Source organism: Pseudomonas sp. B7(2017), from assembly GCF_002112745.1.
Lineage (GTDB): Bacteria > Pseudomonadota > Gammaproteobacteria > Pseudomonadales > Pseudomonadaceae > Aquipseudomonas > Aquipseudomonas ekonensis.
In genome coordinates this window covers 171156-225498 of the sequence record NZ_NEIP01000008.1, presented here as the reverse complement: position 1 = coordinate 225498, position 54343 = coordinate 171156, and the positions used below count along the sequence as shown (strand labels likewise).

The following is a 54343-nucleotide window of genomic DNA, read 5'->3' as shown; positions in this document are numbered from 1 at the left end:
GCTGCTGTTCGTGGTCGGGCGGCTGGCCGGCGGGCTGAGCAAGATCAGTGCCGTGCGCCTGGGCATCGTGCTGGCGGCCGGCGGTGAATTCGCGTTCGTGGTGTTCAAGATCGGCCGCGACCAGGGCCTGTTCGAACCGCGCCTGTACGACCTGCTGGTGCTGACCATCACCTTGTCGATGGCGCTCACGCCGCTGCTGATGCTGATCTGCGCGCGGCTGGTCAGCCCCAAGGTGCAGCCGGTGGAAGTGCCGGAGAAATTCCGCCAGATCGACACCGACACCCCGCGGGTGGTGATCGCCGGCATGGGCCGGATGGGCCAGATCGTGGCGCGGATCCTGCGGGCGCAGAACATCAAGTTCGTGGCCCTGGACACCTCGGTGGAAACCATCGAGCTGTCGCGCAGCTTCGGCGGCGTGCCGGTGTTCTACGGCGACCCGATGCGTCCGGAAATCCTCAGCGCGGCCAAGGTCGGCGATGCGGAATACTTCGTGATCGCCACCGACGATCCGGAGACCAACATCAAGACCGCCGAGGTCGTGCGCAAGCTCTACCCGCACATGAAGATCATCGCCCGGGCGCGTAACCGTCAGCACGTGCACCGGCTGGTGGATGTGGGGGCCGAAGCGGTGCGCGAGACGTATTACTCCAGCCTGGAGATGAGCCGCCGCACCCTGGTCGGGCTTGGGTTGACCCAGGAACAGGCCGATGCGCGGATCAAGCGCTTCAAGCACCACGACGAACAGGTGCTCGAAGCCCAGCACGCGGTGTACGACGACGCGGCCAAGGTGCTGCAGACCGCCCAGGAAGCCCGGGCGGAACTGGCAAGGCTGTTCGAGTCGGATCAGTTGGAAGAGCAATCGCGCAAGGCCTAGGCCCATGCGGAGTGTCAGCCGTCGAAGAGGCCAGCTGTGCCGGCCTCATCGCTGGCAAGTCGAGTCGTCGCACCGCAGCTCCCACAGGGCTTTGCGGTGAGCCCAGATTCTGCAAACACCAGAGATTCCCTGTGGGAGCCAGCCTGCTGGCGATGGCGGTGTGTCAGCCACCGCCGAGGGCAGGCCGCTTCCGGATCACGCCATTTCCAGCTCCCGCTCTTCCTTGACCGGTGTCGCCCCGAAGCGGTCCGCCAGGAACGGGGTGATGTCCAGCGGCAGCGGTTCATCGTTGATCAGCTTGTCGAGCAGCACGCCGGTGATCGCCGAGGTCAGCACCCCGGTGCGGAAGTGCCCGCAGGCGTTGAGGTAACCCTCCACCCCCGCCATCGGCCCGAGGATCGGCAGTTCGTCCGGCGAGCCCGGCCGCAGCCCGGCCCAGGTGCGCTTGAGGTTGATGTCCGCCAGTTCCGGCAGGCAGCGCACCGCGCCTTGCACCAGCCCGGCGATTTCCGGCCAGGTGGTGGTCACGTCGTAGCCCTTGTCCTCGGTGGTGCTGCCGATCAGGATCTCGCCGTTGTCCTTCTGCGCCACGTAGCAGTCGCTGGTGGTCAGACAGCCGTTGAGGATCTTGGGCATGCGTTCGGTCAGCAGGATCTGGCCTTTCACCGGTTTCACCGGGATCCGCACCCCGGTGGCCCATTCGCTCAAGTCCGCCGCCCAGGCGCCGGCGGCGTTGACCAGGGTCTTGCAATGGAACACCCCGGCTTCGGCGGTCTGCACGCCGGTCACCCGTGAGCCGTGGTGCAGCACCCCGGTGACGTTGGTGTTGAAGAACAGGTCCACGCCGTTTTGCCGGGCGCCTTCGGTGTAGGCGTCGGCCAGGCGGAACGGGCTGACCTGATGGTCGCAGAGAAACTCCAGCGCCCCGCGCGCCTCATGGCTGACGCTCGGCTCCGATTCGCGCAGGGCCGCCTGATCGAGCCAGCGCACCTGGTCGGCCAGGTGCGGGATGCAGCCGACGATGTGCTCGGCGTACATCCGGTCCTCGTCGTCGTAGATGACGAACTTGAGGCCGGTCTTCTCGAACTTGAAATCCATCCCGTGGTTGTCGGCCAGCTCCCGATGCAGCGCCGGGTACAGGGCGTTGGACTGCAGGGCGAAATCGAAGAACGACGGCGGCAGGATGTGCGGCGTGCTGGCGTCCACCACCACCGCCGCGCCCTGGGTCTCGCGCTTGCGGTTGGCCGACATCATGCGAAAGAAGATCACTCCGCAGCCCAGCCCCACCGACTCGCCGATGGCCCACAGGCCGCCGGCCGAGGCGCGGGTGGCGTTGCCGGGGCGCTTGGCGTCGATCAGGGCGATCTTCAGGTTCTTGCGCTTGGACAGCTGATAGGCGACGGACGCGCCGATCACGCCACCGCCGGCGATGACCACGTCATAGAACTTACTCATGGGAAACGGCCTCCGTGCCGAGGGACTGGAACGCGGAAAAAGGAATCGGATCGATCGGGAAACGCGGCCGCAGCCAGCCCACATCGCGGCGGCCGGTGGCCTGGCGCAGACGGTCGCTGCAATAGCCGACGCACATCCGCCCCTGGCAGTCGCCCATGCTCACGCGGGTGCGCATCTTCAGGCTGGCGATGTCCTGCACGCCCTGCTCCAGCGCCCGGTCGATGTCGGCGCGGGTCGCGTGCTCGCAGCGGCAGATCACCGTGTCCGCCGCCGGCAACGCGGTCTGGCCGACGCCGCGTTCGGTGTAGCGGTCCACCGCCGCACGGAAGCGCACGATGGCCTTGAGCTTGCCCAGGTAGCGGTCGCGCCGCACCCGCGCCAGTTCTTCTTCCAGCACGCCCCGCTGCAACAGGATCGAGGTCGCGGCGATCTTGCCGGTGAGCATCGCCGCCTCGCCGCCGCGGATGCCGCCCATGTCGCCGGCCAGGTGCACGTGGGACTCGCTGCTCTGCTGCCAGACATCGGCGTTGGCGCGCAGGTAGCCGTCGTCGCTGAAGCCGTGGTCCAGGCCCATCTGTTGGCTCAGTTGGGTGCGCGGGATGAAGCCGTAGCCGACCGCCAGGGTCTTGGCCTCGATACGCTCGGCGCGGCTCATGTCCGGCTCCCAGGTCGCCGAGTACGGCGCCACGCTGACGCTCTTCAGTTCGCCTTCGCCATGGGCCTTGACCACGCCCCAGCCGTAGTTCATCGGAATGCCGTGCAGCTTGAGGTAGGCCAGCATGCTCACGCCGTCAAGGAACAGCTGCGGCTTGTTCAGCAGCGCCAGGCTTTCCCGGGCGATCTTGCCGAACGCGCAGGCCTCGTAGACGCCCGCTACGCTGACGCCGGAGGCGTGCAACTGGCACGCCACCAACGGCAGCAGCGGCCCGGTGCCGGTGATCACCACAGGCCCTTGCGGCTTGACCACGCCGCTCTTGATCTGCAATTGCAGGCCGCCGAGCATGATCACGCCCGGCAGCGTCCAGCCGGGGAACGGCACGCTGCGCTCATGGCAGCCGGCCGCCAGCAGCAGTTGCGGATAGGCGATCTCGTGCAGGCGCTCGTCGCCGTCCAGCACCACCAGCGAACGCGTGCCCTCGGCGCCGACCACCCGGTGGTTGAGGCGCACGTCGATCAGCCCGGCCTGCTCGCGGAATTCGCCGTGCAGTTTGCCCAGCACCTCGGAATAGCGCGGCCCCAGGTAGTCCAGCTGCACGCCGTCGCGCAGAGGTCCGCGATAGACCACGCCGCCCAGCCGCGAAGCCTCTTCGAGCAGGATGCAGCGCACACCATGGCGGGCCAGTTCGGTGGCCGCCGCCATGCCCGCCGGACCGCCGCCGACGATGACCGGATGCTGGCTCATACGACCTCCTGCCCGTGGATGCGGTTGACCTGGGTCTCGATGCGCATGCCCTCGCGCACCACGGTCTGGCAGGCGCGGCGCTTGTGCCGCCCGTTGATCTTCACCAGGCAGCACTGGCACACGCCCATGCCGCAGTAGGCCCCGCTGATCTGGTTGTGGTCGTTGCGCGCGACCTGGCGCACGCCCAGGGACTGAATGACGCTGAGGACGGTTTCGCCGATGGCGGCGGTGACGGGTTGGCCGTTGATGTGGACAGTCATATCCGCCTGCGCCAACGGCTGGATATCAAAGGTTCTTTCTTGGCAGTGCATTGCGAATCATCCGTGAAAAGTTCAGGTGAGGTTGCGTCAGCTCCTTGCTGCACTACACCTTTGCCGGCCCGTGGGATTTGTCTCTCTATCGGGCAGGCAGCGGTCCTGCGTCAGCGCAACAACAGTGCGCGCGCAAGCAATGTAGTCGATCCAGCGGCAAGGGCGTGGAAGTTTTACGGTAGGGGATACCGCGAGAGGGAATATTGATCCAGGCCAGTGAAAGGCCTGCTGCCCGGGGTCGATCCGACGACCGGGACAGGCAGGCCTGAGGGGAACGAGGCTTCAGTGCACGAACAGGGCGATCAGGATGATGATCGGGATCGGCACGCCAAGGAAAAACAGCAGTAGTGAGCGCATGGCCAAACTCCTCGGTTAACGGACAGGGGGAACGCTGACGGCGGCGTAGGTCTCGACCTCGACATACTCGACCGCATCCCGGCGGCGACCGCCGAACGTGGCGGCGAGGCTGGCGAAGAACGCGCCGGCCAACAGGGCGACGAACATCCACAACGAAGTCCAGGCGGCCGCTTTGGCGGCGGCGTCGGCCGCTTGCTGGGCCTTGAGCTTGGCGTCGGCGATGGCTTTCTGGGTGCGGGCGTACACGTCGTCGACCCGGCGTTCGGCGTCGGCCTGGGTCAGGTCGGTGCGCTGCGCGACCAACTGGGCGAGGTAGGTACGGTCCTCGGCGCTGAGCTGACCGTTGGCCAGGCTCTGGGCAAAGATCCGGGTCACGTCGCCGCGCACGGCATCGTCGCTCACGGCGGCGGGACGCCCGTCGCGGAACAGGCTGTCGACGAAGTAACCGTACCGGTCGGTGTCGGTGCCCGCCGCCTGCGTCAGGCTGCCGGCTGCACCGCCGACCGCTTGGGCTCCGGCCTGAAGGCCGCCGCCGACCACGCCGCTGACCGAGCCGGCGACCAGGGTCGCGGTGACCAGCGTCGCCACGCACCAGGCCAGGAAGCCGTGGGCGGTGTCGCGAAAGTACACTTCGTCACCGTGCAGGGCGGCCCACTTCACCCGCAAGCGCCCGGCGATGTAGCCGCCCAGGCCTGAGGCGACAATCTGCGTCGCCGCCAGCCAGACAATGGCGGAGATGCCCAGGCCCTTGGCGCTGACGCCCTCCCCGGCCCATGGAGAAACCGCCGAAAACCCCAGGCCGATGCCCAGCAGCACCAGGATCGTCGACAAGGCAGCAGCCGCCGCCGCACCGGCGAAGATGGCGCCCCAAGACACGCCCGAGACAGTGCCCGCCCCGGCTTCAAAGTCAGGATAAAACCCATCGGAGGATCTATTCATTGTTGTGGCGCTCCCGGCATGAAAGATGGTGTTACAACTCGTCATCAGACCAATTGCACCGACCGTGCCAGACCACGACTTTGAATAAATCGTTGTTTTTCAATGGGCTGTAATTCGCCGATATGCATCGGCCATGCACTTTGCAACGACCGGACGGTCGCAGCGGGCGTTATGCATTGGCCCGGGGGAAGGTCACTTGCGCCGATAGCTCTTGTTGCCGCTCGGCGTCAGGCAGTAGACCCCGCCGCGCGGCCCGGTGCAGAACGAGCCGGTGCCGCAGGCGCAGCCGTCGTCGCTTTGCAGCAGCGTCTGCGGTCTTGCCGCGCGCCGATCGCCGAACATCGCCGCGCAGCTTTTCTTCGAACCGCTGATGGAACCGTCGTTGCACAGGAACAGGTCCCCGTCGCACCGGGCGATCCCGCCCTTCTTGCCCGAGCACGGTGTGTTGGCCGCCGATGCCGACGCGCAAGCCAGCGCCAGCAACACCCCTGTCAACGGTATCCAGCCTCTGCCGATCATGGTGGCCACGGTGTCCCTTCCGATTGAAATTATGGCCAGATGATATCAATGTTGGCAGTGAATGGGATTTCCGGTTTCGCTCATTGGCGGCTACAACATGAAAGTTAATTTAAAGCGTCACCGATAAATGTTGGCAAAATGCAGCCATTCCGTTTGAACCGATCAGCAGGCCCCTCATGACTCGCATCCTGACCATCGAAGACGACGCCGTGACCGCCCGGGAGATCGTCGCCGAACTGAGCAGCCACGGGCTCGACGTGGATTGGGTCGACAACGGCCGCGAAGGCCTGGAACGCGCCGTCAACGGCCATTACGACCTGATCACCCTGGACCGCATGCTGCCCGAGCTCGACGGCCTGGCCATCGTCACCACCCTGCGCACCATGGGCGTGGCCACGCCGATCCTGATGATCAGCGCCCTCTCCGACGTCGATGAGCGGGTGCGCGGGCTGCGGGCCGGCGGCGACGACTACCTGACCAAACCCTTCGCCACCGACGAGATGGCGGCCCGGGTCGAAGTGCTGCTGCGCCGCCAGCACAACGGCGGCGCCCAACCCACCACGCTGCGCGTGGCGGACCTTGAGCTGGACCTGATCAGCCACGAGGCCCGCCGCGCCGAACAGGTGCTGACGCTGCTGACCACCGAGTACAAGCTGCTGGAGTTCCTGATGCGCAACAGCGGCCAGATCCTGTCGCGCATGATGATTTTCGAAGAGGTGTGGGGCTATCACTTCGACCCCGGCACCAACCTGATCGACGTGCACATCGGCCGCCTGCGCAAGAAGATCGACCCGCCGGGCAATGTCCCGCTGATCCGCACGGTGCGAGGCTCGGGTTATGTCATTGCCGAACCCGTCTGACGGCTGGCGTTCCTCCAGCAGCCGGCTGCTGGCGCTCTACAGTTCGCTGTTCGTGGCCTGGAGCGCGATCCTGATGGGGGTTATGTACTTCGAGGTGTCGAGCTACCTCGACAACCTGGCCAAGCATTCGCTGATGCAGCGCCAGCACCTGTTCTCCCACTTTCGCGGTGAGCAGCTGGAAGACGCGCTGGCCGCGAGCATGACCTTCGACATCCGCGGCATCGACGCCTATGGCCTGTTCGATGCGCACCGCCGTTACCTGGGCGGCGCCTTGCAGCAGATCCCCGACGGCCTGCCGCTGGACGGCAAGATCCACACCCTGGCCGACTGCGCCGACTCCGACGACCCGACCCTGCCCGCCGACAGCTGCGACGCCGTGGCGACCCAGACCCGCGACGGGCGCTGGTTGATCCTGCTGCGGGACAACGGCTCGCTGTTCGCCGTGACCCGGATCATCCTGCACGCGCTGCTCTGGGGCGTGTCGCTGACCATCCTGCCGGGCATCGCCGGCTGGCACCTGCTGCGCCGCCGGCCGCTGCGCCGGATCCGCGCGATCCAGGCCAGTGCCCAGGCCATCGTCGCCGGCGACCTGACCCGGCGCCTGCCGCTGTCCAACCGTCGCGACGAGCTGGACATGCTCGCCGCCATCGTCAACGCCATGCTTGAGCGCATCGAGCGGCTGATGAACGAAGTCAAAGGCGTGTGCGACAACATCGCCCACGACCTGCGCACCCCGCTGACCCGCCTGCGGGCGCAGCTGTACCGGATGCAGCAACAGGCCGGCGAAGGCTCGCAGGAGGCGGCGCAACTGGATCTGGTGCTGGCCGAGGCCGATACGCTGATGGCGCGCTTTCGCGGCCTGCTGCGGATCTCCGAGCTGGAGGACCGGCAGCGCCGCTCGGGGTTCGTCGAGCTGGAGCCGGTGCAGTTGCTTGAGGAGCTGCACGAGTTCTACCTGCCGTTGGCCGAGGAAGACCAACTGCGCTTCGAACTGCAGATGCCCGAGTCCCTGCCGCCCCTGAACGGCGACCGGGCGCTGCTGTTCGAGGCCGTGGCGAACCTGCTGAGCAACTCGATCAAGTTCACGCCGCCCGGCGGCACGGTGATCCTGCGCGGGGTCGACGCGGCGGGGCACACGCGGATCGAAGTGCACGACTCCGGCCCCGGCATTCCGGAGTCCGAACGCGAAGCGGTGTTCCAGCGCTTCTACCGCGCCGAGGGCGGGCAACCGAAAAACGGCTTCGGCCTGGGGCTGTCGATCGTCGCGGCGATCGTCAGCCTGCACGGCTTCAGCCTGGAGGTCGGCCGCAGTGAGCTGGGTGGCGCGAAGCTGGCGCTGGACTGCCGGGAGAGCCTGATTTCACAGCCCTGAAATCCCCCTTCCCCGCTGAACGGCAGGAGCCAGCCTGCTGGCGATGGCGGCCGGTCAGACTCCGCCGGCAAACCCCGCCCGTTCAGATCGTCAGGCTGTCGACCACGCCCCCGTCGACCCGCAGCGCGGCGCCGGTGGTGGCCGACGACAGCGGCGATGCGATGTACGTCACCAGGTGCGCGACCTCCTCCACATCGGCCACCCGCTGGATGATCGAGGTGGGGCGCGCCTTGCGCACGAACGCATCGGCCTCGTCGCGCAGGGTGCGGCCGGATTCGGCGGCGGCGTCCTTGAGCATCTCTTCCAGGCCGTCGGTGAAGGTCGGCCCCGGCAGGACCGCGTTGACCGTGACGCCGGTGCCCGCCAGGCGCTTGGCCAAGCCATGGGACACCGCCAGGTTGGCGCTTTTGGTCACGCCGTAGTTGATCATGTCGGCCGGTGTCGCCACGCCGGACTCCGAAGACAGAAAGATCACCCGCCCCCATCCGCGCTCGACCATCGCCGGCACGTAATGGCGGGCCAGGCGCACGCCGGAAATCACGTTGACCTCATAGAAGCGCGCCCACTCGCTGTCCGGCGCCTCGAAGAAGTCCACATCGTTGAAGATCCCGAGGTTGTTCACCAGGATGTCGGCCACCGGCTCCGCCGCGAACAGTGCCTGCGCGCCTTCGGCGGTGCCCAGATCCGCGGCCAGGCCGCGCAACTGCGCTCCCGGCACCTGGCGACGGATGCCCGCCAGCGTCTGCTCGACCTTGGCCGGGTCGCGGCCGATCACCACCACAGTGGCGCCCGCCTCGGCCAGCGACCGGCTGATGCCCAGGCCGATCCCGCCGGTGCTGCCGCTGACGATGGCCAGTTTTGCGCTCAAATCGATCTTCATGCCTTCACCTCATCAATGGGTAACGGTGTTCGTTCGAAAGCCCACAGGCTGCGCCCGCGGTGGATCCAACGTCAAGCCGCCCGGATCCCGCAACGACTCCTACACTGAAGACTCCGCCAACCCCGGAGTCCATCGGCATGAACCGCAACGACCTGCGCCGCGTCGACATGAACCTGCTGGTGATTTTCGAGACCCTGATGTTCGAGAAGAACCTGACCCGCGCCGGGGAGAAGCTGTTCCTCGGCCAGCCCGCCGTCAGCGCCTCGCTGGCCAAGCTGCGGGATCTGTTCGACGACCCGTTGCTGGTGCGCAACGGCCGCGTCCTCGAACCGACCCAGCGGGCCCTGGCGATCCTCAAGGAGTTGCAGCCGGCGATGGACACCATCTCCGGCGCGGTCAGCCGGGCCAAGGATTTCGACCCGCTGAGCAGCCGCGACGTGTTCCGCATCGGCCTGTCCGACGACACCGAGTGCGGCCTGCTGCCGCCTCTGCTCAAGCAACTGCGCGAAGAGGCGCCGAATGTCGTGGTGGTGATCCGCCGGGTGAATTTCCTGCTGATGTCGTCGATGCTCGCCTCCGGCGAGATCTCCGTCGGCGTCAGCTACACCACCGACCTGCCGGCCAACGCCAAGCGCAAGAAACTGCGCGACCTGCGCTGCAAGATCCTGCGCGGCGACGACCGTCCCGGTGCGCTGACCCTGGACGACTACTGCGAACGGCCCCATGCGCTGGTGTCGTTCTCCGGGGACCTGGGCGGCGCCATCGACAACGACCTGGCCCGGGTCGGCCGTTCGCGCCGGGTGGTGCTGGCGGTGCCGCAGTTCGCGCCGCTGCGGGCGATCCTGGCCGGCACCGACATGCTCGCCACCGTGCCGGACTTCGCCGCCTGCGCGCTGGTCGAGGACAGCGGCGTGCTGCGGGCCGACGAGCCGCCGTTCGAGATCATTCCCTCGGAGCTGTCGATGGTCTGGAACGGGGTCAACGACAACGATCCGGCGGAACGCTGGCTGCGCTCGCTGATTGCCCGTCACATGTCGGCGCCTCTGCCGGCGCACTGAACGCCTTGAAGCCGGGGTCGACCTCGCGCAGGTACACCGGCAGGTCGGTCATCGGCGGCATCTGCGGGATCTCGAAATACATCTGGATCACCCAGCCCCGGTGGTAGCTGTTGTGGTTGACCACATGCAGGAAAATCGCCCCGGCGCTCATCGTGCCGCCGTCGCCGGACACGAACGTGAAGTCCACCGGATGGTTCAACGACGCTTCGGTCTGCCCGGCGCTCCAGGCGCAGTACCAGTCATCGGCTTCCTCCTGGGCCCGGCGCAGTTCGGCGAGATCGGCGTAGACCAGATCGTGGGACGTCTCGAAGCCGTGGCTGCGCCCTTCCAGGTGCGCCTGCCAGATCCGGTCGACCACGTAGATGTGGTTCAGTGTGCCGATCATGTTTTTGAAGATGGTCTTGCGCTCCCGGGTGATTTCCTCCGCCGGCAACGCTTGCAGGCTGTCGAACAGGCGCCGGTTGGCCCAGCGCTTGTAGCCGGCGAACAGATGGGCTGTGGCCAGGTTGATCATCGCGGGCACCTTAGGCGCAAAAAAGGATCCGTCCAGAATAGTCCCTGTGCGCCGCAGCGGCGCCGTCACCGACTACTGGTCGGTGGTGCGCGCCCACCCCGCCACCAGTTGCGCGCTGATGCTGACCCCGCCGCACACGATGATCACCACGTCGTGGGCATCAGCCAGCGCCGGGTGGTCGAGGTAGGCCACCGCCAGCGAAACGCCGCAGGCCGGCTCGACCAGTTGGCGCAGGTCGCTGGCGTAGCGCACCACACCCAGGATCGCATCGTCGTCGGACAGCACCAGGCATCGGTGGGCAAATTCGCCGATGTGCGCCACCGGCCAGGCCGCCACCTGGGCCGCGCCGAGGGACGTGGCCACGGTGTCGATCCGGCTCAGGCGCACCGGATGACCGGCCTCGACCGCCGCCGCGAACGAGGCGGCGCCCTGGGTCTCGCAGGTGACGATGCGGCAGTCGCGGCGCCCGTGGCGCAGCAGCCCGGTGAGGATCCCCGCCAGCAGCCCGCCGCCGCCCACCGAGGTGACGACGGTGTCGACCTGCGGGCAGTCCTCGAGGATTTCGTCGACCATCGAGCTGTGCCCGCGCCACAGCACCGGGTGGTCGAAGGCCGGCACGTATTCGGTGTCCGCCGCGCCCGCCAGTTCCCGCGCCCGCTGGTTGGCCTCGTCCCAGACCTTGCCGTGCACGATCACCTCGGCCCCGGCCCGGCGAATGCGCGCGCGGGTCGCCTCCGGGGTGGTGTGCGGCACCACGATGCAGGCCTGCAGGCCCAACCGGGCCGCCGCCACCGCCGTGGCCAGCCCCGCGTTGCCGCCGGACGGGCACACCACCTTGAACTTGCCCTGCGCCGCCGCCTGGCTGCACAGAAGGCCCATGCCGCGCAGCTTGAACGAGCCGCCCGGTTGCAGGTTCTCCAGTTTCAGCCAAATGCGGCGCTGCGGTGTCGAGAGCGTCGGATGAAGGATCAACGGCGTGCGGATGTGCAGCATGACGGCCTCCGGAGTGCGCCGCAGCCCGGCGACATCCGCGCCGGGCCGCGGTCGGTGAGGATGGCGGATGTCCCTTCCTCAAGCGTAGCCCACCCCGCCGCCGGGGCCCCGCACGACGAAACCGGCAACTACACTCAACGCAACGGCAGCCAGGGTTGAGGGTTCCATGAAGATGTCTGCACAGATGACCGTCGTCGCGGTGCTGGCCACGCTCGCGTACCTGGGCCTGGCGATGTGGGGCATCGGCGGCGTGGCGGTGTTCTTCTCCCACGGGGCGTTGGTGGTGGTGGCGCTGGCGACCCTGGCGATGGTGGTGGCCTCGCTGTTCAGCGAGGTGAACCTGAGTGCCGGCGAACGGGAAGACCGGGCCAACCGCTGGGTGATCCCGGCGTTCGGCGTGATCGGGCTGGTCAGCGCCGTGCTGCCGGCGTATTGCGACAGGATCGGCTTCTGGACCTTCGGCCGCGAAGGCGTGCGTTGGGTGGGGGCTGTGCTGTTCATCGCCGGCGGCGCGCTGCGCCTGTGGCCGGTGTTCGTGCTGGGGCACCGCTTCAGCGGGTTGGTGGCCATCCAGCCGGGGCACCGGCTGGTTACCGACGGCATCTACCGGCGCCTGCGCAACCCGAGCTACCTGGGGCTGGTGGTGAACGCGGTCGGCTGGGCGCTGGCGTTCCGTTCAACGGTGGGCCTGCTGCTGGCGGCGGTGACGCTGATCCCGCTGATCGCGCGCATCCACTCCGAGGAAGCCCTGCTGCGGGCGCAGTTCGGCAGCGAGTACGACGCCTATTGCGCCCGCACCTGGCGCTTGCTGCCGGGCATCTATTGACCCGGGGCGCCGACTTCAGCGGCGCCTGACACGCCGCCATCGCCAGCAGGCTGGCTCCCACGAGGATCCCGGGCGCCTACAAAATCCCTGTACCCCACAGGACCCTGCATGCCTTGCCTCGGTTGCCTGCGGTCAGCCATCCCGCCGTTTTGCGCTGAGCGACAACCGCCCGTCGCTGCCGGCGCGGATCTCCAAGCCGTCATAACGGTCAATCGTCGCGTGCGGGGTCTCAAGCGGGTACTGGTGGGTCGCGGTGATGACCATCAGCGGCGCGCCGACGGCCTCGGCGGCGAGGATGCCGGCGGTCGCGTCCTCGAAGACCAGGCAATCGCCCGGCTCGACGCCCAGGCGTTCGGCCGCCAGCCTGTAGCCGGCCGGATCCGGCTTGCCGGTGGTCACGTCTTCGGCGGTGATCATCACCGCCGGCTCGGGGATCCCCGCCGCCGCCATCCGCCGCAGGGCCAGATCCCGCGGCGCCGAGGTCACCATGGCCCAGCGATCCGCCGGCAAGGCCTTGAGGAACGCCGCCGCGCCGGGAATCTCGACAACGCCCTCGACGTCTTCGATTTCCGCCACGGTGATGTACGCCGCCTGCGCCTGCGCATCCACCCCCGGCAGGTTCAGCCGCCGGATGGTGTCGATGGCCCGCACGCCATGGATGGTCGGCAGAAACGAATCGACGTCCACCCCGTGGTGCACCGCCCACGCCGACCAGATCCGCTCGGCGGCGGCGATAGAGTTGAGGACGGTGCCGTCCATGTCGAACAGGAACGCGCCGAACGCGCGGTTGAGCACAGCATCAAGGGCAGGCAAGGGGTCGCATCCTCAGGCAAGGGGCCGGGCAAATGTGCCCGGCAATGTAACACTTGCGCAAAGGATCAGTGCAGCAGGCGCGGGGCCTTGGACTTAAAGGCGACAGCCACGCAGTCGAGCAGTTGGCCGATGGCCCAGGGCTTCTTGATGAACGCCACCGGATGCCGAACCCCGGAGGTCTGCGGCGTCTCGTAGCCGGACATGACCATCACCGGCTTGTCCGGCCAACGGTCACCCACCAGATTGGCCAGATCCGCCCCGTTGAGCGTGCCCGGCATGGTGATGTCGGTGAGCAGCAGCGCCACCTCCGGCGCGTGGGCCTCCAGATACTCGGACGCCGCGTCGGCGCTGGTCTGCGGCTCGACCCGGAAACCCTCCTCCTGCAGGATTTCGCAGAGAAACTCCAGAATCAGCGGATCGTCCTCGACCACCAGAATCAACTCGCCAGGCCGTCGCGAATTCGCCGTCGGTACTGGGCACATGAACGGTCACTCCCTGAATTGCATGAACAGTGTCGCGGATCGGATCCGCTTCTTATCTGGTATGAGCCGATGCCTGCGAGGAAATTCATTTTTGATACAGACGATTTTCCCGCTGCCCGCAGGCAGAGTCCGCGACGCCGGTTTTTTGTGGGTAAAATGCCCGCCCTTTTCGTTTGCCGATTCCGATTGATGACCCCTCAAGCCCTTGCCCTCCTCCACGCCCATCTGCTCGACGCGCTGGCCTCGCCCCCCGCCGAGGCCCGCCGCCTGTTCCATGGGCGCGGGCGTTGCTGGCCGGATCTGGAGCAGGTCACCGTGGACTGGCTGCAGGGCGTGGTGCTGGTGTCGCTGTTCAAGGAACCGGAGGCGCAGCGGCTCGAAGCGCTCAAGGGGATGCTGCTGGAACTCACCGGATCGGCGCAGTGGCGCCAGTCCGGCGCCCACACCCTGTTGATCCAGCACCGTTACCTGCCGCAAAGCACCGCCGAATGGCTGCTGGGCGAGGAAATCGACGAGATGACCCTCGTCGAGGGCGGCCTGAAGTACCGGGTGGACCTGGGCCGCAAGCAGAACGCCGGGCTGTTCCTCGACATGCGCTACGGGCGCGACTGGGTGCGCGGGCAGGCGGCGGGCCAGCGGGTGCTGAACCTGTTCGCCTATACCTGCGGCTTTTCCGTGGCGGCCATCGAGGGCGGCGCCAGCCATGTGGTCAACCTGGACATGTCCCGCGCCGCCCTGAGCCGGGGCCGGGACAACCACCGCCTGAACGGCCATGACCTGGGCAAGGTGAGTTTCCTCGGCCACGACCTGTTCAAGTCCTGGGGCAAGGTGATCAACGGCGGGCCGTATGACCTGGTGATCATCGACCCGCCGTCGTTTCAGAAAGGCAGCTTCCTGCTGACCAAGGACTACCAGCGCGTGCTGCGCCGCCTGCCGGAACTGCTGACCCCGCAAGGCACGGTGCTGGCCTGCATGAACGATCCGTCGTTCGGCCCGGATTTCCTGATCGAGGGCGTGACGCGGGAAGCGCCCGGGCTGCGTTTCGATCGGCGGCTGGAGAACCCGCCGGAGTTTCCCGACATCGATCCGCAAAGCGGCCTGAAGGCCTTGGTGTTCAGGCGCCTGGACTGACGCTGCGGTCCATCGTGCGCATTACCAGCATCGTGGGAGACTGACGCACCGCCATCGCGGGTGTATGCAGAATCCGCGAACACCTCGGACACTGTGGGAGCGGGCTTGCCCGCGATGGCGGTCTGTCAGCCAAGAATGATGGGCCTGACAGGCTGGTTCCACAGGGGATTGCGGTTGAACACCGAGCCCGTGAACACCCGGATCCCTGTGGGAGCCAGCCTGCTGGCGATGGCGGTGTGTCAGGCAGGCCGCAGCACCAGCGCGAACAGCTCGCCGTGCCCGGTGACGTTGAGCTTGTGGTAGAGGTTGCGCCGGTGCACCTTCACGGTCTCCGGCGAGATGCCCAGTTCCCGGGCGATGGCCTTGCTGGAGAAGCCTTGCAGGATCAGCCGCGCGGTGTCGATTTCCCGCTGCGTCAGGCGCGCGTCGAAGCGGTCTAGCAACGACGCCAGATCCCCGGCCGGCGCTTCGGCGACCGCGCCTTGCGGCGGCAGCAACTGCGCATGCCGACGCATCGCCGCCAGTACCCAGTCGCGCACGCACAGCAGGCGCCCCTGCTCTTCAGTGCCGAACACCGTCGAACGGCCCAACGACAGGCTCAGCACCCCACCCTCGACGTTGACCAGAAACTGCAGCTCATCGGCCCCGACCACCGAGCGGAAGTAGCTTTGGTAGTACTCGCTCTGCATGAACTGGTCCGGCGCCACCGACGCCAGGCTGTGCAGCCCGTCGGCGATGCCGGCGACCGCCGCCTGGTGAAACGGGTCGAGCTGGTACAGGCCGGCGCTGTAGCCGGCCAGGTCTTCCTGCTCGTCGGGGTGGGCCGCGCTGTCGAAATCGGTCAGCAACTGCGGCGCCCGGCCCGGCGCCATCAGCGCCACCAGGGCATTGTCCAGCGGCACCAGCAACCGCAGGGTATCCACCAGCGCGCGCCAGAAACCGTCCCGGCCCACGGCGCCGAACATCCGCGCCAGGCTCTGGTGAACGGGCAGTTCCTTCAGCAATGCGTCCACGCACTACCCCTTTTGAGTAACCCTTGATGGGAATGGGTGGGCCGCCGCCGGCCCGATAGCCTGAGCGCTCCCGTCAATCACCGGCCTGCCGCAGGCCAGGAGTGCCGCATCATGCGTCGTCACCGTGGGTATATCAACCTGGGCCTTGGCGCCTGCGTGGCGGTGGCTTCGGCCGCCATGGCCACTGACGCGCCGAGCGTGCACGTCTACAACTGGTACGACTACATCGGCCCGACGACCCTGCATGACTTCAAGCGCGACAGCGGCATCGAGCCGGTGTACGACACCTTCGACAGCGCCGAGGTGCTGGAAGGCAAGCTGATGACCAGCCGCAGCGGCTACGACGTGGTGGTGGCCAGCAACTACAGCCTGCCGACCCTGATCCAGGCCGGCGCCCTCGCCCCGCTGCCCCGCGACCGGTTGCCGGGCTGGAAGAACCTGGACGACGGCCTGCTCGGCAAACTGGCCGACAACGACCCCGGCAACCGCTACGCCGTGCCCTACCTGTGGGGCACCAACGGCATCGGCTACAACATCGACAAGGTGCGCGCCGCCCTCGGCGACAAGGCGCCGGTGGATTCCTGGGACCTGGTGTTCAAGGAAGAGAACCTGGTCAAGCTTGGCGAGTGCGGCGTGGCCATGCTCGACTCCCCCTCGGAGATGCTGCCGGTGGCCCTGCATTACCTCGGCCTGCCGCCCAACAGCACCGACGCCGGGGACTACCGCAAGGCCGAAGCGCTGCTGCTCAAGCTGCGCCCGCACATCGCCTACTTCAATTCGTCGAAGTTCATCAGCGACCTGTCCAACGGCAACATCTGCGTGGCGGTCGGCTGGTCGGGGGCGATGCTCGAAGCCAAGACCAACGCCGAACAGGCCGGCAACGGCGTGAAAATCGCCTACAGTCTGCCCAAGGAAGGCGCGCCGGTGTGGTTCGACACGCTGGTGCTGCTCAAGGACGCACCGCACCCGGCCCAAGGCCTGGCGTTCATCGATTACCTGCTGCGCCCGGAGGTCATCGCGCCGGTCACCGACCACCTGTCCTACCCCAACGGCAACCGCGCGGCCACCGCGCTGCTCAACGCGGCCACCCGTGACAACCTCGCGGTCTACCCGCCCGCCTCGGCGATGGCGACGCTGTTCACCCTCGAACCGCTGCCCAAAGCCACCGAACGTGTGCGCACGCGGGTGTGGAGCAAGGTCAAGAATGGTCAGTAGCAAGCATCAACTGCAGGTTTGAGAGCTGACCGCAGATTCCATGCACACCCACGATCCACTGTGGGAGCCAGCCTGCTGGCGATGGCGTCATCCAAATCGCCGCAGGGCCCAGGCAAGACCGTTGTGCACACCCCTTCACCTTTACCGAGAGACTGAACCGATGAAACCCCGCGCCAGAGACCTGAACATCCGCATCGGCCGGTTGCAGCCCGGCCCGCTCAACGCCATCACCGACGTGCCCGGCGTGCGGGTCGGCCACAGCAGCGTGCGCGGCCGCAGCGCCGCCGGCCGCGACATCTGCACCGGCGTCACCCTGATCGAGCCCCGCGCCGGTTCGACCAACCGTCAACCGTGCTTCGCCGGGGTGCATGTGCTCAACGGCAACGGCGACGCCACGGGGCTGGAGTGGATTCGCGAAGCGGGCCTGTTGACCAGCCCGGTGGCCTTCACCAACACCCACAGCCTGGGCGTGGTGCGCGATGCGTTGATCGCGCAGGATCGGGCGCAGCAACCGGACGACGGCCGCCTGTACTGGAACATGCCGGTGGTGCTGGAGACCTTCGACGGCTTGCTCAACGACATCAACGGCTTCCACGTGAAACCCGAACATGTATTCGACGCCGCCAACGCGGCGACGGGCGGCCCGGTGGCGGAAGGCGCCGTCGGCGGCGGCAGCGGCATGGTCTGCCACGAGTTCAAGGGCGGCATCGGCACCGCGTCGCGCCGCCTGGACACGACCCAAGGTGGCTGGACGGTGGGGGCCATCGTCCAGGCCAACCATGGCGTGCGCCGGGAACTGCGGGTGGACGGCTACCCGGTGGGCCGTTTTCTGGAACCGAAGGCCTCACCGTTCACGGACGCGGCCCTGCCGCATCCGGGCATGGGATCGATCGTCGTCTGCCTGGCCACCGACGCGCCGTTGCTGCCGCACCAATGCACACGCCTGGCGCAACGGGCCAGCCTTGGCCTGGCCCGCACCGGGGGCGGCAACGAAGACCAGAGCGGCGACCTGTTCATCGCCTTCGCCACCGGCAACGACCACATCCCGCCCGCCGCCTACGAACGCAAGGGCGCACCGACCTGCGACGGGCTGCGCATGGTCACCAACGACCACATCAGCGCGCTGTTCCTGGCGGCCACCGAAGCGGTCGAAGAAGCCATCATCAACGCCTTGCTGGCGGCCGAGACCACCGAAGGCAACGGGCACACGGTGCCGGCGCTGGACGCCGACACCTTGCTCGCCGCGCTCGACAAGGCCGGTTGGCCCGGCGCCTGATGTTTCGGGCGGGGCCGGCCTTCACTTGAACAGGCCGAGCCCCAGCGCGTGGGCGGTTTGCAGATGCAGCGCCGGATCCTGCAGCTCCGATTCCAGCAACAGCGTCGAACGACCCACCCTCGCCCCGCAGTAGTCGAAGATGCCGTGCTCGATCTGCGCCTTCATCGCCGCACCGTAGCCGTGCCGTTCGTAAGTGCCAGCGTCCGCCCCGCCGAGGCCGACCAAGTGCACGTGCAAGCGGCCCAGCTTCTTCGAAAGCCCCGTTCCGCCGTCGAAATCGAAGGCCCAGCCGTTGCTGAACACCCGGTCGATCCAACCTTTGAGCAGCCCGGGCATCGCCCACCAGAACACCGGAAAGACCAGCACCAACGCATCGGCGCGGTCGATGCGCGCCTGCTCGGCCAGGACATCCGCTGGCGGCGGCGATTCGCGGTGGTGCACGGCCCAGTCCGCCCGGGTGAAACGCGGATCGAAACCTTCGGCATGCAGGTCGGCGATTTCGACCGTGTGGGCCGGATCGGCCGCCGTCACGCCTTGCGCGATCCGTTGCGCCAGCGCATGGGTCAATGAACGGTCATCGTGATGATCCACAACAATCAATGCGTGCATGGGAATCTCCAGGTGGTGGACGCGCGCCGGGGGCTCTATACTCCAGGCAAGCTACTATCGGTAAGCTACCGAAAGTAAACTACGTTTGGTATATAACCCATGTCAACCACCGAAATCCCCAAACCCGCCCAGCCCCGGCGACGCCTGTCGCGGGCGGATCGCCATCGCCAACTGCTCGAACAGGCCTGGCAGCTGATTCGCGAACAAGGCACCGACGCCCTGACCCTTGGGTATCTGGCGGAGAAGGCCGGCGTGACCAAACCGGTGGTCTACGACCACTTCACCACCCGGGCCGGCCTGCTGGCCGCGCTGTACCAGGATTTCGACCGGCGCCAGACCGCTCTGATGGACGCCGCGCTGGCCACCTGCGCGCCGCGCCTGACCGACACTGCGCAGGTGATCGCCACGCAATACGTCGACTGCGTGCTGACCCAAGGCAAAGAGATTCCCGGGGTGATCGCCGCATTGGCCAGCACACCGGAGCTGGAGAAGATCAAACGGGAGTACGAAGCGATCTTCCTGGAAAAGTGCCGAAATGCATTGCTGCCCTTCACTCAGGGTGCAGCCATCACCCAAGCGAGCCTGCGCGCGATGCTGGGCGCCGCCGAGGCGCTGTCCCAGGCGGCGGCGAGCGAAGAGATCACTGCCGCCCAGGCCCGCGACGAGCTGTTCGCCGTGGTTTTCGCCTTGGTCGAAAGAGCCGCAAAGCAGGTGACTGACGGTACTTGAGGCCGCCCGCGCACCTTCCTACGATGGAGTTACGCAGCCGCTGGTCCGCCAGACCGCTGCGTAGGCGCGGGTGCATTGAACCCCTATCAAGCCCGCGCTTCGCTTCATGCGCATCTTGAGCCTCACGGGCTCTACTTCCTCCCCATCAAAGAGTCTTGAGGCTCTTTTTTTGTCTGCGTAAACCGGTGCCGCCGCGCGGGGAATCAGTGCAGGGTCAGGCGCTGGCGGACAAACGCTTCCGTGCGCCGCGTCACCTGGTCCAGATGCCGGTCGCGCTGCTTTTCCGCATCGAGCATCGCCCGCTTGCCGTGCTTCTGCAAAAGGTAGGTGTGGATCTGCTGCACTTCCAGCGAGCGGTAGATCGGCGTCGTGTCGATGTAGCCGCTCAGTCCGCTGCTGCGGTGATGGCGGGTGCTCATCAGCACCTGCGTCGCCCGTTGGCCGATCACCTGAAAGCCCATGGCTTCGAAGTACGGCACCTTGCCCACGGTGCACGTCAGTTCGGCATGGGGGTAACGGGCCAGCATCTCGCCGACCATCGCCCGCGCAAGGCCCTGGCGCCGATGCCCTTCACGCACGGCCAGGTAGGCGACGTTGCACGCCTCCCAATCGCCCTGCACCGGCAGGTACAGCAAGAACCCGGCGACCTGCTCCGGATCGTCCTCGTCGGTGGCGACCAACAGTTCCACCTCCGTGCCCTTCTCCCCGTTCAACGCCTCCAGGTACAGGTGCACCTCGTAGCCGACCGCGTACTGGTAGACGTTGTACAGCAGGTTGCTGGGGCCCAGGCCGATGGCGCTGATGTCGGTCAGGTAATCGACGACCATCTGCAGAATCTGGCTGTTGATGCCTTCGGGGCACGGTGACTTGAAGTGGGTGATGCGGGGCATGGCGGGCGGACTCCGGCGTAAGGCACAGTCGCCGGGCGACTGATGCCCGGCAAGCGGCGACATCATACCTTGTGCGGGGGATTGCGGTGTCCGTCGGATCTGGCGGTGCATGGCTGACAAAAATTTCATCTGCCCGGCAGCGGATCTTTCGCCGATTCGGCGTCCAATTCTTCAACTGCGCTCACTTTCCGAGGCAGGCCTTGAGGAGTTGTCATGAACGTTGTCCGTTCGTTGTCCCGTTGGCGCAAAGCCCTGCTGCTGGTGCCGTTGACGGTCGCGGCGTTGGCCGGCACGCCGGCGTTCGCCCAGCCCGAAGTCATCATCCGGGAAGCGCCGCCGCCGATGCGCGTGGAACCGATGCCCGGCGCTCGCCCCGGCTACGCCTGGGACCAAGGCCACTGGCGCTGGGAAGGACGCGGCTACGCCTGGGTGCCCGGCCACTGGCAGCCGGTGGTGCGCCATGGTGCCCGCTGGAAACCGGGGCACTGGCAGGCGCGCGGACCTAACTGGTACTGGGTCGAAGGCCATTGGGTGCGCTGACCGTGAACCGACCGCAAACGCCCCTCTTCAGGAACACCGTCATGTCGCGATCCGTCAAAACCCTGATCGCCGCCGCGCTGGCGGCGATCACCCTGTCCGGCTGCGTCGTCGCCCCGGCCCGGCCGCACCGGCCACCCCCGCCGGTGGAAGTGGTGCCGGTCATGCCTGCGCCGGGCTATCACTGGGTACAGGGCCATTACCGCTGGGGCGGCAACCAATGGCGCTGGGTGCCGGGGCATTGGCGGGCCTACTGAGGCCCGTCACTGCTGCGGCGCCACCACCTTGAACTTGATGTCGATGTCCTTCGACACCACGGTGTCCGCCCATTCCCCCGCACCGAGGCCGAAGTCGTCGCGCTTGAGCGTCAGCGCACCGTCGAAGATGCCGATGCCGTCGCCCGGCTTCAGGTGCACCGGCACCTGCACCTCGCGGGAAATGCCTTTGAGGGTGAGCCGGCCGGTGACCCGGTAGCGGTCGGCGCCGGCCGGATCGAAGCGGGTCGACTCAAACACCGCCACCGGGTATTTCACGGTGTCGAACCAGGCCGGCTTCACCAGTTCGGTGTTGGCGTCCTCGCTGCCGGCGTCAATGCTGGTGAGGTCGATGCGCAGCGTGGTGCGGGCGTCGGCGAGGCGGTCGGTGTCGAACGCCAGGGTGGCGTCGAACCGGCCGAACGTACCGTACATCCGCGAGCCCATCTGGCTGTAGGTGAAACTGATCTGGCTGGCTGCCGTATTGACCTGCTCGTACTCGGCCGCCGACGCGGCGGACACTGCGCCCAGACACGACATTGCCGCCAACAGCCATCGGATCGACATGGGACTCTCCGCTCTCGGGCACCTCGATTGACTTAAGCAAACATCCGCCGCTCATGCCACCTCGCCGGCCATGTGCGCCTTCAAGTAAGCGATCAGCGCGGTGACCTTCGGCGACGGCACATGCTCGCGGGCGGTCACCGCGTTCAGGTCTTGGGGCGGGCCGATCCACTCGGGCAGCACCCGCACCAGCCGCCCGGCCCGTACATCCTCGTCCAGGCTCTGCTCCATCGCCAGCGTCAGCCCCTCGCCGGCCAGCAAGGCGTCGCGCAGCAGCGCAGGGTCGTTGGCCAGGATCTGCGGGTCGACGCGGTAATCCTTGAGCCGCCCGCCGGCCCGGCGCAACGGCCAGACATAACCGACATCGCGCCGGGCCTGGTGCAAGGTCAGCGTCCGGTGGCGCATCAGTTCTTCGGGACCTGCGGGATGCCCCTCGCGCTCAAGGTAGGCCGGCGCGGCGAACAGGCCCGTGGGAAAGCTCGCCAGCCGCCGGGCGATCAGGCTCGAATCCGGCAGCGCGCCGAGGCGCAGCGCCAGGTCGATCTTCTCGCCCACCAGATCCAGCGGCACATGGGACGCCAGGATCTCCAGGCGCACCTGCGGATAGCGCTGGCGAAACCCGGCCAGCATCGGCGCGAACCAACTGACGCCGAACGAGAACGGCACCGTCACCCGCAGCCAGCCGCGGGGCCCTTCGCGCAATTGCTGCACGGCGTATTCGGCCTGCTCCAGGGTGTCGGCGACGGACTGGCATCGCTCGTAGTACACGGCGCCGGCCTCGGTCAGGCTCAGCTGGCGCGTGGTGCGGCGCAGCAGCTGTGCGCCGATGGCCTGCTCCAGTTCCCGCACCCGCCGGCTGACCGTGGTCTTGGGAATCTGCAAGGCATGGGCCGCCGCCGTGAAACTGCCCAGGCGCACCACCTGCACGAACACCAGCGTGTCATTCAAATCGCGTTTCATCCGTACACCTTCCCGACGGCGGACTGTGCCGTTTGCGGCACATTGCATGCCGGGATTATGGGCTAATCACCGCCGCTGGCGCGACTTAGGATCAAGCCTCCCCTTACTGGAGTGCCCCTGATGAAGCTCGAAGAATACGCCGCCCACGACGGCATCGGCCTGGCGCGGTTGGTCGCCGCCGGTGACGTCACCCCCCAGACGTTGGCCGCATTGGCCAGCGAAGCCGTGCAACGGGTCAACCCGTCGCTCAATGCGGTGATCGAACACTGGGCGCCCACCGTGACGCCCGGCAGCGGCCCGTTGGCCGGCGTGCCGTTCCTGATCAAGGATCTGGCCATCACCGCCGCCGGCCGCCGCAATGAATTGGGCAGCCGCCTCGCCCAAGGGCTCGTGGCACCGAACGACTCCCACCTGATGCAACGCTTCAACGCCGCCGGCCTGCTCACGCTGGGCCGCACCACCACGCCGGAAATGGCGTTCAGCACCGAAACCGATTCCACCCTGCAAGGCCCGACGCGCAACCCGTGGGATGCGCAACGCTCCGCCGGCGGATCCAGCGGCGGCGCCGGGGCGGCCGTCGCCGCCGGCATCGTGCCCATCGCCCACGCCACCGATGCGGCGGGCTCGATCCGGGTGCCGGCGGCGTTCAACGGCCTGGTGGGGCTCAAACCGACCCGGGGCCGCAGTTCCCACGGGCCGGTGATGGACGAAGTGTTCGCCGGCCTCGGCGTGCAGTTGGGCCTGTCGCGTTCGGTGCGTGACAGCGCAGCGTTGATGGACGTGGTGCAGGGCTGGGCGCCGGGGGATCCGTACCACACCGCCGCGCCGGCCGAGGGCTTTCTGGCCCAGGTCGGCCGCGATCCGGGCCGTTTGCGCATCGGCGTGCTCGACACGCCGTGGAACGGCGCCGCCGTCGACCCAGAGATCAAGGAGGCGCTGTCCGGCACCGCCCGCGAACTCGAAGCGCTCGGCCACCGGGTCGAGACCGTGCAAGCGCCGCTCGGCGTCTCGTGGGACGCCTTCGTCAACGCCAACGCGCACATCTGGTGCGCGAGCCTGGTGCGCTGGATCGACCACCTCGCCGGTGCCGCCCGCCGCCCCATCGACCGCAGCACCCTGGAGCCGGCCACCCTCGCCTGCTACGCCTTCGGCCAGCAATCCCGGGGCACGGACTTTGCGGCGGCGCTGGAGTTGCGCAACAGCATTGCCCGGCAGGTCGCCGCGTGGTTCGGGACGATCGATGTGCTGCTGACCCCGACCCTGCCGCAATTGCCGCAAGCCCTCGGCGCCTACAACCACGGCGCCGAGCGGCTGGACGGCCGGCAATGGACGGCACGGGTGTTCGAGCATTCGCCGTTCACGCCGGTGTTCAACGTGGCGGGAACCCCGGCGGTTTCGTTGCCGTTGGGCATCTCCCGCAACGGCCTGCCGATCGGCCTGCAACTGGCCGCCCGCTTCGGCGCCGATGACGTGCTGCTGCGCCTGGCGGCGCAACTGGAACAGGCCCTGCCGTGGCAGGGTCGCCGTCCTGCGCTATGGGCCGGCAACGCCTGACCGGCAAGCGGCCATCCCTGAGGCGAGGAAGCTTGCTCCCTCGCCTCAGGGGATTACACCAGCCGTTCGATCTTCTGATGCTGCCAGACCATTCTGTAATACAGCGTCTGCAGCACCAGCATCCCCAGGTAAGCCAGCGGAAAAGCCATCCACACGCCCTGGAGGCCGTAGTGCCCGTCCAGCCAGTAGGCGGCCGGCAATTGCACGCCGACCACACACAAGATCGCCACCCCCACCGGCACCAGCACCGTGCCGCTGGCGCGCATGATCCCGCCGATGATCGCCTGGAAGCCGAACACCAGCAGGCTCCACAGCATGATGTGCAGCAGGTGCTCGGCCATCGCCCGGGTCGCGTCCTCGGTCAGGAACAGCCCCAACAGCCAATGCGACGCCAGGTAGCCCAGCACGATCAGGCCGCCGGTCAGGCCCACGTTGATCCAGAGCCCCGTGCGCAGGATCGGTCCCAGCCGTTCGAGCCGGCCGGCGCCGATGGCCTGGGCGCCGAGGATCGACGCGGTGATGGCGATCGACAGCGCCGGGAACTGCACGTAGTTGACGATCTGCGTGACCGCGCCATAGGCCGCCGTCGCCTGGGAGCCGTGCTGGTTCACCAGCGCCAGGATCACCAGCTCCGACAGCGACAGCACGATCATCTGCACCCCGGTCGGCAGGCCGATGCGCAACACCTTGCCCAGGATCGCCCCGTCCATGCGCAGCGCCGCGAAGAACTCCCGGTCCGGCGCCAGCGGGTGCCCCTTGCGGATCAGCCGCCACGCCAGCCAGCCCATCGCCGCCAGGTTGCCCGCCAGCCCTGCGTACGCCGCGCTCTGGATGCCCATCTGCGGCAACCCCAGCCAGCCGCGGATCAAGGCCGGCGTCAGCGCCAGGCCGACGCCGGTCGAGACCATCAGCGCCAGCAGCGGCGACAGCGTGTCGCTCACCCCGCGCAGCAACTGGGTGAACAGCACGAACACCAGCATCGACGGCAAGATCCACATCATCACGTGGGCATAGGCCACCGCGTCGTCCAGCACATCCGCCGGCGTGCCCAGGCCCTGCAACGCCGGCCGCGCAAACACGCTGCCCAGCACCGCTGCCGCCAGACCGATCAGCACCCCCAACAGCAACGTTGCGCCGGAGATCGCCTTGACCATGTGCGCCTCCCGCGCGCCCCAGGCCTGGCCGATCAGCACGCCCGCCCCGGCACCCAGGCCGATGACCAGCGCAATGAAGAAAAAGATGATCGGGAACATTCCCGACACCGCCGCCAACGCCTGGGTGCCGAGCATCTGGCCGATGTAGATACTGTTGACCGTGCCGGACATCGATTGCAGGAAGTTCGACAGCACCATCGGCGCCAGGAACAGAAAGTAGGTTTGCCAGAGGGGGCGTTGGGCGGCAGGGTTTTGCATGGGGTAGAGATCCGTCTCGGCGGTCGGGGCTGATGACCGATAGCTTCAGCGAGTTGCCGCAAAGGCGCAATGAACATTTCGGGCCTCTGCCGCAAATGCTCCGGTGTGACCCATCGGTGGGTTCCGCCGCGCCGTTGTGGTAAACAACACGCCCCTTCATAGAGGTTGCCGACGTGCCCCACTCCCTGCGTTTGATGACGTGCGCATTGCTTGCGACGATCACCCTCACCGCCCAGGCTGCTCCATCTCCCGAGTCCTTGAAACCCTTGCTGGCGACCCTCAACGAACGCCTGAACATCGGCGACCTGGTGGCGCTGACCAAATGGGACAGCGGCAAGCCGATCCAGGACAGTGCCCGGGAAGCCCAGGTGATCGCCAACGCCCGGACCCTGGCCGCCGAGCAAAAGCTCGACCCGGAAGACGTCGCGCAATTGATCGCCGCCCAGATGGAAGCCAACAAACTGGTGCAGTACGGCCTCCTATCACAGTGGCAGGCGGCCGGCGCCGCGCCGGACACGCCGCGCCCGGATCTGGGCAAGCAGATCAGGCCCCGCCTCGATGAACTGCAGACCCGGCTGCTGCAGCAATGGGCCGCCTTCGCGCCCTATCGCCAGGATCCGGACTGCACGGCGTGGCTGGCCGGGGCGCGTAAGGGGCTGGCTCAGGACGCCCTGCATGAACTGGCCCTGATCCGCGCCACGGGCGAGTTGTGCGTTCGCCCCGCGAGGCCTTGATCCGGATGGCTGACCTTGATTGCGGCCCTCATCGGCGGCATCGATAGTCACCATCAGCGCAATGAAGTTCTCTTAAAAAATCCCGGGCGTAACATCGGCTCCATACCCACCGACAACACCCTGGAGCACACGATCATGAAACGCCAAACCATCCTCGGCATCGCTTTCTCGGTACTTGCGCTGAACGCTTTTGCAGCCCCTTCCGCCCACACGATGATCGCCGAAGGCGGCTCGGACAAACTGATCGAAAGCCGTTTGGCCGAAGGCGGTTCGGACCGTCTGATGGAGCGTCGAGTGGCTGAAGGTGGTTCGGAGCGTCTGCTGGAACGCCGCGTCGCCGAAGGTGGTTCGGAGCGTCTGCTGGAGCGCCGCGTCGCCGAAGGTGGCTCGGATCGTCTGATGGAGCGTCGAGTGGCTGAAGGTGGTTCGGACCGTCTGCTGGAACGCCGCGTCGCCGAAGGTGGTTCGGAGCGTCTGCTGGAACGCCGCGTCGCCGAAGGTGGCTCGGATCGTCTGCTGGAGCGCCGCGTCGCCGAAGGTGGTTCCGACCGCCTGCTGGAGCGCCGCGTCGCCTAATCCCTACAACTGCATCACCCATAAAAAAACCGGCCTGATCAGCCGGTTTTTTTTTCGCCTTCGCCGTCGCTTACTGCGCGGTTTTCAGCTTGATCACGTCGCCGGACACCTTGGTGGTGTAGCCGGTGAGGACCCAGGCCCAGAACCAGTTTTCCTGGACCTGGGTGTTGATCATGGCATCGCCGCCGCGGGCCTGGATCGCGGCGCTCTGGGCGCGGACGAAACGGCTGTTCTGACGGATCGGGATGCAGCCGAACAGCAGCATGCCGGTGGCGCTGGCTTCGCTGTGGCCAATCACGGTGTATTGGCTGGTGTCGTAATGCTGGGTGTTCATCGGGGTGCCGGTGCAACCTGCCAGAACCGCACCGAACAGTGCGGCGGCGACGACTTTGCTGAGGTACTTCACTGCGTGACTCCATAAGGTGAACGCCCGGGATCCATCTCTCGGGCGGCGCACACTTTACCGGACGCGATAGCTCATTGATATCAAACTTGGCGGTTTTCTCGTCCCGCACTCACTGGCAGCCCGAGCGCGAATGCGCCTACCATGGCGCCACTCCAATAAGAACAGACACCGCCCATGCTCAAAGCCAGTCTGCGAAGCCACCTGACTCTCTGGTTTGCCGGTCTTTCTCTCCTGACGCTGCTGAGCGTCGGTTTCTACATCGGCCACATCGCCACCGAACAAATGAAGCAGGCCAGCGGCAACGCCTTGCTGAGCAACGCGCACTCGGCGGCGGCGCTGCTGGGCCAGCAGTTGCGCGAACGGCAACTGGAGGTCTACTTGCTCAGCCGGGCGCCGCACCTGGAGCGCGGCGACCTGGACAATCCGGCCATCCTGACCTCGATGAAACTGCGCAGCGAAGCCCGCGCCGAATACGCGTGGATGGGCGTGGCCGACGCCGAAGGCCGGGTGCACCAGGCCGTCAACGGGCTGCTGGTGGGCCAGTCGGTGCAGCAGCGGCCGTGGTTCCAGGCCGGCCTGCGCGGTGAGTACACGGGCGACCCGCACGAGGCCGTGCTGCTGGCCAAACTGCTGCCGGGCCTGCCGAACGGCGAGCCGCTGCGCTTCATCGACTTCGCCGCGCCGATCCACAATGCCGAAGGCCGGGTGATCGGCGTGCTCGGCGCCCACGCCCACTGGAGCTGGGTGACGCGGATCGTCGATTCGGCGGTCTCGCACAAGGACGCCGCACCGGATATCGAAGCGCTGATCATCGACCACGACGGCAAAGTGCTGTACCCCGAAGCGCTGGTCGGCCAGCAACTGGCGCCCACCGACCCCGCCTCGCCCGGCTGGATCGCCGCCAACGGTTACCTGACCGCCCAGGTCACGGTGCCGACCCCCGCCAGCACGGCGCTGTCCTGGTCGATCGCCGTGCGCCAGCCGCTGGACACCGCCCTGCAGCCGGCGCGTTCGCTGTTCTACAAACTGCTGTTGCTGGGCGGCATCGCCGCCGTCGGGTTCGCGCTGGTCGGCCACTACCTGGCGCTGTACCTGAGCCGTCCGATCGAACACCTGGCGCGCTCGGCCCGGCAGGTGCAGAACCACGAATCCGGCGTGCGCTTCGCACTGCAGCACCCGGTGCAGGAGATCGCCCAGCTCGGCCAGTCCATCGACGCCATGACCCGCTCCCTGCTCGGCAAGGAACGCGAACTGCAACAGGCCAACGCCTCGCTGGAAGCCACGGTCGCCCTGCGCACCGCCGCCCTCGTCCAGGCCAACGCCGAGCTGCTGACGCTGGCGACCCACGATGCCTTGACCGGCGTCCACAACCGTCGCCGCTTCGACGAGAAACTCACCGAATACAGCCTGCTGTTCCGCCGCACCGGCCGCCCGTTCGCCTTGCTGCTGATCGACGCCGATCACTTCAAGCGCACCAACGACACCCACGGCCACGCGGTGGGCGACGACGTGCTGCGGCAACTGGCGCAGCTCATCCAGGCCAACACCCGCGCCACCGACTTCGTGGCCCGCTACGGCGGCGAGGAATTCGCCGTGCTGCTGCCGGAGATCGCCCAGCCGGACACCCCGGACATCGTCGCCGAGAAGATCCGCGCCGCCGTCGCCGAGGCGCACTTTCCGGTGGTCGGCCAGATCACCGTGAGCATCGGCGTCGGCCTGGCGGATCCGGCCGACAACGCCCCCGCCGCACTGGTCACCCGGGCCGACCGGCAACTGTATCGGGCCAAGGCCGAAGGCCGGAACCGGGTGGTGTGCCAGGCGTCCTTTAGCGAGATGAACCGGCAAGGATGAAGGCCCGGGCACTCAGGTGTTGGTTTTCAGCCGGGTCCACAGCCGCGTCGTCAACCGGGCGATCGCCGCCGGCAACTCTTCCACGGTGAACAGCTTGTCCATCACCTCCCTGGGCGGGTAGATCGCCAGGTCTTGCCTCACCGCCGACGTCACCAGAGCGTCTGCGGCGGCGTTGGGGTTGGCGTAGTGGATGCTGTTGCTGATGTTGGCGATCACTTTGGGCTCCAGCAGGTAGTTCATGTACGTGTAGCCGTTGCGGGCGTGCGGGGCGTTCTTGGGCATGACCACCATGTCGAACCACAGGGTCGAGCCCTCTTCGGGAATCGAGTACGCGATGTCGATGCCGTTTTTCGCATCCCGGGCGCTGGCGGCGGCCTGGACCACATCGCCGTTGAAGCCGATCACCGCGCAGACGTTGCCGTTGGCCAGGTCGCTGATGTACTTGGAGGCATGGAAGTACTGCACATACGGGCGGATCTTCAGCAACAGCCGCTCGGCCTGCTTGTAGTCCGCCGGTTCGTGGCTGTGGGGCGGCAGGCCCAGGTAGTTGAGGGTGACCGGCAAGACCTGGGTCGGGTTGTCGATGATCGCCACGCCGCATTGGCTCAGCTTCCGGATGTTGTCCTCGTCGAAGAACAGCTTCCATGAACGGGTCACGTCGGTGCTGCCGAAGATCGCCTTGATCTTCTCGACGTTGTAGCCGATGCCCGCCGTGCCCCACATGTACGGATAGCCGTACTGGTTGCCGGGGTCGTTGACCTCAAGCTTTTTCATCAGCACCGGGTCGAGGTTCTTCCAGTTCGGCAGCTGCGACTTGTCGAGTTTCTGGATCGCGCCGGCCTTGATCAGGCGCGACAGGAAATGGTTCGACGGGCTGACCACGTCGTACCCGGTGTTGCCGGTCATCAGCTTGGACTCCAGCACCTCGTTGCTGTCGTGGATGTCGTAGGTCGCCTTGATGCCGGTGAGCCGGGTGAAGTCGGGCAACGTGTCGTCGGCGATGTAGCCGTTCCAGTTGGAGATGTTGACGGTTTCATCGGCGAGGGCGGCGGACGAGCCGGCCGCCAGCAGGATCGCCAGGGAAAGTGCATGGACGCGCATGGTGGATCACCTGTGTCGTGGAGCGGTTGTTTTTGTTTGAGGTGCGCAACTTCAGATTTCTGTCCGGGCCCTGACCGCCTCCATGCGCATGCGCAGCCTTGCGCCGATGTCGAAGAACGGACGCGGCGGCAGCCAGCCGGGTTGCGCCCGCTGCATCACCGTGCGCAGCAGCGGCGAATCGACGCCTGACGCCAACTCCGCCAGCAACCGTCCCCACAGGGTGCCCCGCGCCACCCCCGAGCCGTTGCACCCGGCCACAGCGAACACGCCCTCCTGCACCCGCTCGAAATAGGCCTGCCCGCTGCGGGTCGCACTCAGGTGACCGGTCCAGGTGTAACGGATGTCCTGCTCGCCGAGAAACGGGAAACGCCGCTGCAGCCCACGGACATGGTGGCGCCGGCGCTCGGCGATCTCGCGGCCCGACAGATCCCGCGTGCGGTATTCGGCGGTGTTGCGGATCATCACCCGCCGGTCCGGCGTCAGCCGCACCGTGGCGCCCAGGGGGCGGGTCGAAAGCACGCCCCAGGGCTCGACCGCACCGATGGCCCGATACTCCTGGTCGGTGAGCGGCCGGGTGAGACTGGCGCTCAGTTCCATCGGGAACGTGGCGCTGTCGTCGATGCCCACCCGGGGCACGAAGGCGTTGAGGCACACCAGCACACGAGCGGCTTCCACGCTGCCCCCGGGCCCGTTGGCGCGCAGACGGCCGTGGCCGAGTCGCTCAAGGCCCGTGATGTCGCTGCTCTCGAACGCCGTGACGTTGTCCGGCACCGCATCGAGCAAACCCTTCACATACTTGGCCGGCTGCAGCAAGGCGTTGCCGTTGCCGCACCAGATCGCCGCCCGGTAGTGCGGCGTGCCGAGCCGTTGTTGCAGCGCTTGCCCTTGCAGCAGCTCCGCACGGGCACCCAGCGCCCGCAGCGTGGCCAGCTTGGCGTCCACCTGGCTGAGCTTGGCCGGGTCGCTGACCGCAAAGAAATAGCCGCTGTCGCGCCAGTCGCATTCGATGGCATGCCGGGCAATGCGCTGACGGACTTCTTCGTTGGCCGCCCGGGCAATCATCGTGTCGGTCTCGAACCCGGCGAAGCCCTGCGCACCGATCAGTTCGTCGCCGGCCGGGTGTTCATGGGCCACGACGAAACCCGAATTGCGCGCCGAAGCTCCTTGGGCCGCCCGCTGGCGGTCCACCACCGCGATGCGCGCCTGAGGGTGCAGTTCGGCGAGCGTCAGCGCCGCGCTGAGGCCGGTGATGCCGGCGCCGATCACCAGCCAGTCGGCCTTTTGCGCCCCCTCCAGGCGGCTGCGCTGCGGCGTATCCCCCGCTTGCGCAATCCAGCCACATACGTTTTCCATGCCTCACCTCGTTCGACGGTCGTTGCGCGCCTTGCCTCTTGCGGCCAGCCATGCGTGAATCGCATGCCATCCGAAGCAAGCTCAGCCTGACGACTAGAATCTATAAGGTCTTCGCTGGCCGAACCAACGCTATAAAATCATCGAGGCATACCGAAAACGCATGGATAAAATCCGCCATGTCCCGTCACTGCAAGCCATGCAGGCCTTGGTGGAAGTCGCCGCCTGCGGCAGCTTCACCCGCGCCGCGCAGCGGCTGTGCCTGACCCAAAGCGCCGTCAGCCGGCAGATCCAGCAACTGGAAAGCCATTTCAACGTCGCCCTGTTCCTGCGCACCAGCCGCAGCCTGCTCCTGACCCCCGAAGGCGAGCAGGTGCTGGCCAGCGCCCACAGCATCCTCGACCAACTCAGCAGCCTTGCAGAGCGCCTGGCCCCGCAGCGACGCCCGTTCAGGATCCGCATGCACGTGTCGCTGGCGGTGCGCTGGCTGCTGCCCCGGCTCAGCGACTTCTACCTGCGCCATCCCCTGGTGTCGCTGGCGATCGAGACCGTCGCCACCGAAGTCGTCGAACCGGCCAGCGACAGTGACGCCTACATCCTTTACCTGCCGACGGCGTCCAGCGACGCCGATTGCCTGACGTTGTTCGAGGAGGCGCTGGTGCCCGTTTGCGCACCGGATCTGCCGCACGCCCCACGGTCGGTCGAAGCACTGCCGGACTTTGCCCTGCTGCACCGCTCGGCGGACCGGCAATCGTGGATCGAATGGCTGGCGATGAACGGCGGCAGGCCGCTGGAGGACTACCGGCACATACCGTTCAACCTGGATGAATTGGCGCTGGATGCGGCGGCGCGGGGCCTGGGGGTCGCGGTGACGGACATGACCCTGGCGGCCGAATCCATCGAACGGGGCGTGCTGACGGTGCCGTTCGGCCAACCGCTCAAGACAGGCGGCACCTACACCTTGTGCCTGCAGCCTTCAGCGGCCGCGCATCCCGACTGCGCCGCGGTAAAGCAATGGTTCGCCGGGCAGGCGCAAACGGGATGGATCCGCAACGGCCCGGACGCATGAGTCATTCGGCCTGAAAGGTCTGGAGATACGCCAGCAGGTTGTCGATCTTCTCTTCGTCGCTGAGCCCCCAGAAGATCATCCGCGTGCCCGGCACCACGCCTTTCGGGTCCTTGAGGTACGCCGTCAGCGTCTCGCGGTCCCAGGTGATGCCCGAGCCTTTCATGGCCTCGGAATACACATAGTTGGCCGACGTCCCCGCCGCTCGGCCGATGATGCCGTTGAGCTGCGGGCCGAACCCGGGACGGGCGGATTCGCCCACCTGATGGCAACCGCCGCACAGGCGCGGGAAGAGCTTGCCGCCGGCCTCGGCGTCGCCGGCGGCGCGGGCCGGAAGGCTCAAAAGGGCTGTGTTGAGGATCAGGGCGAGGGTCAGCAGGGCAGCGTTTTTCATCGGGGTTCCAGACAGGCCAGGCGGGCGGCGCAAAGGGTAGCAGATTGCGTAAGCTTCAAGCCGCCGAGGACATTACAGATAAGCGCCCACCACCCGCCTGACCTTGATCAAGGCCTGGCGCAAAACGTCCATGCCCACCGACCCCAGGGCCAGCCGGATCGCGTGCGGCACATGGGCCGACACGGTAAACGGTTCCGCCGTGGTGACCGACACCTGCCCGCGCATCAGCTCGGCCACCACCTGATCGGCCCGGGCGTCTTCCGGCAGCGGCAGCCAGAGAAAATACGACGAAGGATGGCCCACCACCGGCAGCCCTTCGAGCACCTTCACCGCCAGCGCCTGACGGGCCCGGGCGTCTTGGCGCTTTTCCTCCTCCAGCCGCTCGACCGTGCCGTCATCCAGCCAGCCGCAGGCGATGGCGGTCATCACACCGGGGGTGTTCCAGGTGGTGGCGCGGATGATGCGCTCCAGCGCCGGCACCGTCGCCGGCGGTGCGACGATGTAGCCGACGCGCAGGCCGGTGGCGATGTTCTTGGACAGGCCTGAGACGTACACCGTGCGCTCCGGCGCCAGCACCGCCAGCGGGGGCGGCGGGCTGTCGGCCAGAAAGGCGTAGGCCGCGTCTTCGATGAGGGTCAGGTCATGCCGGCGGGCAATCGCCGCCAATTGCTCGCGCGGCCCCTGAGGCAGCACCCAACCCAACGGATTGTGCAAAGTCGGCATGCAGTACACGGCGCGCACCGGACGGCTGCGGCAGAGGGCATCCAACGCCGCCAGGTCCGGCCCCAGGGCGGTGACCGGGATCGCCACCACCTCCAGGTGCAGCGCCTCAGCCAGCACCTTGAAGCCGGAATAGGTCAAGGCATCGGCGGCGATGACATCGCCGGGCTTGAGCAATGCCATCAACGTCACCGCCAGCCCCTGCTGCGCGCCGTTGACGATCAGCACCTGGCCGGCCTCGACCGCCAATCCGCGGCTGCGCAGGTGACGGGCGACCGAGGCCCGTTCGTGCTGGCGTCCGGCGTGGGGCTGATAGCGCAGCAGCGCCTCCAGGTCGCCGGACAATGCCAGTTGCCGCAACGCGGTGCGCAACAGGTCGTCCTGACCGGGCAGCGACGGATAGTTGAAATTGAGATCGATCATGCCGACGGCGACGTCTTTCTGGTCGATGCCTTGCCCCGGCGACAGCGAGGTTTCGCGCACGAACGTGCCGCGCCCGGTCTCCCCGCTCACCAGCCCCATGGCCTCGAGTTCGGCGTACACCCGCGAGGCGGTGACCAGCGCCAGCCCTTCGCGGGCGGCCAGTTGTCGGTGGGTGGGCAGGCGGGTGCCGGGCGCCAGACGCCCCGCGCGGATGTCGGCCGCGTAGAGGTCGACCAGGGACTTGTAGCGGGAACGGGGCATGCGGGCGTATCCATGACAATTCTTTGATTGTCTTGATTCTCAGCCATAGGATTCGCCCCAGGCAACCCCCAACCTTGAGTGCGACCCTTATGGAACGAACGTCGAACCTGCCCCACCCCGCCCTGGAGAAGACCAGCGGCTGGATCAACGGATTCATTGGCGTGGTGATCTTCAGCGGCTCATTGCCGGCCACCCGGCTGGCGGTGCTGGAATTCGACCCGGTGTTCCTCACCGTGGCCCGCGCCACGCTCGCCGGCCTGCTCGGGCTGTGCCTGCTGCGGCTGTTCCGCGAGCGGCGCCCGGCGCGCGACCAGTGGTGGCCGCTGGTGATCGTGGCGCTGGGCGTGGTGCTCGGGTTTCCGCTGCTCACGGCGCTCGCCCTGCAATACGTGACGTCGGCCCATTCGATCGTGTTTGTCGGCTTGCTGCCGCTGGCCACGGCGGTGTTCGGCGTGCTGCGCGGCGGCGAGCGGCCGCGCCCGGTGTTCTGGATCTTCTCGTTGCTGGGCAGTGCGCTGGTGGTCGGTTTCGCGCTGGCACAGGGATTGAGCGCCTCGCCCACCGGCGACCTGCTGATGCTGGCGGCCATCCTGGCCTGCGGGTTGGGTTACGCCGAAGGCGCGAAACTGTCGCGCACCCTCGGCGGTTGGCAAGTGATCTGTTGGGCGCTGGTGCTGGCGCTGCCGGCGATGGCGGGCTTGAGCCTGTGGCGGATGCCTGCCTCGTTCTCCGGCATCAGCGTCACGGCCTGGACGTGCCTGGCCTACGTGTCGCTGTTCAGCATGTTGATCGGTTTTGTGTTCTGGTATCGCGGGCTGGCCCAGGGCGGGATCGCCGCCGTCGGGCAACTGCAGCTGCTGCAGCCGTTCTTCGGCCTGGCGCTGGCCGCGACGCTGGTGCATGAACAGGTCAGCCTGGGCATGCTGGCCGTGACGCTGGGGGTGATCCTGTGCGTGGCCGGGGCGAAGAAGTTCGCCCGCTAGCCCTCAGCGGGCGTCGGCCTTCCATTTCCTCGGGCTTAGCCCGGTCTTGCGCCGGAACGCCCGGGCCAGCGCCGACGGGCTCTCGTAGCCGACCTCTTCGGCGATCAGCGCAATCGGCCGGCCCTCGCGCAGACGCTTCTGCGCCAGGCTGATCCGCCAGCTCAAGAGATAGTCCAGCGGCGTCTGCCCGACCACCCGGCGAAAGTGCTCGGCGAACCCGGCGCGGGACTGGTTGGCGGCCGCCGCCAGCTCGGCCACGCTCCAGGCCCGGGCGGGCTCGTCGTGCATCAGCCCCAACGCCCGCGACAGCCTCGGATCGGCCAGCCCGGCCATCATGCCCGGCTGCTGGTCGCGCCGGCTGATGAGGTGGCGCAGCAGCAGGATCACCAGCAGCTCGAACAACCGGTCCATCACCGCTTCGCGCCCGCAATGCCCGTCGAAGGCCTCCTTGAACAGCCACGCCAGCGTGCTGCCCAGCTCCGGGATGTCGGTGAGCTTCAGCACCAAGTAGTCAGGCAAGGCCGACGCCAGCGCGTTGCCTGAACCGCCGTCGAACGTCAGCGAGGCGCACACCAGTTGCGTGCCCATCGATTCGTCGGCGAACAGTCGGTGGGCCAAGGGCCGGGGGAAGAAAATCAGGGTTGGTTCGTTGAGCGTCAGCTCAGGGTCGTTGCCGGGCTTGAGCAGCACCTCGCCGGCCTGCAGCAGGTGCACATGGCCGCACGCCTGTTCGCCGCCGTAGGCGCTGACGCCGCAGAACGCGCCGCTGTGGAACGTGCCGGCATTGACGCCGAAGTGGGTGAGCAAGGTGGAGAGGCGATCCATGACGGCATCCTCGGCGACGGGTTTGGACGATCTGCCGCATATCCTCGACGATTTGCACCCAAAGCACCAGCCGCGCTCCCTAACATGAGCTCCATCCCCGGTGCACTCCGCACCGGACATTCGGAGATTCATCATGAGCCGCATCACCCCGATCAGCCTCGACACCGCCGCCGACGCCACCCGCACCGTGCTGGAAGGCGTGCAGAAGAAAATCGGCTTCCTGCCCAATGTGTTCACGACCCTGGCCAAGGCGCCCGTGGCACTGGACACCTACCTGCAAGCCTCCGCCATCCTGGGCAAGACCTCGCTCAGCGCCAAGGAGAAAGAAGCGGTGTACCTGGCCACCTCGCAGGTCAACGGCTGCGACTACTGCCTGAGCGCCCATACGCTGTTCGCCAGCAAGGCCGGGCTGTCGGCCGAGGACATCGCCCAGGCGCGCCACGGCCGGCTGAACGCCTTCGCCGCCCTCGCCCGCCAACTGACCGAGACCCGCGGCCAGTTGAGCGACGAACAGATCGCCGCCGCCCGCGCCGCCGGCATCGACGACAAGCAGATCATCGAAACGGTCGCACTCGTCGCCGTGCAGACCCTGACCAACTACCTCAACAACGTGGCGCTGACCGACATCGACTTCCCCGCCATCTGAAACCTGCCGGCTCCCACAGGGTTCAGCGGTGTCCGCACAAATGACCGGCCACCATCGATCCTGTGGGAGCCAGCTTGCTGGCGATAGCGGTCTGTCAGCTAAAGATGTTGGCTGTGCCGGCCCCATCGCTTGCAGGCAATCCCACAGGTATCCCGGGTGTTAGCAGGATCCAGGCACACCACAAAGCCCTGTGGGAGCTGGCTTGCCAGCGATAGCGGTCTATCAGCCACCCAAGATATTGCCTGTGCCGATCCCATCGCTGGCAAGTCGAGTCGTCGCACCGCAGCTCCCACAGGGTTCAGCGGCATCCTCAGAAATGACAGGCCAACATCGATCCTGTGGGAGCCAGCCTGCTGGCGATAGCGGCCTGCAAGCGACCCAAGATGCCGGCAGTGACACCCTCTCCCACCTGCTCAAGCGTGCTCCACCCCGGCGCGCTTGAGCAGTTTCTTGCAGCGCTCGGACAGGTGGAACACCTGCAACTGCTTGCCGGCCTTGGCGTAGCGTTCGCGCAGGGTCTTCAGCGCGGCGATGGCCGAGTAGTCGACAAAGCTCAGGTGGCGGCAATCCAGGGTCACCCGCGCCGGATCGCCGGCCGGGTCGAACTGGTTGAGGAACGGCGTGGTCGAGGCAAAGAACAGCGTGCCGTGCAGCCGGTAGAGCTTGCTGCCGTCGGCCTCCAGATGCGCATCGGCGTACAGTTCGCGGGCCTGCTGCCAGGCGAAGTTGAGCGCGGCGATGACGATGCCGCACATCACCGCGGTGGCCAGGTCCGTGAACACGGTGATGACCGTCACCGCCATGATCACCAGCACATCGTTGAGCGGCACCTTGTTCACCACCCGCAAGGAGGCCCAGGCAAACGTCTGCTGCGACACCACGAACATCACCCCCACCAGCGCCGCCAGCGGAATGCGCTCGATCATCGGTGACAGGAACAGGATGAACAGCAGGATCGCCACCCCGGCCACCACGCCGGATACCCGCCCGCGCCCGCCGGAACTGAGGTTGATCACGGTCTGGCCGATCATGGCGCAGCCGCCCATGCCGCCGAACGCACCCGACACCATGTTCGCCGCCCCCAGCGCCACGCATTCGCGGTCCGGGTAGCCACGGGTCTCGGTGATTTCGTCGGTGAGGTTCAGGGTCAGCAGGGTTTCCAGCAGGCCGACCAGCGCCATCAGCACCGCATACGGCGCGATGATGCGCAGGGTCTCCAGGTTCCACGGGATGTCCGGCAGCGCCAGGGCCGGCAGGCCGCCGGCGATGTGCGCCATGTCGCCGAGGGTGCGGGTCGGCAGATCCAGCAGATAGACCAGTGCGCCCACGCCGAGGATCGCCACCAGTGCCGGCGGCACCGCGCGGGTCAGGCGCGGCAGGAGGTAGACGATGGCCATCGTCAGCCCCACAAGCCCAGCCATCAGGTACAGCGGCGCGCCGCTGAGCCAGTGTTCGCCGTCCTTGAAATGCTCCAGCTGCGCCAATGCGATGATGATCGCCAGGCCGTTGACGAAGCCGAGCATCACCGGGTGCGGCACCATCCGCACCAGTTTGCCCAGGCGCAACAGCCCGAACGCCATCATCACCAGACCGCCGAGCAGCACGGTGGCCAGCAGGTACTGCACGCCGTGCTGCACCACCAGCGCGACGATCACCACCGCCATCGAGCCGGCCGCCCCGGACACCATGCCCGGCCGGCCGCCGAACAGCGCGGTCAGCGTGCAGATGATGAACGCGCCGTACAGGCCCATCAGCGGATTGAGGTGGGCCACCAGCGCAAACGCGATGCATTCGGGCAACAGGGCGAACGAGGTGGTGAGTCCGGCCAGGACATCGGCGCGCAGACGTTTCGGTTTCATGGCTTACCTGATACGGGGTCGACGGAAAAACAGGGCTGTGGATGTTACGCAAGTGCCCGCAGGCAAACCAGCGGACGCTGACAACCGCCGTCGGGCGCTCTAAGCTGGCGCGCCTGTTCCGTCGACCGAGAGCCCGTCATGCCCACCCCGTTGAACGCCCGGGAAGTCTGCCAGCGCCTGCGCGATGCCGCGCTGGGCGTGTGTCCGTTGCGCCGCACCGCTGAGCCGTGCGGATCGGCGCGGGTCACGGTCGATATCGACGGCTGGCGGTTGGCGCTCGACCTCGACGGGCCGCGCCTGCTGCATTGCCTCGAATGCCGCAGCCCCGATGGCCGGGCCTGGCGGCTCGACACCTCGCAACGCTTCGGCACCGACCCGGTCAGCCTGCTGAGCACCTGGGAGCTGGCGCAGATCGAGCGGCTGCTGGCCGAGTGACCGGCTCAGCCCTTGCGCAGATCGAGGGTGTAGGTGAAGTACCCGGTGTCGCGCACCCAGCCCAGCGACTCGTACAGGCCTTGGGCGGTGAAGTTGTCGGTGGCGGTTTCCAGCACCAGGCCCTTGGCCCCGCTCTGCACAGCAAAGTCCCGCGCCGTGTTCATCAGCAGCCTTCCTGCCCCACGGCCACGGGCGGCCGGAGTGGTGAACAGGTCGCTGAGCAGCCAGGTGCGATGGGCGTCGATGGATGAGAACGACGGGTACAGCTGCACAAAGCCCAGCGCCTGGCCGTCGGCGTCCTGCGCGATGAAGATCGCCGATTCGCCGGCGGCCAGGCGCTCGGCGATGAACGTCCGCGACTGCGCCAGATCCGACGGCTGGCCGTAGAAGCCGCGGTAGGCGTCGAACAACGCGGCCACCGCATCGAGGTGAGAGGCATCGGCGCGCAAGGTGCGAAGGGTCATGTGGTTTTTTCCGGGATCGATTGGATCGGCACAGCATAGCGTTGTCTGCCGAGTCTGCTGGCTTCATCGCTATATAGTTTTGTATATTGCGAACCCGAAACCGCCAGACTCCGCCGTGCCTTCCATGAGCAGCATCCGTCAACGCAACGAGCAACTGATCCTCGCCGCCGCCAGCGAGGAATTCGCCGCCAAGGGTTTCGACGCCACCCAGACCCGCGACATCGCCGCCCGTGCCGGCGTGCCCAAGGCCAACCTGTATTACTACTTCCAGACCAAGGAAAACCTCTACGCCAAGGTGCTGCTGGGTTTCGTCGAACCGCTGCTGGACGCCTCGGCGGCGCTGCGCGAGAGCGACGACCCGCTGATCGGCCTGCGGGCGTACGTGGCGGCGCGGATCCGCATCGCCCGCGAGCACCCGGCCATCGCCCGGGTGTTCAGCGGCGAACTGCTGCTCGGCGGCCCGCAGTTGCCGCCCGAGTGCCGCGACCTGCTGCACGCCGAAGCGAGGCGCAACGTCGAGTGCCTGCGCAGTTGGATCGACCGCGGCCTGCTGGCCCCGGTGGATCCCGAGCACCTGATGCTGTTCATCTGGTCGGCGACCCGCACCTACACCAACATCGGCTGGCAGATGGGGTGCATCACCGGGCGCGAAGTGCCGCAGGACGAGGACTACGCCGCGGCGGCGGACACCGTCACGCGGCTGGTGCTGGGCGGCGTGGTGCGGGAGCCGGCAGCCCCTGTGTGCCGGTTGATGTTCGCGACCTGAGGTGGCGGCGACAGGCTTGCATTACGGCATGCGTTCCAGCGGCAGGGTTCTGCCGCCCTGCATGCGCTCGTACCAGGCGTGCACGGCAGCGGGCAGGCGATCCTTCCAGTCGGGGACGTTGGTGTAGTAGCGGGCGCGGGACTCGCCCTGGGCATCGGGCACCAGCAGCGCGATCCAGAAGCGGTTGCCGGCGGCGCTCATCACGATGGCAGCGTTGAAGTTGCCCAAACCGCGCACCCACAGCTCATCGACCTCGCTGCCCGGCACGTCGGCGGACGGATCGCCGATCGTCATCGTCCCCGCGCTTTGCACCAGTGCCGGGTAGTCGCCCTTGAGCAGCGTGCGCAGTGTGTCGTCTTCCTGTTGCGTGCGCACCAGGCTCAGCGCCAGCAGATCGTAGTCCAGCTTCAAGGGCGTTGGCGAAGCGACATAACGCCCGGCATAGAACACTCCCATTCCTGCCCCGCAGTCAGCGTCGTCACCCTGTTGCGCGACGTTCAGCACGCCGTTGATCGCCGTGAAGCTCAACGCGCACTCGCCCTCGGCGTAGTCCGCCCCCGAGGCGCGGCGTGTGGCGGTTCCCTCCAGGCTGCCTTCGTTGGCGCCGGCGGTGGCCTCCACGGCGAAGGACACGTGCGAATCGTCCCGTAGGGACGTGTTCAGCTCTGCACCCGAGGCCACGCCTTCGGGAATCCGCTGCCACACCGCGTTCCAGCTGAACGGCTTTGCGGCGTATTCAAGTTCGGTGAGGCGCATGAGGTACAGGCGGCGCAGGCAACCCAACGTTTCGCCGCAAAGGTCGCGGTTCTTCAGCCACGCTCGTTGATCCGCCCTTAGTGCCTTCGGGTCGGCGACCTCCGCCAGCGTGGTGCGCCACACCGCGCTCAGCTTCTCATCGAGGGCGGAGGTGTACGGATCGGCGCAAAGGGTTTTCTCGACCGGGCCGGACGCCTTGGCGCAGTCGAAACCGGCGGCGTGGGACATCGGGGCGATTACGAGGCTGGCCAGCAGCCAGGCATGACGGGCATTGAACGCGGGCATCGACAGATTCCATTCCTGAGGCGCCGGCAGTATGCCGGGAGCGACCGGTCGATGCCCGGAGTTTTCACCGCCTGCAGGAGCGAGCCTGCTCGCCAAAGCGTCATCCCCCTCAATGTCCGAGGCGAACGACACGACGCCTCGCGAGCAGGCTCGCGCCTACAGGGAAGGCTGCTCGGCGGGTCAGAAGGTGATCTGAGCCGCCGGCGTGACGTCGATCCGCGCCACCGAGCTGCTCAGATGAGCCAGATCCTTGTTGTGCTCGGCGATGATGTCTTCGGCGCTCATGCTGCCGTTGTCCACGGTGGAGTGGGCGTCGGCCGCCAGCACCACGTCATAGCCCAGTTGATGCGCCTGGCGCACGGTGGCGTTGACGCAGTAATCGGTCTGCAGGCCGCCGATCACCAACCGGTCGAAGTCTTCCTTGGGGATCAGCTTCTGCAGCGTAGTCTGGCAGAACGAGTCCGGGGCGGTCTTGCGCACGTACAGGTCGCCCGGCGCGGTCTCCAGGCCGTCCGCCAGTTGCCAGCCGTCGCTGCCGTGGGCCAGCAGGTCGCCCTCTTCTTCGTGCTGGATGAACACCACCGGCACGCCGGCCTGGCGGGCGCGTGCGCTGAGGCGGTTGAGGGTGTCGATGACGCGGGGGATGTCGTAGCACGCGTATTGGCCCGAGCACAGGGCGCGTTGGACGTCGATGATCAACAATGCGGTGGACATGGCAGGCCTTCCTTGATCGATCCGTGAGACAGGGGCGGACAAACGCCCGCCCCTCTTTTTTACGCGCGTCAGTAACCCAATGACAACCCGGTGTTGCGCCGCGGGTCGTTGGCGCCGTAGAAGCGGTTCTTGCCCACCGGTTTGCCGCCCAGGGACGGCGCGCCGACAAGGATCGCCGCGATATGGTTGGCATCTTGCGGGCCGGCGAACTTGTGGCCCCAGCTTTCGAGGATCTTCCTGGTGTCGGGGCTGGCGGCGAAGTCTTCGAGGTTGGTCTGCTCCGGCATCCACTGCTGATGGAAGCGCGGCGCATCGACCGCTTCCTGCAGGCCCATGCCGTAGTCGATGACGTTGAGCATGGTCAGCAGGGTCGCGGTGATGATCCGGCTGCCGCCCGGCGTGCCGACCACCATCACCACCTTGCCGTCCTTGGTGACGATGGTCGGGCTCATCGACGACAGCGGCGCCTTGCCGGGCGCGATGGCGTTGGCCTCGCCCTGCACCAGGCCGTACATGTTCGGCACGCCGACCTTGGAGGTGAAGTCGTCCATCTCATCGTTGAGGATCACCCCGGTCTTGCTGGCCATCACGCCGGCGCCGAACCAGTCGTTGAGGGTGTAGGTCACCGACACGGCGTTGCCCCACTTGTCGACGATCGAGTAGTGGGTGGTGTTGCTGCCCTCATGGGGCGCGACGCCCGGCTTGAGTTCGGCGGAGACGCCAGCCTTCTGCGGCGCGATGGCCTCGCGCAGCTTGGTCGCGTAGTTCTTGTCCAAAAGGTGCTCGATGGGGTTCTTCACGAAGTCCGGGTCGCCCAGGTAGCTGTTGCGGTCCACGTAGGCGTGGCGCATGGCTTCGATCTGGTAGTGCATGCCCTGGGCGGAATGGAAGCCCAGGTCCTTCATCGGATAGCCTTCGAGAATGTTCATGATCTGGCAGATCACCACGCCGCCGGAGCTGGGCGGTGGCGCCGAGATCACGTGGTAGCCGCGGTAGTCGCACTCCACCGGCGCCAGTTCGCGGGTCTTGTACTTGTCCAGGTCGGCCTGGGTGATGATGCCTTTGTTGGCCTGGCTTGAGGTGACGATGGCGTCGGCCACCCAGCCCTTGTAGAAACCGTCCGCGCCTTTTTCGGAAATGGTGCGCAGGGTCTTGCCCAGATCCTTCTGCACCAGCTTCTGCCCCACCTGCATCGGCTCGCCGTTGCTGAGGAAGATCGAGCCGGAGTCGCGCATGTCCTTCTTGAACACGTCGGTGGCGTACTCCAGCAGATCGACGTCGCCCTGCTCCAGCACGAACCCGTCTTCGGCCAGCTTGATGGCCGGGGCGATCATCTCATTGCGCGGCTTGGTGCCGTACTTCTTCAGCGCCAGCTCCATGCCCGACACCGTGCCCGGCACGCCGACCGCCAGATGGCCGCGGGTGCTCAGGTCCGGAATGACGTTGCCGTCCTTGTCCAGGTACATGTTCGCGGTGGCGGCCAGGGGAGCCTTTTCCCGGAAGTCGAGGAAGGTCTTGCGCCCGTCCGCCAGTTGAATGGTCATGAAACCGCCGCCGCCCAGGTTGCCCGCTGCGGGGTAGACCACCGCCAGCGCGTAACCGACGGCGACCGCCGCATCCACCGCGTTGCCGCCGTTCTTCAGCACATCGACGCCCACGTGGGTGGCCAGGTGCTGGGCGGTGACCACCATGCCGTTCTCCGCCGCCACCGGGGCCACCGAAGCGGCATGGGCCGTGAGACAGGCCAGGGTGAAGGAGGTCGCGATCAGGGTCTTGGCAAAAGGTTCGTACTTCATGGGTCGGTCCCTTCTTGTTATTAGGCTTTTCAGGAAAGCAGGGAGAAGCGCTGCAAGAGCCACAAGCAGTATGGCCGCGATTGCGATTTGCGCCTCCCGGAACACGCCGTATGCTGTGCGCTGTTCCCGCCCCCCCACGGAGTCCGACCTATGGCCTACACGTTCATCACCCTGCCCTCGCCGGTCGGCGAACTGAAGCTGGTCGCGAACGGCCAGCGACTGGCGGCCATCCTCTGGGAAAACGACAGGCCCGACCGGGTGCGCCTGGGACCGATGGTCGAGGCGCCGGACAACCCGGTGCTGCTCAAGACCGCGCAGCAGCTGCAGGAATATTTCGCCGGCACGCGAAACCGCTTCGAGCTGGAGCTGGATTTCGCCGGCACCGACTTCCAGAAAAGGGTCTGGACGGCGCTGCTGACCATTCCCTTCGGCGAGACACGCACCTACAGCCAGATCGCCGAGCAGATCGGCCACCCCAGCGCGGTGCGGGCAGTGGGCGCGGCGAACGGGCGCAATCCGATCTCGATCGTTGCGCCGTGCCATCGGGTGATCGGCGCATCGGGCAAACTGACGGGGTTCGCCGGAGGGCTTGAGGCCAAGGAGCGGCTATTGAAGTTGGAAGGTTGCCGGTGGGCCGAGGTCGGACGGACGGGGGAGCTGTTCTGATCGCCTGTCTTCAGTGATCGGCCCACTGTGACGCTGCGGCTATTTTCAATGGGGGTGAGGGAGATTGCTCCCTCACCAAAGGGCCTCAAGCGGAGAACAGGTCGTTCATCGCCGCATACTGCAACAGCATGATGGTCTTGGCATCGCAGATCTCGCCGCGCCCGAAAGCGGCCAGCGCATCATCGAAGCGCCACTCCAGCACCTCCAGCTCTTCGGTCTCTTCCTCCAGGCCGCCGCCGGCGCCGACCTTCGACGACGCGTCGTACTCGGCAACGAAAAAGTGCAGCTTCTCGGTCACCGAACCCGGACTCATGTAGGACTCGAACACCTTCCTCACGTCATGCACGCGGTAGCCGGTTTCCTCCTCGGCTTCGGCACGGATGCGTTGCTCGGGATCGGCCCCTTCAAGCAGCCCGGCGGCCACTTCGATCAGCAGCCCGTCATGGCCGTTGACGAACACCGGCAGACGGAACTGCCGGGTCAGCACCACCGTGCGCCTCTCGCGGTTGAACAGCAGGATCGCAGCACCGTTGCCGCGGTCGTAGACCTCACGGGTCTGGCGCTGCCAGTCGCCGCTGTTGCGCCGGTAGTCGAAGGTGATTTTCTTGAGCAAGTACCAATCGTGGGACAGCACCTGCGTATCGATGAATTTGACCCGTTCGGCCGTGTTGGACATGACGCCTGACCCATGTGTCCTTGAAGGACGCCCATGGTAGGCGAAAAGACGCGGCCCACGGACGAAAAAAAGCCCGGCAGCGCTACCGGGCTTTCTGTTCGCTTACTGCTGTTGGCCGATGTCGACCGTCATGTCGTCCGACGCGTGCTCAGACAGCTTGGCGCCATGGATCAGCGGCCCGTAACGGCGGCTGAATTCCCAGTTGTACGGCACCCGGTCCTTGCTGATGCCGTTGTCCCAGTTCACCGACCAGGTCATCAGCCCCTTGATCGGATGTCCTTTGATGGCCAGCCGCTTCATGGCGTTGCCCACCGCGGTCTTGTCGATCACGTAGCCGGTGGCGGCGGCATCGACGTTGGACGGCAGGCCGATGACGAACTTGTCCGCCGCGATCTTGGTGAACCCGCGGGTGCCGGTCACCAGGCTTTCGGTCAGGTAATAAAGGAAGTCTTCCTTCATCGCGTCGTTGTTCTGCGCGATCCACGCGCCGTTGCCGTTGTTGGCCTCCGGCACCCAGACCCCGTCGCCGCCCTGGTTGTAGAACTGCGGGGCGATGAAGTCGTAGTAGCCTTCCAGCGCTTGCAGGTAGCCGACGTACTTGCCGTTGGCGGTCAGGTACGGGAACTCCGGCGCCATGCTGATGATGAAGTGCTTGCCCTGTCCTGCGTAGTGATCCTTGACCAGTTTCAGCGCCGCCGGCAGGACGGTCTTGTTGGCGGCGAAATCAATCGCGCTCTGTTCAAGATCGATGTCCAGCCCGTCGAAGCCGTAGGTTTCCACCAGACGGATGATCTCGTTGGCCAGCGGTTGTTCTTGGCCGGCGCGCAACTCGATGTGCGCATCGGCGCCGCCCAGGGAGATCAGCACCGCCCGCCCCTGGCTGTTGAGCACGCCGACCTGGCGGCGGAACTCGGCGTCGGAGACGTTGTGGGGCTTGAAGGTCGGGATGCCGTTGCCTTTCATGAAGGCCACAGCGACCACGTTGTACTCCTTGGGTACGTTTTCAAGCGCGATGTTGGCGAACTGCCCTTGCCGGTAGCCGTCGCTCGGCCCCGCCGGCCAGTTGTGCCAGAAGCCCATGAGGATCTTCTTGCCGGCGATGCTCGGCATCAGCGACGCCGCGTCGCCCGCCTGGTTGTGCAACAGGGTGAAATCAATGTTCGACATGTTCTAATCCTTCAGAACGTGTGGGTCGGTTGGCGCGGACTTACTTGAAGTCGACGTCGAAGGCCTGATAGAAGGCGTTGCCGGTGTTGGCGACGATCCACATCAGGACGATCACGTGACGCCCCTTCTTGTTGGCCGGCAGTTTCACCGAATGGTTGACCTTGGCCTTCAGTTCGCCCGCATGACTGTAGTACGGAACCTGCGGGTAGAAATCCTCGAAGAACGGTTGCGCCTCCAGTTGCGCACGGGTGATGCGGGTCTTCGGATCCCAGCCGTCCTTGGTGATCAGCCAGCGGTAGCCGCGGGTGGTGTGCGGGGCGGTGTACTCCCATTTGATGTCCAGGGTCTGGCCCGGTGTAACGTTGAGCAGCGGCCAGGTGAACGGGCGACCGAGCTTCTTGCTCATTTCCTCGTCGGTGAAGTTCACGCAGTCGCGGGCGTCATCTTTGCCGCCGCTGAGGATGTAGCCGTCGGCCGGCGGCACGACGCTCGGGTTGTCCGTGCCGAACGGCGCGGGGAACGGGCCGGCCGCCAGCGCCGGGAAGTTCTTGCCGCCTTCCATTTCATTGACCTGCCAGCCGCCCAGCAGGCCTTGCTCGATGGCCACCGAACCACGGCTGGCCGGAGAGGTGACGCGACCGTGTCGCAGTTGGGTTTCAGGGGTTGCTTGATTCATGTTGTTCACTCCATTGATTTAAGAACTCTCCTTCCCGAGGAGAGGCCTTCAAGCTAACGGAGGGGGATTTTTTGTCCATCGGCGGATTTGTCGCAGCGGGCGGCCTTGCGCCAGCAATCGTCAATGAATACTGGATGGATATACAGCACCCTAAGTCAGCGCGTACTCATCCTGTAGCAAAAAACCTACACGCCAAAGGCATGAAAACCGGCATCGGCGGATCAAGGCACCGGCGACGGCGCAAGGCCGACCGAGGGGATGGATCAAAGGTCAATGCCGGGTTAGGCTGCGCCTTCGTTGCCAAAAGGAAGTTGCACATGAACCTGCGAATCGAGCTGTCGCACACCAATACGGAAGAAGAACGCCTGGCCATCCTGGCGCCGCTGCACGCCTTTAACGTTGCCCAAGCCGGCATCGCACCCTCCACCCCCCTCACCCTGCTGGTGCGCGACGACAGCGGCGCGATCCTCGGCGGACTCTATGGCCGTTTTGTCTGCGAGTGGCTGTTCGTCGACCTGCTGTCGGTGCCTGAAGAAGGACGGGGCCAAGGCATCGGCTCCAGGCTGATGGGCATGGCCGAGGAGCTGGCGCGGGAGAAAGGCTGCTTCGGGATCTGGCTCGACACCTTCGATTTTCAGGCGCCGGTGTTCTACCGAAAGCTTGGCTACAGCGAATTCGGTGAACTGGCGGATTATCCGCCGGGGCACAAGCGGCTGTTCTTTCAGAAGCGGTTGAAGGACTGAGCCGGCAGGCCTTCTGCGAGTGCAACGGCATTGCCCTTGCTTTCGCTCTGCGGGGCCTGGGCTGATGCCATCGCCAGCAGGCTGGCTCCTACAGGGATCGGTGCATGGCACAGATCCACTGTGGGGCTTGCCCGCGATGAGGCCGGAACAGCCTCCGCCTCAACCGACCTACAGGCAGGTCGCCAGCGCCGCCAGCCGGCGCTTGGCGACGAAGTCGTCCTTCTGCGCGTAGTACTTGAGCGTGGTGCCGGACGCGTCGCTGACCACATCGACGAACGATTCCGCCGAGCGGGTGTACACCGTGGTGCCGCCCTGCTTGCCCGGCTCCAGATAAGCCGCCGCGTCCACACCGAACACCGCTTCGTCCTGCCAGGAGAACTGCACGCACTGCGCCACGTCCTTGCCGGGCTTTTCCGAGGTCAGGGTCTTGTAAGGGGTTCGGGTGCGGGCGTCTTCCATCACCGATCCCGCGCAACCGGCCAGCAAAACCGCCGCCAGCGCCACCGTCAGCATTCGCATTGCATTCGCTCATTCAAAAAAGAACGGACTGTATCACTGCCCGGCAAGGTTTCGTTCAGCTTTACCGCATCGGACGGCGCGACAACCCTCGCGCTATGGAGTAAAACCGTGTTTTCCCACACAGGAACCCGGCCAGGAACCCGCCCATGCTGCCGTCCGCCACCACTCACCGCGCCACGCCCGGCCATCTGCATACCCAGAAATGGCGCGGCCGCGTCGGCTTGACGCTGGTCGCCTGCCTGTCGGTGCTGGCCGGCATGACCGATGCCATCGGCTTCATGGCCAGCGGCGACTTCGTCTCGTTCATGAGCGGCAACACGACCCGCCTGGCGGTGGCGATCAGCGACGGCGACCTGGGCCTGACCCTGCGCCTGTCGATCCTGGTCGCCACGTTCGTCTTCGGCAATGCCCTCGGCGTCATCGTCAGCCGGCTGAGCGGGCGTCGGGCGCTGCCGTTGCTGCTGTGCATCGCCGCGCTGCTGTGCGCCGCGGCGGCCTGGCCGTTCGAGCAGCAATTGCCGGCCCTGCTGGCGGCGATCACCGCCATGGGCATGCTCAACGCCTGCGTCGAGGAAGTGAACGGGCTGCCGGTGGGGCTGACCTACGTCACCGGGGCCCTGTCACGGTTCGGCCGGGGACTGGGCCGCTGGCTGCTGGGCGAACGACGCAACGGCTGGCGGGTGCAACTGGTGCCCTGGACGGGCATGTTCGTCGGCGCGGTCATCGGTGCGCTGCTGGAACGCCATCTGGGCCTTCAGGCCCTGTTTTTCAGCGCATTGCTGGCCGGCGTGCTCGGGGTGGTCGCCCTGAAGATCCCCCGCCGCTGGCAACTGGGCTACATGCCGCGCTGACACTCACCGCGCCTGCGGCAACATCCGCTTCGCCGCCCCGGCGAGAAAGCTTTATCATGGCCGCAGTTTCGCTGATCGAGTCCGTCATGAAGTTCGCCATCGCGCTGTTTTCCGCCGCCCATGCGCCCTCCTCGCGCCGTGCCCTGCTGTTCGCCCAGGCGGCGCTGGCCGGCGGGCATGAGATCGTCCGGCTGTTTTTCTACCAGGACGGCGTGCACAACGCCTCGGACAGCGTGGTCACCCCGCAGGACGAACAGGACCTGCCCAAGCAATGGCGCGCCTTCATCACCGAACAGCGGCTGGACGGCGTGGTGTGCATCGCCGCCGCCCTGCGCCGTGGCGTGCTGAACGCCGAAGAGGCCGCACGCTACCAGCGTGACGCCGTGGCCGTCAGTGCGCCGTGGGAACTGTCCGGCCTGGGCCAACTGCACGATGCGGTGCAGGACGCCGACCGTCTCATCTGCTTCGGAGGCGCATGAACATGGCCAAATCCCTGTTGATCATCAGCCGCCAGTCGCCATGGTCCGGCCCCGGCGCCCGCGAGGCGCTGGACATCGTGCTGGCCGGCGGCGCGTTCGATCTGCCGATCGGCCTGCTGTTCCTCGACGACGGCGTGCTGCAACTGGCCGCCGGGCAGAACGCCAAGGCCTTGCAGCAGAAGGACCTGAGCGCCAATCTGCAGGCGCTGCCGATGTTCGGCGTCGAAGAACTGTTCTACTGCGCCGACAGCGCCGCCCTGCGCGGCCTCGGCGATCTGTCGCTGGACGAGGCGCAGCCCTTGGCCGCCGACCGCATCACCGCCCTCATTGACCGTTACGACCAAGTGATCACGCTCTGATGTCGACTTTGCATGTGCTGTCCCATTCCCCGTTCGGCGACGAACGCCTGACCAGATGCCTGCGCCTGCTGGGCAGCGCCGACGCCCTGCTGCTGTGCGGCGACGCCGCCTATGCCCTGCAGCCCGGCACCGCGCCGTTCGCTGCGCTCCAGGCCCGCAACGCCAGGCTGTACGTGCTGGCCGAAGACGCCCAGGCCCGAGGGCTTGAGGTTCCGGACTGGGCCGACGCCATCGACTATCCGGCCTTCGTCGAGCTGTCGGTGCGCCACGACAAGGTCAACACCTGGCTATGAAGACCCTGACCGTCGGCGCCCGCGCCATCGAACTGGACAAGGACGGCTTCCTGGTGGACCTGAGCGACTGGTCGGCCGAGGTCGCCGCTGCCCTCGCCGTCGCCGAAGACATCGAGCTGACACCCGACCACTGGGAAGTCCTTGAGCTGCTGCGCGCCTTCTACGCGGAGTTCGAGCTGTCCCCGGCCACCCGGCCGCTGATCAAGTACACCGCCCTGAAGCTGGGCCCGGACAAGGGCAACAGCCTGCACCTGAACCGCCTGTTCAAAGGCACCCCCGCCAAGCTCGCCGCGAAACTGGCGGGCCTGCCCAAACCGACGAATTGCCTATGACCGACTTTCCAGCGCTGACCCTCGAAACGCCCGCCGAGCATCCGTTCGCCCAGTTCGTGCGGATCCTGGGCAAAGGCAAGCGCGGCGCCCGCGACCTGACCCGCGCCGAGGCCCGCGAGGCCATGGGCATGGTGCTGGACGGCAAGGTCGAGGACACCCAGCTCGGCGCCTTCCTGATGCTGCTGCGGCACAAGGAGGAAAGCGCCGAAGAGATGGCCGGCTTCACCGAAGCCCTGCGCGAACGCTTGCATGCCCCGTCGTTGGCCATCGACCTGGACTGGCCGACCTATGCCGGCAAGAAACGCCACCTGCCGTGGTATCTGCTGGCGGCCAAGTGCCTGGCGCAGAACGGCGTGCGCATCTTCATGCACGGCGGCGGCGCCCACACCGCCGGGCGTCTGTACAGCGAACAGCTGCTCGGTGAGCTGAACATCCCACTGTGCCGCGACTGGCAGCAGGTCGGCTCGGCGCTGGACAACGGCGGCCTGGCGTTCATGCCGCTGGTAGACTGGGCGGCGCCGTTGCAGAAGATGATCGACTTGCGCAACACCTTGGGCCTGCGCTCGCCGATCCACTCGCTGGCACGGATCCTCAATCCGCTGGGCGCCCGTTGCGGCCTGCAAAGCATTTTCCATCCCGGCTATCAGGCGGTGCACCGCGAAGCCAGCGGCCTGCTGGGCGACACGGCCATCGTGATCAAGGGCGACGGCGGCGAAATCGAGATCAACCCGGACGCCGACAGCCACCTGTACGGCACCGCCGGCGGCGCAAGCTGGGACGAGGAATGGCCGCGGCTGTCGGCCCAGCGCCACGTCAAACCGGCATCGCTGGAGACCCGCCAATTGAAGGCGGTCTGGCGCGGCGAGTCGGACGACAGCTACGCCCGCATGGCTTTGATCTCGACCATGGCGCTCGCCCTCCGGGGGCTGGGCCAGAGCCGTGAGCAAGCCTTCGAAACGGCCGAACAATACTGGGCTGCACGGAACAAATCGATTTAATCGATCATAGCTGCCCGATCTTTGCGCTTTTTGTTCGAACCCATCGGAATAGACTCCACTCCAACGATTATTGGTTTGCGGAGTCTTGAACATGGGTTTACTGGTCGATGGCCGCTGGCAGGACAAATGGTACGAAAGCGACAAGGACGGCGCCTTCCGGCGCGAACAGGCGCAACGCCGCCATTGGGTCACCCGCGACGGCCGCCCCGGCCCCAGCGGTGAAGGCGGCTTTGCCGCCGAGGCCGGGCGCTACCACCTCTATGTGTCGCTGGCCTGCCCGTGGGCCCACCGCACGCTGATCCTGCGCAAGCTCAAGGGGCTGGAAAGCCTGGTCGACGTCTCGGTGGTCAGTTGGCTGATGCTGGAAAACGGCTGGACCTTCGACAAGGCGCTGGGCTCCACGGGCGACCGGCTCGACGGCTTCGACTTCATGCACCAGCGCTACACCGCAGACACCCCCGACTACACCGGCCGCGTCACCGTGCCGGTGCTGTGGGACAAACGGCTCAAGCGCATCGTCAGCAACGAATCGGCGGAGATCATCCGCATGTTCAACAGCGCGTTCGACGGCTTGACCGGCAACGGCCTGGACTTCTACCCGGCACCTTTGCGCAGTGAAATCGATGGGCTGAACGAGCGGATCTACCCGGCGGTCAACAACGGCGTGTACCGCGCCGGCTTCGCCACTTCGCAGCAGGCGTATGAAGCGGCGTTCGACGATGTGTTCGCCGAACTGGATCACCTGGAAAGGCTATTGGGCACCCACCGCTACCTGGCGGGAGAGTTCCTCACCGAAGCGGACATCCGTCTGTTCACCACCCTGATCCGCTTTGACGCGGTGTACCACGGGCACTTCAAGTGCAACCTGCGGCGGATCGCCGATTACCCGAACCTGTCGAACTGGCTGCGCGAGCTGTACCAGTGGCCGGGCATCGCCGACACGGTGGATTTCCAGCACATCAAGCACCACTACTACGGCAGCCACAAGACCATCAACCCGACCGGCGTCGTGCCCAAAGGTCCGGAGCAGGACTTCACCGCGGCCCATGACCGGGCGCGGCTGAGCGGGAAAGGGATCTGGAATCACATCAGCGTTTGAGGGCCTCAATCGCCAGCAGGCTGGCTCCTACAGGGGATCTGTGTCGTTCACGAATCCAAGGTGGGAGCCAGCCTGCTGGCGATCGGCACAATGCGGTCTGTCGTCAGACTTGCCCCTGAGCCCCTTCGAACCACGCCAGTTTCTCGCGCAGTTGCACCACTTCGCCGACGATCACCAGGGTCGGCGCATGCACTTCATGCTCCGCCACCAACCCGGGCAGGTCGGCCAGGGTGCCGGTGAACACCCGCTGATTGACCGTGGTGCCCTGCTGGATCAGCGCCGCCGGGGTGTCCGCGCCGCGCCCGTGCTTGATCAACTGCTCGCAGATGACCGGCAGCCCCACCAGGCCCATGTAGAACACCAGCGTCTGCGCCGGCGCGACCAGGTCGGCCCAGGGCAGATCGGTGGAACCGTCCTTCAGGTGCCCGGTGACGAAACGCACCGACTGCGCGTAGTCGCGGTGGGTCAGCGGGATCCCGGCATAGGCCGCGCAACCGCTGGCCGCCGTGATGCCCGGCACGACCTGGAACGGGATGCCGTGGGCCGCCAGTTCTTCGATCTCTTCGCCGCCGCGGCCGAAGATGAACGGATCGCCGCCCTTGAGCCGTACCACGCGCTTGCCGGCCTTGGCCAGATCCACCAGTTGCCGGTTGATCTGATCCTGGGGCACCGCGTGGTCGGCGCGGCGCTTGCCGACGTAGACCCGCTCGGCGTCCCGGCGGCACAGCTCCAGAATCGCCGGCGCCACCAGACGGTCGTACAGCACCACGTCAGCCTGCTGCATCAGGCGCAAGGCGCGGAAGGTCAGCAGATCCGGATCGCCGGGCCCTGCGCCCACCAGATACACCTCGCCGGTGGCCACCGGTGCCTGGCCATCGATCTTGGCCTGCAGCAGACGTTCGGCCTCGGCGCCCTGCCCGGCCAGTTGCCGGTCGGCGATCGGCCCCTGGAACACGTCCTCCCAGAAGGCACGACGCTGCTGCACGTCGGGAAACAGGTTTTTGACCTGATGCCGGAAACGCGCGGCGAGACCAGCCAGATGGCCGTAGGTGGCAGGGATCCAGGTCTCGATCTTGGCGCGGATCAGCCGGGCCAGCACCGGCGCGTCGCCGCCGCTGGACACCGCGATGATCAGCGGCGAACGGTCGACGATGGCCGGGAAGATCACGCTGCACAGGGCCGGCGCGTCCACCACGTTGACCGGCACGCAACGCCGATGGGCATCGGCGGAGACCTGCGCGTTCAGCGCTTCATCGTCGGTGGCGGCGATGATCA

General features: G+C 66.7%; 60 protein-coding genes and 1 pseudogene (2 of these 61 only partly in view). 29 read left to right on the top strand and 32 right to left on the bottom strand.

The genetic code is table 11. The features are described 5' to 3' along the window. Positions 1-874 carry the 3' portion of a monovalent cation:proton antiporter-2 (CPA2) family protein gene (locus tag CAG29_RS17230; RefSeq protein ID WP_085579956.1) on the top strand. 935 nt of this gene lie to the left of the window's left edge, so the window shows 874 of its 1809 coding nt (coding positions 936-1809); its start codon lies off the left edge, out of view; it ends in the stop codon at positions 872-874. Positions 875-1069: 195 nt separating this feature from the next. Here CAG29_RS17230 and hcnC read toward each other — a convergent pair whose 3' ends face one another. From hcnC to CAG29_RS17205, 5 genes are all read right to left on the bottom strand, one after another. Beyond that, positions 1070-2329, bottom strand: a complete 1260-nt coding sequence (hcnC, locus tag CAG29_RS17225) for a cyanide-forming glycine dehydrogenase subunit HcnC (RefSeq protein WP_085694860.1) — start codon at positions 2327-2329, stop codon at positions 1070-1072. Further along, positions 2322-3731, bottom strand: coding sequence for a cyanide-forming glycine dehydrogenase subunit HcnB (gene hcnB / locus CAG29_RS17220; protein ID WP_085630477.1), 1410 nt, complete (start codon positions 3729-3731; stop codon positions 2322-2324). Before hcnB ends, hcnC begins: the two co-directional genes overlap by 8 nt. Further along, positions 3728-4042 (bottom strand): (2Fe-2S)-binding protein, encoded by a 315-nt coding sequence (locus CAG29_RS17215; RefSeq protein WP_085579950.1) that lies wholly within the window; start codon positions 4040-4042, stop codon positions 3728-3730. The genes hcnB and CAG29_RS17215 overlap by 4 nt, the downstream gene beginning before the upstream one ends. A 372-nt stretch (positions 4043-4414) precedes the next feature. Continuing rightward, positions 4415-5338: a hypothetical protein gene (locus CAG29_RS17210; RefSeq protein WP_085579948.1), complete on the bottom strand. Its 924-nt coding sequence runs from the start codon at positions 5336-5338 to the stop codon at positions 4415-4417. A gap of 192 nt (positions 5339-5530) precedes the next feature. Further along, entirely contained in the window at positions 5531-5857 is a 327-nt protein-coding gene (locus CAG29_RS17205; protein WP_085630843.1) for a hypothetical protein, read from the bottom strand. 176 nt (positions 5858-6033) lie between these two features. Here CAG29_RS17205 and CAG29_RS17200 point away from each other — a divergent pair, with 176 nt between their 5' ends. Further along, the gene (locus CAG29_RS17200; protein ID WP_085694859.1) at positions 6034-6717 is read left to right on the top strand and encodes a response regulator transcription factor; all 684 of its coding nucleotides are present in this window, start codon (positions 6034-6036) and stop codon (positions 6715-6717) included. Beyond that, entirely contained in the window at positions 6695-8089 is a 1395-nt protein-coding gene (locus CAG29_RS17195) for a HAMP domain-containing sensor histidine kinase (RefSeq protein ID WP_085579944.1), read from the top strand. The genes CAG29_RS17200 and CAG29_RS17195 overlap by 23 nt, the downstream gene beginning before the upstream one ends. Before the next feature lie 82 nt (positions 8090-8171). On the opposite strand, the gene CAG29_RS17190 is transcribed toward CAG29_RS17195, so the two are convergent. Next, positions 8172-8969 carry an SDR family NAD(P)-dependent oxidoreductase gene (locus CAG29_RS17190; RefSeq protein ID WP_085579942.1) on the bottom strand — a complete coding sequence of 266 codons (798 nt, stop codon included), beginning with the start codon at positions 8967-8969 and terminating at the stop codon, positions 8172-8174. Between the two features lie 137 nt (positions 8970-9106). Between CAG29_RS17190 and CAG29_RS17185 the strand changes: the two genes are divergently transcribed. Then, the gene (locus CAG29_RS17185; RefSeq protein WP_085694858.1) at positions 9107-10027 is read left to right on the top strand and encodes a LysR substrate-binding domain-containing protein; all 921 of its coding nucleotides are present in this window, start codon (positions 9107-9109) and stop codon (positions 10025-10027) included. Here CAG29_RS17185 and CAG29_RS17180 read toward each other — a convergent pair. After that, a complete protein-coding gene (locus tag CAG29_RS17180; protein ID WP_085630481.1) occupies positions 9948-10541 on the bottom strand; it encodes a DinB family protein in 594 nt (197 codons plus the stop codon). The genes CAG29_RS17185 and CAG29_RS17180 overlap by 80 nt on opposite strands. 72 nt (positions 10542-10613) lie before the next feature. Continuing rightward, a complete protein-coding gene (locus CAG29_RS17175) occupies positions 10614-11534 on the bottom strand; it encodes a pyridoxal-phosphate dependent enzyme (RefSeq protein ID WP_085694857.1) in 921 nt (306 codons plus the stop codon). Positions 11535-11700: 166 nt separating this feature from the next. Here CAG29_RS17175 and CAG29_RS17170 point away from each other — a divergent pair, with 166 nt between their 5' ends. Further along, positions 11701-12360 (top strand): isoprenylcysteine carboxylmethyltransferase family protein, encoded by a 660-nt coding sequence (locus CAG29_RS17170; RefSeq protein ID WP_085630486.1) that lies wholly within the window; start codon positions 11701-11703, stop codon positions 12358-12360. 132 nt (positions 12361-12492) lie between these two features. On the opposite strand, the gene CAG29_RS17165 is transcribed toward CAG29_RS17170, so the two are convergent. Continuing rightward, positions 12493-13173 carry an HAD-IA family hydrolase gene (locus tag CAG29_RS17165; RefSeq protein WP_085637595.1) on the bottom strand — a complete coding sequence of 227 codons (681 nt, stop codon included), beginning with the start codon at positions 13171-13173 and terminating at the stop codon, positions 12493-12495. 65 nt (positions 13174-13238) lie between these two features. After that, the gene (locus CAG29_RS17160; protein ID WP_085630490.1) at positions 13239-13655 is read right to left on the bottom strand and encodes a response regulator; all 417 of its coding nucleotides are present in this window, start codon (positions 13653-13655) and stop codon (positions 13239-13241) included. A 189-nt stretch (positions 13656-13844) separates the two neighbouring features. Here CAG29_RS17160 and CAG29_RS17155 point away from each other — a divergent pair, with 189 nt between their 5' ends. Further along, positions 13845-14786: a class I SAM-dependent methyltransferase gene (locus CAG29_RS17155; protein ID WP_085656355.1), complete on the top strand. Its 942-nt coding sequence runs from the start codon at positions 13845-13847 to the stop codon at positions 14784-14786. Between the two features lie 239 nt (positions 14787-15025). Here the strand turns inward: CAG29_RS17155 and CAG29_RS17150 are convergent, their stop codons facing one another. Then, the gene (locus CAG29_RS17150; protein ID WP_085694856.1) at positions 15026-15799 is read right to left on the bottom strand and encodes a helix-turn-helix transcriptional regulator; all 774 of its coding nucleotides are present in this window, start codon (positions 15797-15799) and stop codon (positions 15026-15028) included. Positions 15800-15910: 111 nt separating this feature from the next. On the opposite strand from CAG29_RS17150, the gene CAG29_RS17145 reads away from it, so the two are divergent. Beyond that, positions 15911-17014 carry an extracellular solute-binding protein gene (locus CAG29_RS17145; RefSeq protein ID WP_085694855.1) on the top strand — a complete coding sequence of 368 codons (1104 nt, stop codon included), beginning with the start codon at positions 15911-15913 and terminating at the stop codon, positions 17012-17014. 160 nt (positions 17015-17174) lie between these two features. Next, positions 17175-18290: a P1 family peptidase gene (locus tag CAG29_RS17140; protein WP_085637599.1), complete on the top strand. Its 1116-nt coding sequence runs from the start codon at positions 17175-17177 to the stop codon at positions 18288-18290. A gap of 21 nt (positions 18291-18311) precedes the next feature. Here the strand turns inward: CAG29_RS17140 and CAG29_RS17135 are convergent, their stop codons facing one another. Next, positions 18312-18899 (bottom strand): NAD(P)H-dependent oxidoreductase, encoded by a 588-nt coding sequence (locus CAG29_RS17135; protein WP_085694854.1) that lies wholly within the window; start codon positions 18897-18899, stop codon positions 18312-18314. A gap of 99 nt (positions 18900-18998) precedes the next feature. Here CAG29_RS17135 and CAG29_RS17130 point away from each other — a divergent pair, with 99 nt between their 5' ends. Further along, entirely contained in the window at positions 18999-19628 is a 630-nt protein-coding gene (locus tag CAG29_RS17130) for a TetR/AcrR family transcriptional regulator (RefSeq protein WP_085637602.1), read from the top strand. A 203-nt stretch (positions 19629-19831) separates the two neighbouring features. Here the strand turns inward: CAG29_RS17130 and CAG29_RS17125 are convergent, their stop codons facing one another. Next, positions 19832-20518, bottom strand: a complete 687-nt coding sequence (locus tag CAG29_RS17125) for a GNAT family N-acetyltransferase (RefSeq protein WP_085579917.1) — start codon at positions 20516-20518, stop codon at positions 19832-19834. A gap of 213 nt (positions 20519-20731) precedes the next feature. Between CAG29_RS17125 and CAG29_RS17120 the strand changes: the two genes are divergently transcribed. Continuing rightward, on the top strand, positions 20732-21058 hold the full coding sequence (locus CAG29_RS17120; protein ID WP_085579915.1) for a YXWGXW repeat-containing protein: 327 nt from the start codon (positions 20732-20734) through the stop codon (positions 21056-21058). Positions 21059-21099: 41 nt separating this feature from the next. Further along, a complete protein-coding gene (locus CAG29_RS17115; protein ID WP_085637608.1) occupies positions 21100-21312 on the top strand; it encodes a YXWGXW repeat-containing protein in 213 nt (70 codons plus the stop codon). Positions 21313-21318: 6 nt separating this feature from the next. Here CAG29_RS17115 and CAG29_RS17110 read toward each other — a convergent pair whose 3' ends face one another. Beyond that, positions 21319-21876 (bottom strand): YceI family protein, encoded by a 558-nt coding sequence (locus CAG29_RS17110; RefSeq protein WP_085694853.1) that lies wholly within the window; start codon positions 21874-21876, stop codon positions 21319-21321. A gap of 51 nt (positions 21877-21927) precedes the next feature. Next, positions 21928-22833: a LysR family transcriptional regulator gene (locus CAG29_RS17105; protein WP_085579909.1), complete on the bottom strand. Its 906-nt coding sequence runs from the start codon at positions 22831-22833 to the stop codon at positions 21928-21930. Positions 22834-22953: 120 nt separating this feature from the next. On the opposite strand from CAG29_RS17105, the gene CAG29_RS17100 reads away from it, so the two are divergent. Next, positions 22954-24387 carry an amidase gene (locus CAG29_RS17100; protein ID WP_085694852.1) on the top strand — a complete coding sequence of 478 codons (1434 nt, stop codon included), beginning with the start codon at positions 22954-22956 and terminating at the stop codon, positions 24385-24387. 53 nt (positions 24388-24440) lie between these two features. Here CAG29_RS17100 and CAG29_RS17095 read toward each other — a convergent pair whose 3' ends face one another. Next, positions 24441-25799, bottom strand: a complete 1359-nt coding sequence (locus CAG29_RS17095) for an MATE family efflux transporter (RefSeq protein ID WP_085694851.1) — start codon at positions 25797-25799, stop codon at positions 24441-24443. Between the two features lie 173 nt (positions 25800-25972). On the opposite strand from CAG29_RS17095, the gene CAG29_RS17090 reads away from it, so the two are divergent. Continuing rightward, positions 25973-26533, top strand: a complete 561-nt coding sequence (locus CAG29_RS17090; RefSeq protein ID WP_085579903.1) for a chorismate mutase — start codon at positions 25973-25975, stop codon at positions 26531-26533. Positions 26534-26668: 135 nt separating this feature from the next. Continuing rightward, positions 26669-27109, top strand: coding sequence for a phage infection protein (locus tag CAG29_RS17085; protein ID WP_085694850.1), 441 nt, complete (start codon positions 26669-26671; stop codon positions 27107-27109). Positions 27110-27179: 70 nt separating this feature from the next. On the opposite strand, the gene CAG29_RS17080 is transcribed toward CAG29_RS17085, so the two are convergent. Then, positions 27180-27515, bottom strand: coding sequence for a hypothetical protein (locus tag CAG29_RS17080; RefSeq protein WP_085694849.1), 336 nt, complete (start codon positions 27513-27515; stop codon positions 27180-27182). 174 nt (positions 27516-27689) lie between these two features. Here CAG29_RS17080 and CAG29_RS17075 point away from each other — a divergent pair, with 174 nt between their 5' ends. Beyond that, complete coding sequence (locus tag CAG29_RS17075; RefSeq protein ID WP_085694848.1) at positions 27690-29366, top strand: diguanylate cyclase; 1677 nt, start codon at positions 27690-27692, stop codon at positions 29364-29366. Positions 29367-29378: 12 nt separating this feature from the next. On the opposite strand, the gene CAG29_RS17070 is transcribed toward CAG29_RS17075, so the two are convergent. Together CAG29_RS17070 and CAG29_RS17065 are read right to left on the bottom strand one after the other, a co-directional pair. Then, positions 29379-30467, bottom strand: coding sequence for a polyamine ABC transporter substrate-binding protein (locus CAG29_RS17070; protein ID WP_085579895.1), 1089 nt, complete (start codon positions 30465-30467; stop codon positions 29379-29381). A 51-nt stretch (positions 30468-30518) separates the two neighbouring features. Then, entirely contained in the window at positions 30519-31820 is a 1302-nt protein-coding gene (locus tag CAG29_RS17065) for an FAD-binding oxidoreductase (protein WP_085694847.1), read from the bottom strand. A gap of 160 nt (positions 31821-31980) precedes the next feature. Here CAG29_RS17065 and CAG29_RS17060 point away from each other — a divergent pair, with 160 nt between their 5' ends. Beyond that, positions 31981-32886, top strand: coding sequence for a LysR substrate-binding domain-containing protein (locus CAG29_RS17060; protein ID WP_085694846.1), 906 nt, complete (start codon positions 31981-31983; stop codon positions 32884-32886). 1 nt (position 32887) lies between these two features. Here the strand turns inward: CAG29_RS17060 and CAG29_RS17055 are convergent, their stop codons facing one another. Beyond that, a complete protein-coding gene (locus CAG29_RS17055; protein ID WP_085579889.1) occupies positions 32888-33277 on the bottom strand; it encodes a cytochrome c family protein in 390 nt (129 codons plus the stop codon). Positions 33278-33349: 72 nt separating this feature from the next. Further along, the gene (locus CAG29_RS17050) at positions 33350-34681 is read right to left on the bottom strand and encodes a PLP-dependent aminotransferase family protein (RefSeq protein ID WP_085694845.1); all 1332 of its coding nucleotides are present in this window, start codon (positions 34679-34681) and stop codon (positions 33350-33352) included. Between the two features lie 89 nt (positions 34682-34770). Between CAG29_RS17050 and CAG29_RS17045 the strand changes: the two genes are divergently transcribed. Continuing rightward, positions 34771-35664 carry a DMT family transporter gene (locus CAG29_RS17045; RefSeq protein WP_085694844.1) on the top strand — a complete coding sequence of 298 codons (894 nt, stop codon included), beginning with the start codon at positions 34771-34773 and terminating at the stop codon, positions 35662-35664. A 3-nt stretch (positions 35665-35667) separates the two neighbouring features. Here the strand turns inward: CAG29_RS17045 and CAG29_RS17040 are convergent, their stop codons facing one another. Next, complete coding sequence (locus CAG29_RS17040; protein WP_085694843.1) at positions 35668-36489, bottom strand: AraC family transcriptional regulator; 822 nt, start codon at positions 36487-36489, stop codon at positions 35668-35670. A gap of 133 nt (positions 36490-36622) precedes the next feature. Here CAG29_RS17040 and CAG29_RS17035 point away from each other — a divergent pair, with 133 nt between their 5' ends. Beyond that, positions 36623-37135: a carboxymuconolactone decarboxylase family protein gene (locus CAG29_RS17035; RefSeq protein WP_085579881.1), complete on the top strand. Its 513-nt coding sequence runs from the start codon at positions 36623-36625 to the stop codon at positions 37133-37135. A gap of 413 nt (positions 37136-37548) precedes the next feature. Here the strand turns inward: CAG29_RS17035 and CAG29_RS17030 are convergent, their stop codons facing one another. Beyond that, complete coding sequence (locus CAG29_RS17030; RefSeq protein WP_085694842.1) at positions 37549-38994, bottom strand: SulP family inorganic anion transporter; 1446 nt, start codon at positions 38992-38994, stop codon at positions 37549-37551. 138 nt (positions 38995-39132) lie between these two features. On the opposite strand from CAG29_RS17030, the gene CAG29_RS17025 reads away from it, so the two are divergent. Next, positions 39133-39429 carry a hypothetical protein gene (locus tag CAG29_RS17025; protein WP_085630516.1) on the top strand — a complete coding sequence of 99 codons (297 nt, stop codon included), beginning with the start codon at positions 39133-39135 and terminating at the stop codon, positions 39427-39429. 5 nt (positions 39430-39434) lie between these two features. Here CAG29_RS17025 and CAG29_RS17020 read toward each other — a convergent pair whose 3' ends face one another. Beyond that, entirely contained in the window at positions 39435-39893 is a 459-nt protein-coding gene (locus CAG29_RS17020; protein WP_085579875.1) for a GNAT family N-acetyltransferase, read from the bottom strand. A gap of 124 nt (positions 39894-40017) precedes the next feature. Between CAG29_RS17020 and CAG29_RS17015 the strand changes: the two genes are divergently transcribed. After that, entirely contained in the window at positions 40018-40659 is a 642-nt protein-coding gene (locus CAG29_RS17015; protein ID WP_085694841.1) for a TetR/AcrR family transcriptional regulator, read from the top strand. A 21-nt stretch (positions 40660-40680) separates the two neighbouring features. Here CAG29_RS17015 and CAG29_RS17010 read toward each other — a convergent pair whose 3' ends face one another. The 3 genes from CAG29_RS17010 to ggt all read right to left on the bottom strand — a co-directional run bounded on the left by CAG29_RS17010 (position 40681) and on the right by ggt (position 44210). After that, complete coding sequence (locus CAG29_RS17010) at positions 40681-41700, bottom strand: lysozyme inhibitor LprI family protein (protein ID WP_085694840.1); 1020 nt, start codon at positions 41698-41700, stop codon at positions 40681-40683. Between the two features lie 180 nt (positions 41701-41880). Beyond that, positions 41881-42414, bottom strand: a complete 534-nt coding sequence (locus CAG29_RS17005) for a cysteine hydrolase family protein (RefSeq protein WP_085579869.1) — start codon at positions 42412-42414, stop codon at positions 41881-41883. A gap of 68 nt (positions 42415-42482) precedes the next feature. After that, positions 42483-44210, bottom strand: a complete 1728-nt coding sequence (gene ggt / locus CAG29_RS17000) for a gamma-glutamyltransferase (RefSeq protein ID WP_085579867.1) — start codon at positions 44208-44210, stop codon at positions 42483-42485. Positions 44211-44360: 150 nt separating this feature from the next. On the opposite strand from ggt, the gene CAG29_RS16995 reads away from it, so the two are divergent. Further along, the gene (locus tag CAG29_RS16995) at positions 44361-44876 is read left to right on the top strand and encodes a methylated-DNA--[protein]-cysteine S-methyltransferase (protein ID WP_085637635.1); all 516 of its coding nucleotides are present in this window, start codon (positions 44361-44363) and stop codon (positions 44874-44876) included. An 85-nt stretch (positions 44877-44961) separates the two neighbouring features. Here CAG29_RS16995 and CAG29_RS16990 read toward each other — a convergent pair whose 3' ends face one another. The 3 genes and pseudogenes from CAG29_RS16990 to CAG29_RS16980 all read right to left on the bottom strand — a co-directional run bounded on the left by CAG29_RS16990 (position 44962) and on the right by CAG29_RS16980 (position 47395). Then, positions 44962-45552 carry an NUDIX domain-containing protein gene (locus tag CAG29_RS16990; protein WP_085579863.1) on the bottom strand — a complete coding sequence of 197 codons (591 nt, stop codon included), beginning with the start codon at positions 45550-45552 and terminating at the stop codon, positions 44962-44964. 165 nt (positions 45553-45717) lie between these two features. Further along, positions 45718-46719, bottom strand: a pseudogene (locus CAG29_RS16985) (chitinase); the annotation flags it as partial. A gap of 40 nt (positions 46720-46759) precedes the next feature. Further along, positions 46760-47395 carry a lytic polysaccharide monooxygenase auxiliary activity family 9 protein gene (locus CAG29_RS16980; RefSeq protein ID WP_085580105.1) on the bottom strand — a complete coding sequence of 212 codons (636 nt, stop codon included), beginning with the start codon at positions 47393-47395 and terminating at the stop codon, positions 46760-46762. Positions 47396-47712: 317 nt separating this feature from the next. Between CAG29_RS16980 and CAG29_RS16975 the strand changes: the two genes are divergently transcribed. Then, complete coding sequence (locus tag CAG29_RS16975; protein WP_085694839.1) at positions 47713-48138, top strand: GNAT family N-acetyltransferase; 426 nt, start codon at positions 47713-47715, stop codon at positions 48136-48138. A 168-nt stretch (positions 48139-48306) separates the two neighbouring features. Here CAG29_RS16975 and CAG29_RS16970 read toward each other — a convergent pair whose 3' ends face one another. Continuing rightward, positions 48307-48657, bottom strand: a complete 351-nt coding sequence (locus CAG29_RS16970) for a hypothetical protein (RefSeq protein WP_085579857.1) — start codon at positions 48655-48657, stop codon at positions 48307-48309. Between the two features lie 146 nt (positions 48658-48803). Here CAG29_RS16970 and CAG29_RS16965 point away from each other — a divergent pair, with 146 nt between their 5' ends. The 7 genes from CAG29_RS16965 (at position 48804) to CAG29_RS16935 (ending at position 53068) form a co-directional block, all read left to right on the top strand. Then, positions 48804-49508, top strand: coding sequence for a YoaK family protein (locus CAG29_RS16965; protein WP_085579855.1), 705 nt, complete (start codon positions 48804-48806; stop codon positions 49506-49508). 86 nt (positions 49509-49594) lie between these two features. After that, positions 49595-49987 carry a sulfurtransferase complex subunit TusD gene (gene tusD / locus CAG29_RS16960; RefSeq protein ID WP_085580103.1) on the top strand — a complete coding sequence of 131 codons (393 nt, stop codon included), beginning with the start codon at positions 49595-49597 and terminating at the stop codon, positions 49985-49987. A gap of 2 nt (positions 49988-49989) precedes the next feature. Next, positions 49990-50346 (top strand): sulfurtransferase complex subunit TusC, encoded by a 357-nt coding sequence (tusC, locus tag CAG29_RS16955; RefSeq protein ID WP_085580101.1) that lies wholly within the window; start codon positions 49990-49992, stop codon positions 50344-50346. After that, positions 50346-50639 carry a sulfurtransferase complex subunit TusB gene (gene tusB / locus CAG29_RS16950; RefSeq protein ID WP_085694838.1) on the top strand — a complete coding sequence of 98 codons (294 nt, stop codon included), beginning with the start codon at positions 50346-50348 and terminating at the stop codon, positions 50637-50639. The genes tusC and tusB overlap by 1 nt, the downstream gene beginning before the upstream one ends. Beyond that, positions 50636-50971, top strand: a complete 336-nt coding sequence (locus CAG29_RS16945) for a TusE/DsrC/DsvC family sulfur relay protein (RefSeq protein WP_085579851.1) — start codon at positions 50636-50638, stop codon at positions 50969-50971. The genes tusB and CAG29_RS16945 overlap by 4 nt, the downstream gene beginning before the upstream one ends. Continuing rightward, entirely contained in the window at positions 50968-51969 is a 1002-nt protein-coding gene (locus CAG29_RS16940; RefSeq protein ID WP_085656371.1) for a glycosyl transferase family protein, read from the top strand. The genes CAG29_RS16945 and CAG29_RS16940 overlap by 4 nt, the downstream gene beginning before the upstream one ends. Before the next feature lie 91 nt (positions 51970-52060). Continuing rightward, entirely contained in the window at positions 52061-53068 is a 1008-nt protein-coding gene (locus CAG29_RS16935; protein ID WP_085637645.1) for a glutathione S-transferase family protein, read from the top strand. A gap of 103 nt (positions 53069-53171) precedes the next feature. Here the strand turns inward: CAG29_RS16935 and cysG are convergent, their stop codons facing one another. Next, positions 53172-54343, bottom strand: the 3' portion of a protein-coding gene (cysG, locus tag CAG29_RS16930) for a siroheme synthase CysG (RefSeq protein ID WP_085579844.1). 223 nt of this gene lie beyond the right edge of the window; only the last 1172 of its 1395 coding nucleotides appear in the window; the start codon falls outside the window, past its right edge; its stop codon occupies positions 53172-53174.

Coding starts and splice junctions, on each gene's coding strand:
- CAG29_RS16940 (WP_085656371.1), top strand. CDS start 50,968: ATGACCGACTTTCCAGCGCTGACCCTCGAAACGCCCGCCGAGCATCCG.
- CAG29_RS17195 (WP_085579944.1), top strand. CDS start 6,695: ATGTCATTGCCGAACCCGTCTGACGGCTGGCGTTCCTCCAGCAGCCGG.
- CAG29_RS17060 (WP_085694846.1), top strand. CDS start 31,981: ATGGATAAAATCCGCCATGTCCCGTCACTGCAAGCCATGCAGGCCTTG.
- tusB (WP_085694838.1), top strand. CDS start 50,346: ATGTCGACTTTGCATGTGCTGTCCCATTCCCCGTTCGGCGACGAACGC.
- hcnC (WP_085694860.1), bottom strand. CDS start 2,329: ATGAGTAAGTTCTATGACGTGGTCATCGCCGGCGGTGGCGTGATCGGC.
- CAG29_RS17135 (WP_085694854.1), bottom strand. CDS start 18,899: ATGCACGCATTGATTGTTGTGGATCATCACGATGACCGTTCATTGACC.
- CAG29_RS17025 (WP_085630516.1), top strand. CDS start 39,133: ATGCCCACCCCGTTGAACGCCCGGGAAGTCTGCCAGCGCCTGCGCGAT.
- CAG29_RS17040 (WP_085694843.1), bottom strand. CDS start 36,489: ATGGATCGCCTCTCCACCTTGCTCACCCACTTCGGCGTCAATGCCGGC.
- CAG29_RS17175 (WP_085694857.1), bottom strand. CDS start 11,534: ATGCTGCACATCCGCACGCCGTTGATCCTTCATCCGACGCTCTCGACA.
- CAG29_RS16990 (WP_085579863.1), bottom strand. CDS start 45,552: ATGTCCAACACGGCCGAACGGGTCAAATTCATCGATACGCAGGTGCTG.
- CAG29_RS17050 (WP_085694845.1), bottom strand. CDS start 34,681: ATGCCCCGTTCCCGCTACAAGTCCCTGGTCGACCTCTACGCGGCCGAC.
- CAG29_RS16935 (WP_085637645.1), top strand. CDS start 52,061: ATGGGTTTACTGGTCGATGGCCGCTGGCAGGACAAATGGTACGAAAGC.
- CAG29_RS17100 (WP_085694852.1), top strand. CDS start 22,954: ATGAAGCTCGAAGAATACGCCGCCCACGACGGCATCGGCCTGGCGCGG.
- CAG29_RS17005 (WP_085579869.1), bottom strand. CDS start 42,414: ATGTCCACCGCATTGTTGATCATCGACGTCCAACGCGCCCTGTGCTCG.
- CAG29_RS17155 (WP_085656355.1), top strand. CDS start 13,845: ATGACCCCTCAAGCCCTTGCCCTCCTCCACGCCCATCTGCTCGACGCG.
- CAG29_RS16995 (WP_085637635.1), top strand. CDS start 44,361: ATGGCCTACACGTTCATCACCCTGCCCTCGCCGGTCGGCGAACTGAAG.
- CAG29_RS17180 (WP_085630481.1), bottom strand. CDS start 10,541: ATGATCAACCTGGCCACAGCCCATCTGTTCGCCGGCTACAAGCGCTGG.
- CAG29_RS17170 (WP_085630486.1), top strand. CDS start 11,701: ATGAAGATGTCTGCACAGATGACCGTCGTCGCGGTGCTGGCCACGCTC.
- CAG29_RS17020 (WP_085579875.1), bottom strand. CDS start 39,893: ATGACCCTTCGCACCTTGCGCGCCGATGCCTCTCACCTCGATGCGGTG.
- CAG29_RS17185 (WP_085694858.1), top strand. CDS start 9,107: ATGAACCGCAACGACCTGCGCCGCGTCGACATGAACCTGCTGGTGATT.
- CAG29_RS17140 (WP_085637599.1), top strand. CDS start 17,175: ATGAAACCCCGCGCCAGAGACCTGAACATCCGCATCGGCCGGTTGCAG.
- CAG29_RS17095 (WP_085694851.1), bottom strand. CDS start 25,799: ATGCAAAACCCTGCCGCCCAACGCCCCCTCTGGCAAACCTACTTTCTG.
- CAG29_RS17115 (WP_085637608.1), top strand. CDS start 21,100: ATGTCGCGATCCGTCAAAACCCTGATCGCCGCCGCGCTGGCGGCGATC.
- CAG29_RS17160 (WP_085630490.1), bottom strand. CDS start 13,655: ATGTGCCCAGTACCGACGGCGAATTCGCGACGGCCTGGCGAGTTGATT.
- tusC (WP_085580101.1), top strand. CDS start 49,990: ATGGCCAAATCCCTGTTGATCATCAGCCGCCAGTCGCCATGGTCCGGC.
- CAG29_RS17030 (WP_085694842.1), bottom strand. CDS start 38,994: ATGAAACCGAAACGTCTGCGCGCCGATGTCCTGGCCGGACTCACCACC.
- CAG29_RS17105 (WP_085579909.1), bottom strand. CDS start 22,833: ATGAAACGCGATTTGAATGACACGCTGGTGTTCGTGCAGGTGGTGCGC.
- CAG29_RS17035 (WP_085579881.1), top strand. CDS start 36,623: ATGAGCCGCATCACCCCGATCAGCCTCGACACCGCCGCCGACGCCACC.
- CAG29_RS16965 (WP_085579855.1), top strand. CDS start 48,804: ATGCTGCCGTCCGCCACCACTCACCGCGCCACGCCCGGCCATCTGCAT.
- CAG29_RS17200 (WP_085694859.1), top strand. CDS start 6,034: ATGACTCGCATCCTGACCATCGAAGACGACGCCGTGACCGCCCGGGAG.
- CAG29_RS17055 (WP_085579889.1), bottom strand. CDS start 33,277: ATGAAAAACGCTGCCCTGCTGACCCTCGCCCTGATCCTCAACACAGCC.
- CAG29_RS17215 (WP_085579950.1), bottom strand. CDS start 4,042: ATGCACTGCCAAGAAAGAACCTTTGATATCCAGCCGTTGGCGCAGGCG.
- CAG29_RS17125 (WP_085579917.1), bottom strand. CDS start 20,518: ATGCCCCGCATCACCCACTTCAAGTCACCGTGCCCCGAAGGCATCAAC.
- CAG29_RS17130 (WP_085637602.1), top strand. CDS start 18,999: ATGTCAACCACCGAAATCCCCAAACCCGCCCAGCCCCGGCGACGCCTG.
- CAG29_RS17045 (WP_085694844.1), top strand. CDS start 34,771: ATGGAACGAACGTCGAACCTGCCCCACCCCGCCCTGGAGAAGACCAGC.
- CAG29_RS16945 (WP_085579851.1), top strand. CDS start 50,636: ATGAAGACCCTGACCGTCGGCGCCCGCGCCATCGAACTGGACAAGGAC.
- CAG29_RS17065 (WP_085694847.1), bottom strand. CDS start 31,820: ATGGAAAACGTATGTGGCTGGATTGCGCAAGCGGGGGATACGCCGCAG.
- tusD (WP_085580103.1), top strand. CDS start 49,595: ATGAAGTTCGCCATCGCGCTGTTTTCCGCCGCCCATGCGCCCTCCTCG.
- ggt (WP_085579867.1), bottom strand. CDS start 44,210: ATGAAGTACGAACCTTTTGCCAAGACCCTGATCGCGACCTCCTTCACC.
- CAG29_RS16970 (WP_085579857.1), bottom strand. CDS start 48,657: ATGCGAATGCTGACGGTGGCGCTGGCGGCGGTTTTGCTGGCCGGTTGC.
- CAG29_RS17145 (WP_085694855.1), top strand. CDS start 15,911: ATGCGTCGTCACCGTGGGTATATCAACCTGGGCCTTGGCGCCTGCGTG.
- CAG29_RS17110 (WP_085694853.1), bottom strand. CDS start 21,876: ATGTCGATCCGATGGCTGTTGGCGGCAATGTCGTGTCTGGGCGCAGTG.
- CAG29_RS16980 (WP_085580105.1), bottom strand. CDS start 47,395: ATGAATCAAGCAACCCCTGAAACCCAACTGCGACACGGTCGCGTCACC.
- CAG29_RS17075 (WP_085694848.1), top strand. CDS start 27,690: ATGCTCAAAGCCAGTCTGCGAAGCCACCTGACTCTCTGGTTTGCCGGT.
- CAG29_RS17120 (WP_085579915.1), top strand. CDS start 20,732: ATGAACGTTGTCCGTTCGTTGTCCCGTTGGCGCAAAGCCCTGCTGCTG.
- CAG29_RS17205 (WP_085630843.1), bottom strand. CDS start 5,857: ATGATCGGCAGAGGCTGGATACCGTTGACAGGGGTGTTGCTGGCGCTG.
- CAG29_RS17070 (WP_085579895.1), bottom strand. CDS start 30,467: ATGCGCGTCCATGCACTTTCCCTGGCGATCCTGCTGGCGGCCGGCTCG.
- hcnB (WP_085630477.1), bottom strand. CDS start 3,731: ATGAGCCAGCATCCGGTCATCGTCGGCGGCGGTCCGGCGGGCATGGCG.
- CAG29_RS17190 (WP_085579942.1), bottom strand. CDS start 8,969: ATGAAGATCGATTTGAGCGCAAAACTGGCCATCGTCAGCGGCAGCACC.
- CAG29_RS17210 (WP_085579948.1), bottom strand. CDS start 5,338: ATGAATAGATCCTCCGATGGGTTTTATCCTGACTTTGAAGCCGGGGCG.
- CAG29_RS16975 (WP_085694839.1), top strand. CDS start 47,713: ATGAACCTGCGAATCGAGCTGTCGCACACCAATACGGAAGAAGAACGC.
- CAG29_RS17085 (WP_085694850.1), top strand. CDS start 26,669: ATGAAACGCCAAACCATCCTCGGCATCGCTTTCTCGGTACTTGCGCTG.
- CAG29_RS17015 (WP_085694841.1), top strand. CDS start 40,018: ATGAGCAGCATCCGTCAACGCAACGAGCAACTGATCCTCGCCGCCGCC.
- CAG29_RS17010 (WP_085694840.1), bottom strand. CDS start 41,700: ATGCCCGCGTTCAATGCCCGTCATGCCTGGCTGCTGGCCAGCCTCGTA.